This is a genomic window from Streptomyces sp. NPDC047453, assembly GCF_040643155.1.
Classification (GTDB): domain Bacteria; phylum Actinomycetota; class Actinomycetes; order Streptomycetales; family Streptomycetaceae; genus Streptomyces.
Genome location: NZ_JBEYTS010000001.1, coordinates 1 through 57,671 on the forward strand (window position 1 = coordinate 1; position 57,671 = coordinate 57,671).

Annotated in this window: 47 protein-coding genes and 1 tRNA gene (1 of these 48 running past the window's edge); 19 read left to right on the plus strand and 29 right to left on the minus strand. The window is 73.0% G+C overall.

Going from position 1 to position 57,671, the window contains the following annotated elements; translation table 11 throughout:
- The first annotated feature begins 349 nt into the window (after positions 1-349).
- From ABZ818_RS00005 to ABZ818_RS00015, 3 genes are all read left to right on the plus strand, one after another.
- Complete coding sequence (locus ABZ818_RS00005) at positions 350-745, plus strand: hypothetical protein (protein ID WP_361408268.1); 396 nt, start codon at positions 350-352, stop codon at positions 743-745.
- A gap of 293 nt (positions 746-1,038) precedes the next feature.
- Complete coding sequence (locus ABZ818_RS00010) at positions 1,039-1,419, plus strand: hypothetical protein (protein ID WP_361408271.1); 381 nt, start codon at positions 1,039-1,041, stop codon at positions 1,417-1,419.
- A gap of 184 nt (positions 1,420-1,603) precedes the next feature.
- On the plus strand, positions 1,604-1,738 hold the full coding sequence (locus ABZ818_RS00015) for an integrase (RefSeq protein ID WP_361408274.1): 135 nt from the start codon (positions 1,604-1,606) through the stop codon (positions 1,736-1,738).
- Between the two features lie 179 nt (positions 1,739-1,917).
- Here ABZ818_RS00015 and ABZ818_RS00020 read toward each other — a convergent pair.
- Positions 1,918-1,990 (minus strand) — tRNA-Arg (locus ABZ818_RS00020).
- A gap of 321 nt (positions 1,991-2,311) precedes the next feature.
- On the opposite strand from ABZ818_RS00020, the gene ABZ818_RS00025 reads away from it, so the two are divergent.
- From ABZ818_RS00025 to ABZ818_RS00065, 9 genes are all read left to right on the plus strand, one after another.
- A complete protein-coding gene (locus tag ABZ818_RS00025; RefSeq protein ID WP_361408277.1) occupies positions 2,312-3,925 on the plus strand; it encodes a dynamin family protein in 1,614 nt (537 codons plus the stop codon).
- 3 nt (positions 3,926-3,928) lie between these two features.
- Complete coding sequence (locus ABZ818_RS00030; protein WP_361408280.1) at positions 3,929-6,007, plus strand: YfjP family GTPase; 2,079 nt, start codon at positions 3,929-3,931, stop codon at positions 6,005-6,007.
- A gap of 207 nt (positions 6,008-6,214) precedes the next feature.
- Entirely contained in the window at positions 6,215-6,700 is a 486-nt protein-coding gene (locus tag ABZ818_RS00035; protein ID WP_361408283.1) for a single-stranded DNA-binding protein, read from the plus strand.
- A 329-nt stretch (positions 6,701-7,029) separates the two neighbouring features.
- Positions 7,030-8,436 (plus strand): Cys-Gln thioester bond-forming surface protein, encoded by a 1,407-nt coding sequence (locus tag ABZ818_RS00040; RefSeq protein WP_361408286.1) that lies wholly within the window; start codon positions 7,030-7,032, stop codon positions 8,434-8,436.
- Positions 8,437-8,497: 61 nt separating this feature from the next.
- A complete protein-coding gene (locus tag ABZ818_RS00045; protein WP_361408289.1) occupies positions 8,498-8,815 on the plus strand; it encodes a hypothetical protein in 318 nt (105 codons plus the stop codon).
- Between the two features lie 85 nt (positions 8,816-8,900).
- Positions 8,901-9,749 (plus strand): hypothetical protein, encoded by an 849-nt coding sequence (locus ABZ818_RS00050; RefSeq protein ID WP_361408292.1) that lies wholly within the window; start codon positions 8,901-8,903, stop codon positions 9,747-9,749.
- Positions 9,750-10,456: 707 nt separating this feature from the next.
- Positions 10,457-12,121, plus strand: coding sequence for an energy-dependent translational throttle protein EttA (gene ettA / locus ABZ818_RS00055; RefSeq protein WP_361408295.1), 1,665 nt, complete (start codon positions 10,457-10,459; stop codon positions 12,119-12,121).
- A 9-nt stretch (positions 12,122-12,130) separates the two neighbouring features.
- Entirely contained in the window at positions 12,131-12,577 is a 447-nt protein-coding gene (locus ABZ818_RS00060; protein WP_361408298.1) for a thioesterase family protein, read from the plus strand.
- Positions 12,574-13,299, plus strand: a complete 726-nt coding sequence (locus ABZ818_RS00065) for a hypothetical protein (RefSeq protein WP_361408301.1) — start codon at positions 12,574-12,576, stop codon at positions 13,297-13,299. Before ABZ818_RS00060 ends, ABZ818_RS00065 begins: the two co-directional genes overlap by 4 nt.
- A gap of 10 nt (positions 13,300-13,309) precedes the next feature.
- Here ABZ818_RS00065 and ABZ818_RS00070 read toward each other — a convergent pair whose 3' ends face one another.
- From ABZ818_RS00070 to ABZ818_RS00165, 20 genes are all read right to left on the minus strand, one after another.
- A complete protein-coding gene (locus tag ABZ818_RS00070) occupies positions 13,310-14,269 on the minus strand; it encodes an ABC transporter ATP-binding protein (RefSeq protein ID WP_361408304.1) in 960 nt (319 codons plus the stop codon).
- Positions 14,270-14,336: 67 nt separating this feature from the next.
- Positions 14,337-17,102, minus strand: coding sequence for an FtsX-like permease family protein (locus ABZ818_RS00075; protein WP_361408306.1), 2,766 nt, complete (start codon positions 17,100-17,102; stop codon positions 14,337-14,339).
- On the minus strand, positions 17,095-20,364 hold the full coding sequence (locus tag ABZ818_RS00080) for an ABC transporter permease (RefSeq protein ID WP_361408308.1): 3,270 nt from the start codon (positions 20,362-20,364) through the stop codon (positions 17,095-17,097). The genes ABZ818_RS00075 and ABZ818_RS00080 overlap by 8 nt, the downstream gene beginning before the upstream one ends.
- A 153-nt stretch (positions 20,365-20,517) precedes the next feature.
- On the minus strand, positions 20,518-20,922 hold the full coding sequence (locus ABZ818_RS00085; RefSeq protein WP_361408311.1) for a globin: 405 nt from the start codon (positions 20,920-20,922) through the stop codon (positions 20,518-20,520).
- A 136-nt stretch (positions 20,923-21,058) separates the two neighbouring features.
- Positions 21,059-22,351 (minus strand): FHA domain-containing protein, encoded by a 1,293-nt coding sequence (locus ABZ818_RS00090; protein WP_361408314.1) that lies wholly within the window; start codon positions 22,349-22,351, stop codon positions 21,059-21,061.
- Positions 22,352-22,444: 93 nt separating this feature from the next.
- Complete coding sequence (locus tag ABZ818_RS00095) at positions 22,445-23,791, minus strand: VWA domain-containing protein (protein WP_361408317.1); 1,347 nt, start codon at positions 23,789-23,791, stop codon at positions 22,445-22,447.
- Between the two features lie 136 nt (positions 23,792-23,927).
- Complete coding sequence (locus ABZ818_RS00100; RefSeq protein ID WP_361408320.1) at positions 23,928-25,631, minus strand: PP2C family serine/threonine-protein phosphatase; 1,704 nt, start codon at positions 25,629-25,631, stop codon at positions 23,928-23,930.
- Positions 25,632-25,634: 3 nt separating this feature from the next.
- Positions 25,635-28,166 (minus strand): tetratricopeptide repeat protein, encoded by a 2,532-nt coding sequence (locus ABZ818_RS00105; RefSeq protein ID WP_361408323.1) that lies wholly within the window; start codon positions 28,164-28,166, stop codon positions 25,635-25,637.
- 8 nt (positions 28,167-28,174) lie between these two features.
- Positions 28,175-29,476: a hypothetical protein gene (locus ABZ818_RS00110; protein WP_361408326.1), complete on the minus strand. Its 1,302-nt coding sequence runs from the start codon at positions 29,474-29,476 to the stop codon at positions 28,175-28,177.
- Positions 29,477-29,556: 80 nt separating this feature from the next.
- On the minus strand, positions 29,557-30,573 hold the full coding sequence (locus tag ABZ818_RS00115; RefSeq protein WP_361408329.1) for a glutamate ABC transporter substrate-binding protein: 1,017 nt from the start codon (positions 30,571-30,573) through the stop codon (positions 29,557-29,559).
- Between the two features lie 35 nt (positions 30,574-30,608).
- The gene (locus ABZ818_RS00120) at positions 30,609-32,057 is read right to left on the minus strand and encodes a hypothetical protein (protein ID WP_361408332.1); all 1,449 of its coding nucleotides are present in this window, start codon (positions 32,055-32,057) and stop codon (positions 30,609-30,611) included.
- A gap of 199 nt (positions 32,058-32,256) precedes the next feature.
- A complete protein-coding gene (locus tag ABZ818_RS00125) occupies positions 32,257-33,228 on the minus strand; it encodes a BadF/BadG/BcrA/BcrD ATPase family protein (RefSeq protein ID WP_361408335.1) in 972 nt (323 codons plus the stop codon).
- Positions 33,219-34,484, minus strand: a complete 1,266-nt coding sequence (locus ABZ818_RS00130; protein WP_361408338.1) for a 6-phospho-beta-glucosidase — start codon at positions 34,482-34,484, stop codon at positions 33,219-33,221. The genes ABZ818_RS00125 and ABZ818_RS00130 overlap by 10 nt, the downstream gene beginning before the upstream one ends.
- 5 nt (positions 34,485-34,489) lie before the next feature.
- The gene (locus ABZ818_RS00135) at positions 34,490-35,383 is read right to left on the minus strand and encodes a carbohydrate ABC transporter permease (protein ID WP_361408341.1); all 894 of its coding nucleotides are present in this window, start codon (positions 35,381-35,383) and stop codon (positions 34,490-34,492) included.
- 2 nt (positions 35,384-35,385) lie between these two features.
- The gene (locus ABZ818_RS00140) at positions 35,386-36,327 is read right to left on the minus strand and encodes a sugar ABC transporter permease (protein ID WP_361408344.1); all 942 of its coding nucleotides are present in this window, start codon (positions 36,325-36,327) and stop codon (positions 35,386-35,388) included.
- Positions 36,328-36,333: 6 nt separating this feature from the next.
- A complete protein-coding gene (locus tag ABZ818_RS00145; protein ID WP_361408347.1) occupies positions 36,334-37,671 on the minus strand; it encodes an ABC transporter substrate-binding protein in 1,338 nt (445 codons plus the stop codon).
- A gap of 58 nt (positions 37,672-37,729) precedes the next feature.
- The gene (locus ABZ818_RS00150; protein WP_361408349.1) at positions 37,730-38,941 is read right to left on the minus strand and encodes an ROK family transcriptional regulator; all 1,212 of its coding nucleotides are present in this window, start codon (positions 38,939-38,941) and stop codon (positions 37,730-37,732) included.
- Positions 38,942-39,111: 170 nt separating this feature from the next.
- The gene (locus ABZ818_RS00155) at positions 39,112-39,381 is read right to left on the minus strand and encodes a Uma2 family endonuclease (RefSeq protein ID WP_361408351.1); all 270 of its coding nucleotides are present in this window, start codon (positions 39,379-39,381) and stop codon (positions 39,112-39,114) included.
- A complete protein-coding gene (locus ABZ818_RS00160) occupies positions 39,378-39,734 on the minus strand; it encodes a hypothetical protein (RefSeq protein ID WP_361408354.1) in 357 nt (118 codons plus the stop codon). Before ABZ818_RS00160 ends, ABZ818_RS00155 begins: the two co-directional genes overlap by 4 nt.
- A 211-nt stretch (positions 39,735-39,945) precedes the next feature.
- On the minus strand, positions 39,946-41,037 hold the full coding sequence (locus ABZ818_RS00165) for a mechanosensitive ion channel family protein (protein ID WP_361408357.1): 1,092 nt from the start codon (positions 41,035-41,037) through the stop codon (positions 39,946-39,948).
- A gap of 334 nt (positions 41,038-41,371) precedes the next feature.
- On the opposite strand from ABZ818_RS00165, the gene ABZ818_RS00170 reads away from it, so the two are divergent.
- The gene (locus ABZ818_RS00170) at positions 41,372-41,908 is read left to right on the plus strand and encodes an HNH endonuclease (protein ID WP_141360845.1); all 537 of its coding nucleotides are present in this window, start codon (positions 41,372-41,374) and stop codon (positions 41,906-41,908) included.
- 138 nt (positions 41,909-42,046) lie between these two features.
- Here the strand turns inward: ABZ818_RS00170 and ABZ818_RS00175 are convergent, their stop codons facing one another.
- The 6 genes from ABZ818_RS00175 to ABZ818_RS00200 form a co-directional block, all read right to left on the minus strand.
- Positions 42,047-42,436 (minus strand): GntR family transcriptional regulator, encoded by a 390-nt coding sequence (locus ABZ818_RS00175; protein ID WP_361408361.1) that lies wholly within the window; start codon positions 42,434-42,436, stop codon positions 42,047-42,049.
- Positions 42,433-43,191: a hypothetical protein gene (locus ABZ818_RS00180; protein ID WP_361408364.1), complete on the minus strand. Its 759-nt coding sequence runs from the start codon at positions 43,189-43,191 to the stop codon at positions 42,433-42,435. The genes ABZ818_RS00175 and ABZ818_RS00180 overlap by 4 nt, the downstream gene beginning before the upstream one ends.
- 87 nt (positions 43,192-43,278) lie before the next feature.
- Positions 43,279-44,634, minus strand: coding sequence for an ABC transporter permease (locus tag ABZ818_RS00185; protein WP_361408367.1), 1,356 nt, complete (start codon positions 44,632-44,634; stop codon positions 43,279-43,281).
- Positions 44,631-45,320: an ABC transporter ATP-binding protein gene (locus ABZ818_RS00190; protein WP_361408370.1), complete on the minus strand. Its 690-nt coding sequence runs from the start codon at positions 45,318-45,320 to the stop codon at positions 44,631-44,633. The genes ABZ818_RS00185 and ABZ818_RS00190 overlap by 4 nt, the downstream gene beginning before the upstream one ends.
- Positions 45,317-45,859 (minus strand): PadR family transcriptional regulator, encoded by a 543-nt coding sequence (locus ABZ818_RS00195; RefSeq protein WP_361408373.1) that lies wholly within the window; start codon positions 45,857-45,859, stop codon positions 45,317-45,319. The genes ABZ818_RS00190 and ABZ818_RS00195 overlap by 4 nt, the downstream gene beginning before the upstream one ends.
- A 103-nt stretch (positions 45,860-45,962) precedes the next feature.
- Complete coding sequence (locus tag ABZ818_RS00200; RefSeq protein ID WP_361409554.1) at positions 45,963-48,980, minus strand: beta-N-acetylglucosaminidase domain-containing protein; 3,018 nt, start codon at positions 48,978-48,980, stop codon at positions 45,963-45,965.
- Between the two features lie 256 nt (positions 48,981-49,236).
- Here ABZ818_RS00200 and ABZ818_RS00205 point away from each other — a divergent pair, with 256 nt between their 5' ends.
- From ABZ818_RS00205 to ABZ818_RS00215, 3 genes are all read left to right on the plus strand, one after another.
- Positions 49,237-49,500 (plus strand): hypothetical protein, encoded by a 264-nt coding sequence (locus ABZ818_RS00205; RefSeq protein WP_361408376.1) that lies wholly within the window; start codon positions 49,237-49,239, stop codon positions 49,498-49,500.
- Positions 49,501-51,780 carry a 4-alpha-glucanotransferase gene (gene malQ / locus ABZ818_RS00210; protein ID WP_361408379.1) on the plus strand — a complete coding sequence of 760 codons (2,280 nt, stop codon included), beginning with the start codon at positions 49,501-49,503 and terminating at the stop codon, positions 51,778-51,780.
- A gap of 87 nt (positions 51,781-51,867) precedes the next feature.
- Positions 51,868-52,137: a hypothetical protein gene (locus ABZ818_RS00215; protein WP_361408383.1), complete on the plus strand. Its 270-nt coding sequence runs from the start codon at positions 51,868-51,870 to the stop codon at positions 52,135-52,137.
- 161 nt (positions 52,138-52,298) lie between these two features.
- On the opposite strand, the gene ABZ818_RS00220 is transcribed toward ABZ818_RS00215, so the two are convergent.
- Positions 52,299-52,826, minus strand: a complete 528-nt coding sequence (locus ABZ818_RS00220) for a MarR family transcriptional regulator (RefSeq protein WP_361408386.1) — start codon at positions 52,824-52,826, stop codon at positions 52,299-52,301.
- Between the two features lie 79 nt (positions 52,827-52,905).
- Here ABZ818_RS00220 and ABZ818_RS00225 point away from each other — a divergent pair, with 79 nt between their 5' ends.
- From ABZ818_RS00225 to ABZ818_RS00235, 3 genes are read left to right on the plus strand one after another with little or no spacing between them, the layout of a single operon-like run.
- Positions 52,906-53,871 carry an EamA family transporter gene (locus ABZ818_RS00225; protein WP_361408389.1) on the plus strand — a complete coding sequence of 322 codons (966 nt, stop codon included), beginning with the start codon at positions 52,906-52,908 and terminating at the stop codon, positions 53,869-53,871.
- Between the two features lie 35 nt (positions 53,872-53,906).
- Positions 53,907-54,866, plus strand: coding sequence for a DMT family transporter (locus tag ABZ818_RS00230; RefSeq protein ID WP_361408392.1), 960 nt, complete (start codon positions 53,907-53,909; stop codon positions 54,864-54,866).
- A gap of 56 nt (positions 54,867-54,922) precedes the next feature.
- On the plus strand, positions 54,923-55,834 hold the full coding sequence (locus ABZ818_RS00235) for a LysR substrate-binding domain-containing protein (RefSeq protein ID WP_361408395.1): 912 nt from the start codon (positions 54,923-54,925) through the stop codon (positions 55,832-55,834).
- A 100-nt stretch (positions 55,835-55,934) separates the two neighbouring features.
- Here the strand turns inward: ABZ818_RS00235 and pepN are convergent, their stop codons facing one another.
- Positions 55,935-57,671: the 3' portion of an aminopeptidase N gene (gene pepN, locus ABZ818_RS00240; protein WP_361408398.1), read on the minus strand. It continues 846 nt past the right edge of the window; only the last 1,737 of its 2,583 coding nucleotides appear in the window; its start codon lies beyond the right edge, outside the window; the stop codon is at positions 55,935-55,937.

Sequence of the window (57,671 nt, forward strand, 5' to 3'; positions counted from 1 at the left end):
AAGAGCCTGCGCGTCGACCGACGCACCTACAAAGCCACCATCAGCATCGACATCCTGTTGACAGCACCCAACAGCCCATAACTTCATGGCCTTGGGCTAAAGCCACCACCCACCCCAGCTCTCATCCCGTCCGCCGTCGACCCACACACCGTGGAGCGGGCGTGGTTCCTGGCGTCCAGGTGGAGCGCGCCACTGTACGAACGACCTGGACGCCAGGGGCCGCGTCTGCTCGGCTCTGCCTGGATCGATGGCGGACGGGATGGGAGCTCCCCGCGCACACCAACGGCGACCTCAGGATCCGACGGAGCGACCTCGATCGCTGGCTCGACGACCGCGAGGACGCTGCCTGATGGAGACGACGTACGACGTCAAGATCTACAAGATCCTTACGTACAAGGGCGCCCGGAAGTCCACCTACACGGTGCGCTGGATGGTGGCGGGCAAGCGCTGGCGTGAGCCGTTCGGCACTGTCGCGCTCGCCGAGGGCTTCCGCTCCGAACTCATCACGGCGACCGGCAAGGGTGAGGCGTTCGTCATCGCGACCGGCCTGCCGGTATCGCATCGCTCCAAGTCGGCCGCCATGCTGGTACAAGTTCGCCATCGAGTACGTGGACGCGCGCTGGGCCCAACTCGGCGGCAACAGCCGGAAGAACCTCGCCAAGACCCTGACCACGACCACTGTGGCCCTCTTGCGCGTCAAGCCCGCTCAGTTCGAACTGGCTGCGGTGCGTACCGCCCTGCGTGAATGGGCGTTCAACACGAACCGGCGCGGTGCGGCTCCCCGCGACGTGGAGAACATCCTCAGGTGGGTGGAGCGGAACTCGCTTCCCGTCTCGGCCTGGGAGGACCCGGACAAGGTCGACGAGGTCTTACGAGCCCTCGACACACGCCTCCGCAGGCAGGCCGCCGCCTGGTCCCGCAAGCGGCATCGCCGGATCCTGAACGTCGCCATGAAGCACGCGATGCGGCGGCGCATCCTGCGGGCCAACCCCCTCCCCAAGGGGAAGGACGACGGCTGCCACCAGGACCACCAACGCCGTGGACAAGCGGTCCTTGATGAGTCCGGACCAGGCCGCGGCCCTCCTCGACTGGATCCGGCGCCGGCCGCGCGGAGGCAGGCGCTTGCACGCGTTTTTCGCCACGCTGTACTACTGCGGTCCGCGTCCCGAGGAAGCAGTGGCCATTCGGGTGAAAGATGTGACATTGCCTGATCCTGGCGCCGAGGACCAGTGGAGTGAACTCCTGTTCCACTCGGCGACGCCGGAGGTCGGCAAGCAGTGGACCGACACGGGGGAGATCCATGAAGAGCGCGATCTGAAGGGCCGTGCCGAGGGGGAGACCCGTACCGTGCCGGGACATCCCGCTCTGACGCGCATCCTGCGGCAAGCACATCGAGGACGAACGGCTCCAGCCGGGTGACCTGCTCTTCCAGGGGGAGACGGGCGGCATCCTCGCGGGCTCCGTCATCCGCCGGGCCTGGCACGGCGCGCGCAAGGCGGTGCTGCCTCCCCACGTCTTCGAGTCGCCCACAGGGAAGCGCGTTTATGACAACCGGCACACGCGCCTGACGAAGTGGCTCAACGATGGGATACCGCCCGCTCAGGTGGCGGACTGGGCCGACAACAGTGTCCCGGTGCTTCTGGCCACGTACGCCCGCTGTGTCGAGGGGCAGCTTCCCGACCTCAAGAGGCGGCTCGAAGCCGCGGGGGATCTCCCGGAGCTGCCGGACGTCGGCTGACCCTCCCGGCCGAGAACTTCGACACGTATTCGACACGGCCACCCGCGAAAACCCGGTGACAGCCGGACAGCCCCGGAGCCTTCCCATGATCGTCGGGGGAGTGCCCGGGGCTTCGTCGTGCCCGGTGAAACTCGGCCTGACCAGCGAAAAGCCCTCCCACTAGGGAGGGCTGGCAAAGGCGCCCCCGGCAGGACTCGAACCTGCGGCCAAGCGCTTAGAAGGCGCCTGCTCTATCCACTGAGCTACGGGGGCCTGGTGTGGTGGCCTCTGTCGCGGTGCCCTGGTGGGGGCTGATCCGAGACATCGCCGGGGACAAGGATAGGGCTCCCGGATCCATGTCCCGGTTGCTTCGCCTCCGTGGCTCAATGTGGAGGTTCAGTGAAGCGGTCCTGATAATCGCAGGCGGGTACGAATCGTGCATCGCTTTTGACGTCCGGCGCACCTGGTGTTGTGCACTCGTTATGCCTGGACTGTACCCGCGCCCCAGTCGTCCCTTCCGTCCGATGTGTCCAATCGGCGCGCAGACATGCTCATATGCTTCAGAATTCCCCTAAAATTGGGCATTCTTCGCATGTGGTGACCTTGGACGTACGGCCTCAGCTGCTCGACGCACTCTCCGCCCTGCGCGACCGTGTCGCCGCCGCACGCTTCCCGCTGCCCCTGGCGGGGGCTCCGCGCGCGCGTGCCAACCGCGACGAACTGCTCGCACAACTCGACGACTACTTGGTGCCCCGGTTGAGAAGGCCCCAAGCGCCGTTGCTGGCGGTCGTCGGGGGATCGACAGGCGCCGGGAAGTCGACCCTCGTCAACTCGCTCGTCGGACGGCGGGTCAGCGAGGCGGGCGTGCTGCGGCCGACCACACGGACCCCGGTGCTGGTCTGTCATCCGGAGGACCACCACTGGTTCAGTGGGATGCGCGTCCTGCCGGACCTCACGCGCGTGTGGGTGCCCAGGGGCGACCCCGGGGCCGGCGACGACCTGCTGACGCAGGAGGGCACCCCCTCCCGGGTGCTGCGCGTGGAGACCGTCGACACCCTGCCCCCCGGGCTCGCCCTCCTCGACGCGCCCGACATCGACTCCCTGATCGCCGACAACCGCGTCCTGGCCGCCGAGCTGATCTGCGCCGCCGACATCTGGGTCATGGTCACCACGGCGGCCCGGTACGCCGACGCTGTCCCGTGGCACCTGCTGCGCACGGCCAAGGAGTACGACGCCACGCTGGTGACCGTGCTGGACCGGGTGCCGCACCAGGTCGCCTCCGAGGTCTCCCGCCAGTACGGGGCGCTGCTCACCAAGGCCGGACTCGGCGAGGTACCGCGGTTCACCGTGCCCGAGCTGCCCGAGTCGGCCTGGGGCGGGGGCCTGCTGCCCGCCAGCGCCGTCGCGCAGCTGCGCACCTGGCTGGTCCACCAGGCCCAGGACTCCGCGGCCCGGCAGTACGTCATGTCCCGCACGGCCCAGGGCCTCCTCGACTCGCTGAAGTCCCGGATGCCCGAGCTGGCCAGTGCCGCCACCGCCCAGTACGCCGCCGCGCTGCGGCTCACCACGGCCGTCGAGACCGCCTACGAGAGCGAGCACACGCGCGTGCGGGGACGGCTCCAGGCCGGAGCGGTGCTCGCCGGGGACGCCCTGAAGAGGTGGCGCGCCTTCCCGCTGGACTGCTCCGCCGGGGAACTGCTCGACGCGCTCGTGGAGAGCCTGGGCTCCCTGCTGCTGTGCGCGGTCACCGCCGCCGACGACCGCGTGGACGACGCCTGGCGAAACGAGCAGGCCGCCATGGCGCCGGGGCTCACCGACCGCGATCGCGCCTCGGAGAGCGCCGAGCACCGCATCGGGCTGGCCGTACGGCGCTGGCGGCGGGAGCTGGAGGAGTACGCCGAGGACGAGGTGCGCCGGCTGGACCGGAGCATCGCGCCGGACGCCGAGGTCGTCGCCGCCCTGGCCGCCACCGGGCTGCTGGGAGGCCGCCGGGCGCGGTCGGCGGGAGAGGGCCTCGCCGAACGGATCGGCGCGCACGGGGCGCTGCGGCTGCGCGACCGCGCCGGGCGGCTGCTCACCGAACACCTGGACCGGGTGATCCACGTCGAGCGCGAGCGCCGTCTGGCGCCGCTCGACGCCCTCGACGTGCACCCCGAGCCCCAGGCCGAACTCATCGCCGCGCTGTCCGTACTGCTGAAGGAGAGGTGACCGGTGACCGCTGTCACTGACCAGGACCGAACGGAACACACCGATCAGACGCCGGGCACCGTCCTCACGGACGGAGAAACGGACGGAGATACGGACGGAAGGACGGACGGGGAGAGAGCGAACGGGGAGACCTGGATCCGCGACAGGGCGGCAGACGCCAGGGCCGAGGGCGGCCACGGCGCCGAAGGCGTGCCCGAGGCCGGAGACGCGGAGACGCCCGGGGACGCCAAGCGCCACCGGGTCCCCGGGGCGGCCGCCTCCGACCACCTGGTGACCGGGGAGATCAGCATGGTGAAGGAGGCCGCCGTCGTCCACGCGCGCGTGGACCACGACGACTGCGACGCGCGCGGGACGGACGACGACGCATTGAGCCGTGCGGAGGCCGAGGGCGCCTGGGACGACGGGCTGATCGCGCGCCGCGTCACCGAGACGGGCAGCGCCGCCGAACTCGTACCCGTGGAGCCCCGGACCGCCCGGCAGCCCGGCGTGCCCCCGCTGGCGTACGACGGACCGCTGCGGTCCCGGCTCGACGCGCTGCGCGAGCTGGTGGGCCTGTCCCGCACCCGGCTCGACAGCCAGACCCTCGCGGAGGCGGGCCGTGTCCTCGACGAGGCCGCGGCCCGGCGCCGGCTCTCCGGGCAGCACACCGTCGTCGCCATCGCGGGCGCCACCGGCAGCGGCAAGTCCCAGCTGTTCAACGCCCTCGCCGGCGTCGCCATCTCGGAGACCGGGGTACGGCGGCCGACCACCGCGGCGCCCATCGCGTGCAGCTGGAGCGACGGGGCGGCCAGTCTCATCGACCGGCTCGGCATCCCGGGACGGCTGCGCAGGCGCCCGGTGCAGGCCCAGGACGCCGACCCGCAGCTGCGCGGCCTGGTCCTGGTCGATCTGCCCGATCACGACTCGGCGGCCGTGCAGCACCGCGAGCACGTGGACCGCATCCTGCGGCTCGTCGACGCCGTCATCTGGGTCGTCGACCCGGAGAAGTACGGCGACGCCGTCCTCCACGAGCGCTACCTGAGGCCCATGGCCGGCCACGCGGAGGTCATGTTCGTCGTCCTCAACCAGGTCGACCGGTTGCCCGGCGAGGCCGCCGACCAGGTCCTCGACGATCTGCGACGGCTGCTCGACGAGGACGGGATCGCCCTCGGCGAGCACGGCGAGCTGGGCACGACCGTGCTCGCGCTGTCCGCGCTCACCGGGGAGGGCGTCGGCGAACTGCGCGAGGCGCTCGGTCAGTTCGTGGCCGAGCGCGGAGCCGCGGTGCGGCGGATCTCGGCCGACGTGGACGCCGCGGCTCAGCGCCTGCGGCCCGTCTATGCCGCCCGGTCGAACGCCGGGCTCAGCGAGGAGGCGCGTGAGGAGTTCACGGCCCGGCTCGCGGACGCGGTGGGCGCCACCGCCGCCGGCGAGGCGGCCGAGCGGGCCTGGCTGCGCAACGCCAACAAGGCCTGCGGCACGCCCTGGCTGCGGCTGTGGCGGTGGTGCCGGAGCCGGCGCGAGGCACCCACCGGACGCTTCTTGCTGCGCAACCAGCAGGACGAGGAGGCCACCGCGCGTCAGCGTGTCGAATACGCGGTGCGCACGGTGGCCGACCAGGCCTCGGCCGGCATGCCGGGGCCGTGGGCGCAGGCCGTGCGTGAGGCCGCCGTACGCGGTGCGCACGGGCTGCCCGAGGCGCTGGACCAGCTGGCGGCGCGGGCCGCGCTGCCTTCGGGGCGGCCCCCGCGCCCGGGCTGGTGGCCCCTCGCGGTCCTCGTGCAGGCGGCGATGACGATCGTTCAGGTGGCCGGCGGTCTGTGGCTGGTGGGCCAGATCGTCGGGGTGACGGCGCCGTACCTGGGGGTGCCGGTGCTGCTCATGCTGGCCGGCATCGTGGGCGGGCCGTTCGTGGAGTGGAGTTGCCGGATCGCGGCACGCGGACCCGCACGGCGGTACGGCCAGGAGGCCGAGCGCCGACTACGGGAGGCGGCCTCGGGGTGCGGCCGGGCTCGGGTGCTGGATCCGGTGGCCGCGGAACTCCTGCGGTATCGGGAAGTTCGGGAGCAGTACGCGCTGGTGCGGGGAGCGGGGGTCGGATGACGGGCGGTCATCGCCCGCAGGGGTGAGGGAGTTTTCCACAGGCAGGCGGTGGTCCACAGGGCTCGGCGGGCTCGGCCCGGGCGGAGGCAGTCTGGTTCCGCGGCGATCGCGACGAACGCGGTCGTCACGGCAGACGCAGCCGTACGGGACGGGCCCGTACGCGTGTCCGCCCGGACCGAGCGGCCGGGCGAGGGAGGGGATTCGACGATGAACGAGACGATCGTCTGCACCGTGGGCAACGTGGCGACGCAGCCGGTGCACCGGGAGCTGCCTTCGGGCGCCTCGGCGCGGTTCCGGCTGGCGGTGACCTCGCGCTACTGGGACCGGGAGAAGAGCGCCTGGACGGACGGCCACACCAACTTCTTCACGGTGTGGGCCAATCGCCAGCTCGCCGCCAACGCGGTGGCGTCGCTGACCGTGGGCGACCCCGTCATCGTGCAGGGCCGGCTGAAGGTGCGCACCGAGAGCCGTGACGGCACCAGCCGGACCTGGGCGGACATCGACGCCCTGACGATCGGCCACGACCTGGCGCGGGGTACGTCGGCCTTCCGGCGCACGGTCAGGACGGACCCGCAGACGGCGAGTCCGCCTCCGCGGCCGGAGCCCACGTGGGAGACGGCCGCCGCGGACACGGAGGTCCCGCGGGAACCGGAGCCGCAGCCGCAGCCGGAGTCGGTCGCGGCGGTGTGCTGACGGGAGTGTGCCGACCCCCTGGCCGGATTGCGGCTCGTCACTGCCGCTCATCGGCGCATGCGCCCTGGATACGCCCGGGATGCGCCTGGGACGCACCCGGGAAGGCCCCAGCGGACTCCTCGACGGGCCCTGCTCACAGGGGCCCAGGGTGATCTTGGCGATAACGATTGCGATTCGGATCTGCGATCTGACGATACGACAGCGGAGTCCCGGTGTGAGGGATCCATAGGATGCCGGACACAGCTCTCTGGGCTTGTCTCTGGGCTTTGAGGTTTCTGCCGGTGGGACCGCACCCCCACGTCAACGGGTCCTGCTCGAAGGGGAATTCTGTGTGTGCTTGGTACTCTGCGCCGTCCGCGCGCAGGCGAGGGGCGGCCCGACTCGCCGCCGCCACCCTGATCTCCGGATTCGTCGCCGCCGGTGTGCTGGCCGCCGCCGGCCCTGCCGCCGCCGACGGCATGCCGCAGAGTCCGGGTGGCGCGACCGCCACCATCGGCGGCCTGAAGACCTACGGCACCGCCGTCATCCACGACGACGGTGGTGACCACCAGGTCTCCGCGGGTCTGTTCGAGATGTCCGTCGACGGCGGCGGGACCCTGCAGACCTACTGCATCGACGTGTACAACCCCACGCAGCGGGACGCCAAGTACCGTGAGACGCCCTGGAGCGGCACCTCGCTGGCCGCCAACAGGAACGCCGGGAAGATCCGCTGGATCCTGGAGAACTCCTACCCTCAGGTCAACGATCTCGCGGCGCTCGCCGCCAAGGCAGGCGTCGGGAACCTCACCGAGCAGGACGCGGCGGCCGGCACCCAGGTGGCCATATGGCGCTACTCCGACGGCGCGGACGTCGACGCGGTCGACCCACGGGCCGAGAAGCTCGCCGACTACCTGGAGGAGAGCGCCCGCGACCTGCCCGAGCCGCGGGCCTCGCTCACCCTCGACCCGGCCGCCGTCTCCGGTCGTCCGGGCGAGCGGGTCGGCCCGGTGACCGTGCACACCAACGCGAGCAGCGTGCCCCTGACACCTCCCGCGGGCGCCGCCACCAGCGGCGTGCGGATCGTCGGCAAGGACGGCAAGGAGATCACGTCCGCCAGGGACGGCAGCCAGGTGTTCTTCGACGTGCCCGAGGACGCCGGGGACGGCTCGGCGACGCTGACCGCGCAGGCCTCCACCTCCGTGCCGGTCGGCCGTGCCTTCACCTCCGACAGCCGCAGCCAGACCCAGATCCTGGCCGGCTCCAGCGAGTCCACCGTCGCCGCCACCAGCGGAGCGACCTGGGCCGCCGAGGGCGCGATACCCGCCCTGTCCGCGGTGAAGAACTGCGCCAAGGGCGCCCTGGACATCACCGCGGCCAACAAGGGCGACGAGCCGTTCACCTTCGAGCTGATGGACACCCGGTACAGCATTGCCGCGGGCGCGTCGGAGACGATCACCATCCGGCTCCAGGAGGACCAGGCCTACGACTTCACGATCAGGGGCCCGGGAGGCCACGCGGAGCGCTTCACCGGTGTTCTCGACTGCCGGACCCAGGGCAGCCCGGGCGGCGCCGTGACCCAGACCGTCGGCGAACCGAGCCCCGTCACGGCGGGCGGCGGCACCTCGCCCAACCCCAACCTCGCCGAGACCGGTGGCACCAGCGCCACCCCGCTGATCGCCGCCACCGGCCTCAGCCTGCTGGTTCTGGGTGCCACGGCCCTGAGCATCGTCCACAAGAGGAAGAGCGCCGGGAACTGACCTAGCGTGGTGGGGGGACATCGAGCGGATGCCCGGCACCAGGCGTCGAACGGGGTGTGACATGACCGTGCGAGCGAGCAGGACAGACCCCGGCACAGCGCCTGCCGGCGCACCGGCTCCGATCAGGAAGGGCCACGGCGCCCGCGCCGCGGCCGAGCGGGTCGTCTCGGGTGATTCGGTGACCGTCTCCCTGGGCGGTCTCCGACTCGAACTGCCGCCCCGGGACCAGCTCGCCTACCTCGCGGGCCTCGGTCTCCTCATGGCTTTCGACGTCATCGAATGGCCGGTCGCGCTCGCCATCGCCGTCGGCCACGAACTGGCCCGCAGCCACCGCGGCAAGACCCTGCGCGAGTTCGGCGACGCCCTGGAACAGGCCTGACCCCCCCGGGCCGGATGCCCGGATAGTGATCATGCTGTGACCTGTGCGTACTCGGCGCGGAAGTCCTGATCACTACGGTTCAACCGTGCCAGTGAACGACGATGTGCCCACGGACCACGACCGGCGGAACGACGACGAGTGGAACGTGGTGCTCGACGACGATTTCGTCGACGGCGCCACCGTGAAGGAGGGCCCTGCGCCCGCCCGGAAGCGGGTGTGGCCCCGGAACGCCGCGCTGGCCGTGGTGGCGGCCGTGGCGGCAGCGGCGGCCTTCGTCGTTCTGCGGCACACGGGCTCGTCGCCCGACGAAGCCGCCGCGTCCGGGCCGGCTGCCTCCGCGCCCGAGTCGACGGCTTCCGCCCCCGCACCGTCGGCGGTCGCGGCCGCCCCTGCCGCAGCGCGGCCGATGATCCCGCTGGCCGAGGCGTTCCCGGCTCAGGTGGAGGACGGTGCCGGCGGGACGTTCACCAAGCTGGGCGCGGTCGTGATGAGGTCCTGCACCGAACCCGATTCGGTCGGGGCGACCCTGGCGGCCTACATAGCCGAGGGCAAGGGGTGCGTCGGCGAGGAGATCGCCCTCTACAAGGACGCGCACGGCAACCAGTTCAACCTGGCCATCTTCACGATGAAGGACCCGCAGGACACGGTGAAGCTGGTGACCCGGCTGACCATGGCCTTCGACGACTACCAGGTGGCCGCCCAGGCTCCACCGCCCGGATCCGGCCTGCCGACCCTGCCGGCCGACAGCGGAATGGTGCAGTCCTTCACCGGGCAGGGCCGGGCCATGGTGGTCGGGCTGGGCCAGTGGTCGGACGGCCGGTCCCGTGACTACCAGCAACTCGTCGACCGCCTGACACCGCTGCTCAAGAAGGTCACCGAGAACACCGCTCGCTACGAGAAAGCGGCACCCGCACCGAAGCAGCACCCGCGGTGACAGCGCCGCCACGACGGTTCTTCACATCAGCCCCTCACCCTCTCTTCGCTTGTCGCCGCGGGTGGACGCATCGCGGCCGTGCGGATGACCTCCATTGGCGCTTTCGGCGCGCTGCTCACACGACGTGTCGCTGACGGCGGTGACGGCAATCCTGACGGCGGTGACCGTGGACACTCACGACACTCAGCGACCTGGCACGGTCACGGCACGGCGCCTCCGGGCCGGCTCACCAGGGTGTGCCCACATCTTCTGATCCCCCGACCTTGTGGCTCAGCGCGGCGCAACGGCACGGAGCCTCCGGGCCCACCGGCGGCGATCATGGAATCAAGTTGAGCTGTGTGATGATGCACAAAATGTAGGAGACATCCCGAACGTCGTGGCCCTCGCCGAGATCTCGGCCGTGGCGCATGGGATGGAGCTGCCCCCTTTGCGCGCCCCGTGGAAGGCACAGTGATTGATCACGCCCCCCACGATCACCAGGTGAAGATCCGGTTGCCTGGTTGGTCGCCCTCGGGCCGCCCCTGGGCCGTCCGAGGCCCCCGAGGCCGACCAACGGCGACCGAAAGTGACGGACGAGCCACGGCCGCCGAAGGTAAAACCCCAGGTCAGAGCCCCCCGGTCACACGGGTTTCCGCCCAGGGGTGGCGGTACGGCAAGATGGGGTGTATCTGCCCACTGCCTGATTTCAAGCTGCCGGACGGTTTCTCTTGGCTGAGTTCATTTACACCATGCGCAAGGCGCGCAAGGCGCACGGCGACAAGGTGATTCTCGACGACGTCACCCTGAACTTCCTTCCGGGTGCCAAGATCGGCGTCGTCGGCCCGAACGGTGCCGGTAAGTCGACCGTGCTGAAGATCATGGCGGGGCTGGAGCAGCCGTCCAACGGTGACGCGTACCTGTCGCCCGGCTACAGCGTCGGCATCCTGCTGCAGGAGCCCCCGCTGACCGAGGAGAAGACGGTCCTGGAGAACGTCCAGGAGGGCGTGGCCGAGATCAAGGGCAAGCTCGACCGGTTCAACGAGATCGCCGAGCAGATGGCCACCGACTACTCGGACGCGCTGCTGGAGGAGATGGGCAAGCTCCAGGAGGAGCTCGACCACGCCAACGCGTGGGACCTCGACGCCCAGCTCGAGCAGGCCATGGACGCCCTGGGTTGCCCGCCCGGCGACTGGCCCGTCACCACCCTCTCCGGTGGTGAGCGCCGCCGTGTCGCGCTGTGCAAGCTGCTGCTCGAGCAGCCCGACCTGCTGCTCCTCGACGAGCCCACCAACCACCTCGACGCCGAGTCGGTGAACTGGCTGGAGCAGCACCTCGCCAAGTACGAGGGCACCGTCGTGGCCGTCACCCACGACCGGTACTTCCTGGACAACGTGGCCGGCTGGATCTGCGAGGTGGACCGCGGCCGGCTGCACGGCTACGAGGGCAACTACTCCAAGTACCTGGAGACGAAGGCCGCCCGCCTGAAGGTCGAGGGCCAGAAGGACGCCAAGCGCCAGAAGCGGCTCAAGGAAGAGCTCGAGTGGGTGCGGTCGAACGCCAAGGGGCGGCAGGCCAAGTCCAAGGCGCGTCTGGCCCGCTACGAGGAGATGGCCGCCGAGGCCGAGAAGATGCGGAAGCTGGACTTCGAGGAGATCCAGATCCCGCCGGGCCCGCGCCTGGGCAGCGTCGTCGTCGAGGTCAACAACCTCAACAAGGCCTTCGGCGAGAAGGTCCTCATCGACGACCTCTCCTTCACGCTGCCCCGCAACGGCATCGTCGGCGTCATCGGCCCGAACGGCGCTGGCAAGACCACGCTGTTCAAGATGATCCAGGGCCTGGAGCAGCCGGACTCCGGCAGCATCAAGGTCGGCGAGACCGTCAAGATCTCCTACGTCGACCAGAGCCGCGCGAACATCGACCCGAAGAAGACGCTGTGGGCCGTCGTCTCCGACGAGCTGGACTACATCAACGTCGGCCAGGTCGAGATGCCGTCCCGGGCGTACGTGTCCGCGTTCGGCTTCAAGGGCCCGGACCAGCAGAAGCCCGCCGGCGTGCTCTCCGGCGGTGAGCGCAACCGCCTCAACCTGGCGCTCACCCTGAAGCTGGGCGGCAACCTGCTGCTCCTCGACGAGCCGACCAACGACCTCGACGTCGAGACCCTGTCCAGCCTGGAGAACGCGCTCCTCGAGTTCCCCGGCTGCGCCGTCGTCGTCTCCCACGACCGGTGGTTCCTGGACCGCGTGGCGACGCACATCCTCGCCTACGAGGGCGACTCCAAGTGGTTCTGGTTCGAGGGCAACTTCGAGTCGTACGAGAAGAACAAGATCGAGCGGCTCGGCCCGGACGCCGCCCGGCCGCACCGCGCCACCTACAAGAAGCTGACCCGGGGCTGATCGAAGCAGATGCGCCACATCTACCGCTGCCCGCTGCGCTGGGCGGACATGGACGCGTACGGCCACGTCAACAACGTGGTGTTCCTCCGCTACCTGGAGGAGGCACGCATCGATTTCCTGTTCCGCCCGGACAAGGAGTTCAAGCAGGGGTCCGTGGTGGCGCGCCACGAGATCGACTACAAACGCCAGCTCGTCCACCGGCACGCGCCGGTGGACATCGAGCTGTGGGTCACCGAGATCAAGGCGGCGTCCTTCACCCTCACCTACGAGGTCAAGGACGGCGACCAGGTCTACGTCCGCGCCTCGACGGTGATCGTGCCGTTCGACTTCGAGGCGCAGCGTCCGCGCCGGATCACCGCGGAGGAGCGCGAGTTCCTCCAGGAGTACACCGACGACGCCGGCACCGGTGACGATGCCGCGCACGCGGGCGACAAGGAGGAGGCCGTCGCCGCATGACGGTCCTCCACCTCGCCGACGAGACGGAGGCGGCCGACCTCGCCGCCTTCCTCTCCCGGCTGCTGCACTACGACCGTTCGGCCGCGGTGCGCCTCCAGGCGACGGGCACGGCGCTCGCCGTCTTCGGCCGGCCGGCGTCCTTCGAGGTGCTGGCGGTGCGCGCGGTGCGGCTCTCCGAGCCGTACCGCGGCGACCCCGACGCCACGCTCGACGTGACCGTCTCCGCAGGTGAACTGCTGGAGTCCGTCGACGAGTCGGCGGCCACGGCCGCGGTCCCGGCGGCGGTGACCGGGCCGCCGTGGGCGGGCGTGCTGCCGCCGCGCGGCGGCTGGCGGACGGAGCCGGGGCTGCCCCCGGCCGGCGCCCTGGGCGCGACGGTGGCCGCCGCGGTCGCCGAGTTCCGTTCCCGTACGCAGGAGTTGGCGCAGGAGCACCGCACACGCGCCGAACTCGACCGGATCGGGCGGGAGATCTGGTCCCGGCTGGTCGGCGAGACCCAACTGCCCGTGCGGGCCGTGCACGCGGCACAGTCGCTGCGGTTCCTCAGGCCCCCCGCCGCCGTCGGCGAGGGGGACTCCGCGAGGCCGTCGGCGGCCTCCGGCGAGGAGGACCTCGCGTTGCTGTCGTCCGGGACGTGGCTGCGGCTGCGGACCCCCTACGGTTCGATCGCCGTACGGCGGGCGGAGGCCGGACTCGGCTCCCTGGACGTCAGCGTCCGCTGACCGCGGCGGCTCAGCTTCCCTCGCTGTCGTCCGGCCGCACCGCGATGTGGTCGGGCTCCAGCTCCAGCGCCACCCGGTCGCGCATCCCCAGGGCCTGGGTGTACTCGGCGGGCAGTTGCAGACGGCCGGCCCGGTCGAGCATGGCGTACTCGCGGCTCACCAGCTTCTCGTCACCGGTCGCCGCGTCCACCTCGCTGCGGCGCAGCACCTCGGTGGAGGTGCGGCCGTCGCGGATGGCGACCGTGCGGCGGACCTCGCCGGCCACCGCCTGGTCGTGGGTGACGATGACGATCGTCGTGCCCAGATGCTCGTTGGCGGTGCGGAAGGCGGCGAAGACCTGCTCGCCGGTGTGGGAGTCCAGTTCGCCGGTGGGCTCGTCTGCGAGCAGCACCGCGGGGTTGTTGGCGAGGGCCACCGCGATCGCCACGCGCTGCTGCTGGCCGCCCGACATCTGGTGCGGACGGTGGTCGCGGCAGTGGCCCACCTCCAGCAACTCCAGGAGTTCCACGGCACGTTCGGCCTTGGCGCGGCGGCTTCGCCCTCGGGCGCCGGACAACTGCATCGGCAGGGCGACGTTCTGCGCCGCCGTCAGGTAGGGCAGCAGGTTGCGGGAGGTCTGCTGCCAGACGAAGCCGACGACCTCGCGGCGGTAGCGCAGGCGGTCCTTCGCGGTCATGGCGAGCAGGTCGTGGCCCGCTACCCGGGCCGCGCCCGCCGTGGGAGTGTCCAGCCCGGCGAGGATGTTCATCAGGGTGGACTTGCCGCTGCCGGAGGCGCCGACGAGGGCCATCAGCTCGCCCTCGCGGACCAGCAGGTCCAGGCCCTGGAGGGCCTGGACCTCCACGCCGTCGGCGGTGAAGATGCGGACCAGGCGGTCGCAGCTGATCAGCGCGTCGTGGCCGTAGGCCGGGCGGGTGCGGTTCGTGGTGGCGCGCTCGGCCAGGTCGGCCAGGGTGGGGTTCGTCGTCATCGGGGCTCTCCTGCGCGGCGGCTACGGCGGCTACGGCGGTTACGGCGGCTGTGGCGGTCCGATCGGTTCATCTCGCGTCCCCCGCTCTCAACTCCCGTACCGATCCCCTGCGTCCCGTCCACCACGCCTGGCTCACGGCGATCCCCACGGTCAGCAGCAGCACCGCCGCCGCCGGCAGGGCCAGCGAGAGCGGGTCCGTCCGCAGCGCGTTCCCGCCGGCGGACGCCGTCTTCGACGGCAGCGCGATGGCCGTCAGGTCGATGCCGGGGGAGAGCAGCAGGACGGTCGCCCAGCCCGTCAGCGCTCCGCCCGCCACGGCGAGCAGCGCCTGGGGCAGGGACTCCAGGACGAGCAGGCGACGGCCCTGTGCGCGGGTGAGGCCCATGGTGCGCAGGCGGGCGAGGAGCGCGGCACGCTCGGGGGCGGCGCGCAGCAGGGCGAGCAGCAGGGCCAGGACGGCGTAGCCCGCACCGGCGGCCACCGCCACCGCGTAGACGCGCTCGGCGCCGGACTGGAGGGGCGAGTCGACGTACTGGGCCCGCTCCTCGGAACGCAGGTGCACGGACACCGACTTGCCCACCGTCCGGCGCAGGGCGCCGGCGTCCGGGTGGCCGCCGGTCAGGAGCAGTGTGTTCGTGCGGGCCGTCTCGCGGCTCAGTCCGGCCCGGTCCACGACCAGGAAGCTGGTGCCGACCACGGCCGGGGTCCGGTCCCGGACGGTGACGATCCGGACGGTGACGTCGGTCCCGTCGCCCAGCATCACGCTGAACGGCTGCTTGCCGAACGTCTCGGCGATGGAGGGGGAGGCCAGTGCCGGCAGCGGGGCCCGGGCGCCGTCGGCCGGCCGCCGCAGTTGCTGCTCGGGGAAGACGCCGAGGCCGGTGCTTCTGGCCAGGGAGGCGTAGGACGCCGGGTCGACGCCCGCCAGGGACACCCGGGTCAGGTCCGTTCCCGCCTTGGCCAGGGAGTCGACGCTCACCTCGGTGAGCCCCCGCACGCCCGGTGTCCGGCGCACCCGGTCGGCCAAGTCGGCCGGCAGCGCGCCGGTGTCCTCGACGCGCCCGTCGGCGCCGACGGCGAGGAGGGCCGCCTGGTCGCGGGCGTCGGCCACGCCCGCCAGCACCGAACCGCCGAAGGCGGCGGTGGTGAGCGCGGTCAGCAGCGCCAGCAGGGGCAGCACCGCCGAGACGGAGGAACGGCCCGCACGGGCCAGGGACAGATGGCCCACCGCCCCGCGCAGCCGCCCGGCGGGACGCATCAGCCAGCGCAGCGGCAGCGGGTACAGGCGGACCAGCAGCAGGGCCGCGATCACGCCCACCAGGACCGGGGCCAGGGACACCAGTTGGTCCCCGGACCCGTCCGAGGCGCCGGTACCCTCCGAGGGCCCCGAGACCCCGTGCCGCCGCAGTGCCTCCACCGCTCCCGCCGCGATCACCAGCAGCGTCAGCTCGGCGACCGTACGGCGCCGGGAGGGACGTACGGACACCGTGTCCTCGCGCGGTCCGTGGACGCTGACCGCGCGGTGCGCGACCAGCGCGCGCACGGGCAGCGCGGCACAGGCGACGGCGGTGACCACCGCGGCCGCGAGGACCGCCTGGCCCGGGCGGCCCTCGGGGACGGCGAGCAGGGCCGCACCGAGCCCGAGCGCCCCGGCGGGCACGGCGACCACCGCCGTCTCGGCGAACAGCCGACCGGCCAGGCCGGTCAAGGAGGCGCCGCGGGCGCGCAGCAGGGTGAGTTCGAAGCGGCGGCGGTCGGCGGCCAGGCCCCCGGCCATCAGCAGGACGACGAGGGCGACGGTCGCGCTGCCGAAGGCGGCGACCGCGACCAGCGGGCCGACGCCGGACCTGAGGTGGCCGTAGGAGACGAGCACGTCGTCGAGGTCGGTGCTCACCTGCGCGGCCGGGTCGGTGGCCGTGCGCACGTGTCCCAGGCCCGGCCCGGACTTCAGGGCGGCGACGGAGGACTTCAGGCCGTCGAGGTCGTGGGCGTGCAGGGCACGGGTGTCGGGGGCCACCTGCCAGTAGCGGACCGGCTGCCCGTCGACGCCCAGCATGGCGGGGGCCGCCTCGGGCGGGAACAGCAGGGCGCCGAGCCAGTACTTCTCCGAGAGGGGGTCGGTCGGGTTCACGGGGACCAGCGCCGGGGTGCGCATCAGGGGCTGCGTCGCCCAGTACGCGCCGTCGCGCTCGCGCGGCGTCAGGATGCCGGTGATCCGCACGGCCAGCGGGGGCCGGGACACGGCGGGTACGTGGATGACGGAGCCGACCTCGATGTGCAGGCTCCTGGCCGTCTCGGCGGTCACGGCGGCCTCCACCTCCGTGGTGGCCGCCGTCACCTCGCCGTTCGCCCGCGGCAGCCGGCCCGTGCGCACCGAGGAGTGCGCGGCCAGTCCGCTCTGCGCGACCAGGCGCACCTGCGGGGGCAGCCCGTTGGGCCGCGGGAGCCAGCGGTCGGGGACGGTGAGGTCGTTGCCCGTCAGCACCCCGTACGCCGACTGGCCGGGGTCGGCGGCGAGCGGCCGTCCGACGGCGCCGAGGACGGCGGCGTGCTGGCGGCCCATGACCCGAGGGAGCAGCGCCTTCTCCCGTTCCGGCTGGGCGAACTGGAGGCCGGGCTGCGGGGCGTACATCAGCAGGGTGGTGCGCTTCGCGGTCGCCCGGTCGACGGCCCGGACCAGGCCGGCGTCCTCGTACCGGTCGACCGCGCGCGGGAACGCGGCCGCCAGGCACGCGGTCAGCGCGACCAGCAGGGCGAGGGCGGCCGCGGCACCCGGCGCGGTGCGCAGGCGAACCCGGACCCAGGCGGGAGTGACGGCGTTCAGCTCACTCACCTCCGCGGTCTCGAAGGGACAGCGCCGGGTCGGGCCGGCGCAGGGTCAGCACCGCCGTGACGACGAGCGGCGCGGCGGCGACGGCCGCCAGCAGCACGGCCACCCGGGCGACCGGCAGTTCGGCCAGGACGGCCGGCATCGGTTTCGTGGCCTGCCCGGTCAGGACGATCAGCGGGATCACGGCCCGGGTCAGCACGGTGCCCAGGGCCACGCCGACCGCCAGCGCCAGGGCCAGCAGCACGCTCTGCTCGGCGGCCAGCGTCCGCGCCAACTGGCGGCGCGGGGCGCCCAGGGCGCGCAGCACGGCGAACTCGGCGTCCCGCTCCCTGAGCGCTCCGGCCGCGCTCACCGCGAAACCGACCGCGGCCAGCGCCGCGGCGACCACGGCCGCGGCGGTGAAGGCGGCCGCGGGTCCGGCGCCGAACGGGTCGTCGCGCAACTGGGCGGCGATCTCCTCCCGCACGATCACCTGCGCCGGGGCGATGTCGGGCTGGGCCCGCAGGGCCGCGGCCACACTCGCCGACTGGTCGGCGTCGGTGCGCAGCCACCACTCGGTGGGCACCACGTTCTCGCCGTGGCGTGCCTGGAGCAGCCGGTTCACCGACCGCAGATCCATCAGCACGCCTCCGCCGTCGTGTGCCGTGGCACCGGCCTGGTCGGCACCGGCCGTGGTCGGCAGTTCCCGTACCGCGCTGACGATCCGGACCGGAACGTTCTGGCCGCCGAACGTCACGTCCAGCCGCTGCCCTGCACGGGCGCCCGTGGAGGCCAGGAAGCGGTCGGTCGCCAGGGCCGTGATCTCCGGCTGCGCGGGCTGGGCGACCTGGAGCCGCAGGGTCAGCGTGCCCGTCGCCCAGGGCTGGTCGCGCGGCACGTAGCCGGTGCTGTAGGTGACGGTCAGCGGGCGGGAGGACGTCACGGAGGGTGCGCCCGGCGTGTTGTCGTCGAAGGGGGAGGGGTCGGAGCCGGTGCCGGCCGAGGTCGCCTTCCAGGTCGTCGGCAGGCTCAGGTGCCGCTCTGTCCCGTCGGCGGCGGTCGCGGTCGCCTCGGAGACGGTGAGGCGGTGCCGCTCGTTGTGGCCGACGGGCTGGAACAGGGTCACGTCCAGGCCGGTGAGGACGAGGGGGCCCGCGGTGGCGGGGAGATCCAGGTCCAGCGGGTGGGAGTGGCCGTCGGCGGGCAGCGCGCCGAGCGGCATCCGGTACGGGACTCCGTAGCGGTCCTCGACGGTGGCCCCCACGTCCACCGAACTCCCGGCTCCGGCGCCGCGGATGGCGGTGGTCAGCCGCAGACGGGCCGTCCCGGCGGGCACCTTCAGACCCGCCGTCGGGCTCTTGGGCGCGAGCCCCGCCAGCAGTGGCCGTACGGGATCCGACACCAGGTCGGGGCGCATCAGCATCGTGTCCGCCGCGTTCGCGGTGTCCAGCGCGAGCACGGTCGCGGCGCGGTTGCCGGACAGCGACAGCGTGGTGCGAACCGCGGGAGCGGCGGCGCTCACGTGAGGGAGGGTCGCGTACCGCTCGGTGCGGCCGAGGTCTCCCTCACCGGCGGCCAGTACGCGCACCGGCGCACCCGCCTGGAAGTCGGCCTGGTCGTCCTGCGAGCGGTCCCAGGAAGCGCCCTGACCGATCGCCAGCATGCCCAGCGCGATGGCGAGTACGAGCAGCAGCACCGGACCGGCCCCGCGCATCGGGCGGCGGCTGAACTGCCAGCCCGCCAGCGCGGCCGGCAGTCCGCGGCCTCCGGTCGCGCGGCGCTCGGCCAGCCGGGCCACCGGCGGCAGCAGCCGCAGGGTCAGCACCGTTCCGGCCAGCAGGGCCAGCGCGGGCGCGGTGACCAGCAACGGGTCGATGCCGAGTGCGCCCGTGAGGTCGCTGCCGACCGCTCCGGAGGGCTGCCGGTTCAGCTGCCAGTACGCCACACCGGCCACCGCCAGCAGGCCTACGTCCGCGCCGGCGCGCAGCGGCGCGGGCAGCGTACGGGCCCGCGAGCCGGTCGTGAACGACGAGGTCAGCGCGGGCAGCGTCACCGCCATCGCGCAGCCCAGCGCCACGGCCGCCGCCACCAGCCAGACCCCGGGCCGCCCGGCCGCGGAGACGTCCGGGTGCAGTCCGATCCGGGCCAGGGCGCCCTGCCCGGCCAGCAGTCCGGTCAGCGGCCCCGCCAGCAGCGGCGCGCAGGCCGCCGCGGGCACGGCGAGCAGCAACGCCTCCGTGGCGGCGAGGCCCGCGATGCGGGCACGGGAGCCACCGCGGGCCCGCAGCAGGCGGGTCTCCCCGCCGCGTTCGGTGCTCAGCAGCCGGGCCACCAGCAGCAGCGCGTAGCCGGCGAGCAACGCCAGCTGGAGCACGGCGATCAGCAGGGTGGAGCGGGCCACGAGCAGGGAACGGTCGATCCGGTCGAGGACGGCGGGCAGTGAGGACGTGACCTCCGGTGCGCCGCTCACCGCCGTGGACTTCCGCAGGGACGCGGCACTCTCGCTCACTGCGTCGCGCAGCGCCCCGATCCGCCCGGTCGTCAGCGTGGAGAAGTCCGCCGACGCCTGCCACGCGGTCTGTCCCGCGCTCACCCTGCCGCCGGCGACGACGGCGGGGTCGGTCAGCAGCGGCCCGTACATCGTGAAGCCGACCTTGCGGACGCCGCGGCCGCCCAGTTCGTCCAGTCGCCAGTACGGCGCGTCGGCGCGGACGGGGCGGTAGAGCCCGGTGATCCGCACCTGGGCCTTCCGGCCGCCGAGGCGGTCGGTGAGGGGGAGCCGGGCGCCGGGCTTCAGCCCGAGGTGCTGCGCGGCGGTCTGCGGCAGCGCGACCTCGAGGTCGCCCGTCGCCGTCTCGCCGGGGAGGCGTCCGGAGACGAGCCGCACCTGGGTGGGGTCGACCGCCGCGAAGTAGGTCAGGTCCGGGTCGCCGGAGCGCTCTGCCGGGGGCCGCAGGGACAGGGGCAGGCCGTAGGGGCCGGAGCGCGCCAGGGCGCGCACGGTGACCGGCATCCCGTCGAAGGCCTTGCGGGTCTGCTCGCGTACGGCGGCGTCGGCGGCCGCGCGCTTCTCGGGCGGTGTGTCGCCGCGGACAACCAAGGTGGCGTCGGCGGCGTTGCGCGGATCCCGCAGGGAATGGCGCAGCGCCGCGTCGCCGATCGCGCCGGAGTAGGCGGTGAGCGTCGCCAGGACCGCCGTGGTCAGCAGGACCGTGAGCAACGCGGCGGCCAGCAGCAGCCGGTGCGCCCGCGCTCGCAGCAGGACGAATCCCGTGAACCCCGCCACCCGGCTCCCCCTGCCGTTGTCCAGACCTTTTCGGTGATGTTGTCAGAGGGAGCGCGGCGCGGGTAAGCGTTGATGGGCCGAGCTTGACCGGATCGTGATCGGAATCCGGCGCCGGACGACCGGAATCCGGTACTCAGGTGCCTGCGCGGCGGCTCAGCCGGGCGTGTTCACCATCGACGCCGCCGCGTACGTCAGATAGTTCCACAGCGTCTGCTCGTGCTCCTGCGACAGGCCGAGCTCGTCGACGGCCACCCGCATGTGCCGCAGCCAGGCGTCGTGCGCCGCCCGGTCGACCTGGAAGGGCGCGTGCCGCATCCGCAGCCGCGGGTGGCCGCGCCGCTCGCCGTACGTCGTCGGACCGCCCCAGTACTGGATCAGGAACAGCCTCAGCCGCTCCTCGGCCGGTTCCAGATCCTCCTCGGGGTACATCGCCCGCAACTCGGGATCCCCGGCCACCCCCTCGTAGAAACGGTGGACCAGCCGGCGGAAGGTCTCCTCGCCGCCGACCTGCTCGTAGAAGGTCTGCTCCTGAAGCGTGCCACGCCGAATCTCATTCACCCGTCCATGCTCTCAGACGGCCGGACGGAGGACCGGAGGCCTAGGACCTGCTTCACAGCAGAGCCAGGAGCCACCGGTCCTTACGTGATCCCTGTGATCCGTGTGATCCGTGTGATCCGTGTGATCCGGGCGGGCCCTAGCCGCGCCTGATCGTGATCGTCGTCCAGGCGCCCACGTGCACGCGGTCGCCGTCCTGGAGCGGGACCGGCACGAAGGGCTGGATGGGGTCCTCCGAGCCGTTGACCGTGGTGCCGTTGGTCGAGTTCTGGTCGACCACCGCCCAGCTGCCGTCGGGCTGCTGGACCAGCACCGCGTGCTGGTGGGAGACGCCCGGGTCCTCCGGCGGGACCGACAGGTCGATGTCGGGGGTGTCGCCGGTGGAGTGCCGGCGGCGGCCGATGGTGACCTGGTTGCCGGTGAGCGTGCGCTGTTGCTCGGGCGAGTACGCGGGCAGGTTCAGGCCCGTGGCCTCGGGGCCGGAGCGCTGCATCATCGCCATGAAGTAGTCGCGGTCCGGACCGATCGTCGCCGTCCAGGTCGCGGGCTGCTGCGGCTGCTGCGGGAAGGCCGGTCCCGGCGGGGCCTGGGTGGCACCCGGCTGCGGGTAGCCGTAGCCGCCCGCCTGGCCGGGACCGGGACGGCCGGGGCCGCCCGGACCGGAGGGGCCCGTGGACGACGGCGGGGAGATCACCCAGTCGTCGTCACCGCCGTGCTGCGGCCGGCCCGTCTCCTGCGGGAACCCGGGCGGAGCCGGCGGGCTGGGCTGCTGGAACGCCTGCGGGGCACCACCGGGCGCTCCGGGGGCACCGGGCGGCGGCGGAACCGGCCGTGACGGGTCGCCGCCGAAGTTCGGCGGGCCGGGGCGGCCGGGGGGCTCGGTGCCGAAGTTCGGCGGGCCGGGGCGGCCGGGGGGCTCGGTGCCGAAGTTCGGCGGGCCGGGGCGGCCCGGAGGCTCGGTGCCGAAGGGCGGGGCGTGCGGGATCGGCTCGGCGGGCCGGTTCACCTGGGACGGCCGGGAGCCCTGGTACTCGAACGTGTCACCGCCGAAGGCCGGGCCGGGCGGCTGCGGGAAACGCGGGCCGGGACCGGCGCCGGGCGGCGGCGCGGCCGGCGTGTACGAGGTCGCCGTGTTCGTCAGGAAGTTCCACCGGCACTCCTCGCAGAACGGCGCGCCGCCCTCGCGGGGCGTACGGCACTGCGGGCAGAGCTCCGGCTCGGGGTCCGGTACGGCGGACAGGTGCGGGCGCGCACCGGGCACGCCGGGCGCACCCGGCTGACCGGGACCGCCGGGTCCCGGCGCGGGCGGGAAGCCGTAGCCCCCGACCGGGGGCGGCGGGGGAGGCGGAGGCACGGCACCGGCCATGCGGTGACCGCACACCTCGCACCAGTCGTCGGAACCCGACTGGTGTCCGTTCGGGCAGGTCGGCATGTCGGCGCTTCCCCCTCTCCTTTTCCGGCCGGTGCGGCCGGATTACTCCAACCCCGAGGGGCCGGGCTCGCTGTCTTCCGCGGTCTTCCCACGTCACTTCTTCACACGAACGGTCTTGGTGGACCGGGTCTCGAGAGTCATCTCGTCGGCCTCGTCGACCTTCGCTTTCAGTCGCACAGTACCCGTCGCGGCGTCGACCACGTCCACCACCTTCGCAAGCAGTTTCGCAGTATCCGCGTTCCCCGAGGCTCCGGCGAGCTGAACAGCGCGGCCCAGTTTGGCCGTTGCTCCATCGAAATCGCCCGCTTTGCGAAGGTCGAGGCCCTGCTGGATGGCCTGCGCCAGTTCGGCCTGCCCGGTGTAGTGGGCCACCTGCGGATTGATCGAGGTGGAGGCGGTCATGTCGTCGGTCCACACGGCCCGTACCAGGCCCTGGGCGCCGAGGTTCTGCACCGTTCCATCCGGTTGGGGCACCACCAGGGAGATCCGGGCGGCGAGCATCTCCTGCCCGATGCCGGCCGCGGGCACCTCCACGCAGAGGTGGTAGTCGCGGGACTCGTCCCCCCAGGATCCGGTGGGATAGTCCCCGGCGCGCGGCCCCGCCTCGGCCCGGCGGTCGGTCAACTCCTCCACAGCCGGAGCGACTTGCTTGACGAACTTGATGGTCGTGTCCACCGGCGTCCACACCCGCAGCCAGACGTCCGCGACCTCCTTGCCCATCGCCGTCTCCATCATCCGCGTGAAGTCGGCGGCCAGGCCCGCCGGGTCGGCGACGATGTCGGCGGTGCCGAGCAGCGCGGAGGCGATCTGTGTGACTTCTTTCACTTCCCAGTCGGTGCCCACGCCCCGCGCGTCACATGTGAAGCGTCCCGCGCATGCGTCGAGCGTCCGCCGGAGGTCCTCGGGCGACTCGTGCTCGTTGCGGCCGTCGGTGAGCAGGATGCCGTGCCGGATGGCGACGTCGGCCGAGGACAGCAGCCGGTCGGCCAGCCGCAGCCAGGTGCCGATGGCCGTGCCGCCGCCGGCGCTGAGCCTGCGCAGCGCCTGCTTGGCCTGGTCGCGGGTGGTCGCGTCGGCGACCGCGAGCCGGCCGCCGCCCGGATAGACCTCCTTGGCCACGTGCGTGCCGCCGATCACCGCGAAGTGCACGCCGTCGCGCAGGGTGTCGATCGCGGCGGCCGTGGCGTCCCGGGCGTTGCGCATCTTGGTCGGCGGGTAGTCCATCGAACCCGAGCAGTCGACCATGATCGCCACCGCGGCGGACGGTCCCTGCCCGGGCGCGTACAGGTGTGGTGCCGCGACCGCGCTGCCGATCGTGCCGCCGCCGGTCGCGCTGACCGTGACGATCGAGTTGACCTCCTGGCCGCCCTCCGGCAGGTACTCGTTCTGGTACACGTCCACCGAGAACTGCGGCACGCTGGATTTCGAGAAATTCGCCATGCTGTCCCAGATCCCCCTCTGGACCCCGTGAACGGGGACGACGACTGTGAACGGGCCGGCCCCCGCCGGCCCTCGGAGCTTCCCCGCGCTGAGGGCTCGGCCGGGGGTTCCCGTCACGCGCCCCCGCGTACGTCCCTCAGGCCGATCCTGCCCCCTGCGGCGCGGCCGGGAACGGCACGACGGCCACTGTTACGTTGTCGTGGCCCCCGCCGTCCAGGGCGTGGCCGACCAGGACCCGGGCGCTGTGCAGCGGGCGCACGGCGGCGTCGGGGGGGACGGCCTCGGCCATCTCCCGGGCCGTCTCGGCGTAGTTCCACAGCCCGTCCGTGCACACCACGACCACTCCCGGCCGGTCCGGCTTGAAGGAGGCGGTGTGCGGCTCCAGTTCGTAGGCGTCCGCGCCGAGCCAGCCGGTGATCGCGTGGGCGCGCTCGTCGGCGTACGCCTCCGCCTCGGACATCAGGCCCGCGGAGACCATCTGCGCGGCCCACGAGTCGTCCTCGGTGAGCCGGGCCGGGGGCGCGCCGCGGTCCACCGGGATCCAGTAGGCGCGGCTGTCGCCGACCCAGCCGACGACCAGCAGCCCGGAGGCGACCACCGCGCCGACGAACGTGCAGGCGGGCGCGTTCTGGTGGGCGGAGTGCCGGCCGGCCGACGCGGGCTCCCCGGCGAGCGCGTCGACCGCCTGCGCGGCGGCGACGATCGCGTCGTGCATGGCCTGCTGCGGGTGCGTGCCCCGGGGCAGCGCGGCCAGCAGCGACTCGCTCGCCGCTCGTGAGGCGGCGAGGGAGGCGTCGTCGGGGCGGGTCGCGGAGGACACGCCGTCGCAGACGACCGCCGCGAGGGCGGGCGAGCCGTCGGGCAGCGCGGTGCGGCCGAGGGCGAAGGCGTCCTCGTTGCGGTGGTGGCGCAGGCCGCGGTCGCTGACGGCGGCGATCGGGCCCGACTCCTGCTCCATGTGGTCGCGTTCGCGCGGCTGGGCGTGCCCGCAGTTCTCGCAGTAGCCGTCGCTGTCGACCCGGCCGGCCCGGCAGGCCACGCACACCGTGGCGGTCTCGCCCGGGGTGCCGTCGCCCGCGGCGCCTTCGCCCGGAGCGGCGGCGTCGGAGTCGGTGGGCACGCGCGGGTCCGGCGCCTGCAACGGGTACTCGTCGGGCTCCGCGGGCCGGTCGAGCCGGACGCCCGAGGCGGACGCCCCTTGCTGCTGCGGCTGTCCCTGCGGCTGCGGACCCTGGCCTTGCGGCTGCGGCTGCGGCTGCGGCTGCGGCTGCCCTTGTCCTTGCGGCTGCTGCTGAACTGCGGCCTGTGCTTGAGCCTGCGGCTGTTGCTGGGCCTGCGCTTGACGCGGCGGCTGAGCGGCCGGCTGCGGCTGCGGCCGGACCGCCGCCTGGGCCTCGGCGGGTGGCTGCGCCTCTGGCTGCGGCTGGGACTGAGCCGTCTGTGGCTGCTGCGGGGACTGCGCCACCGGCTGCGGCCGCTGCTGAACCGCCGCCTGGGCCTGGGACTGGGCTTGAGCCTGCGCCTGCTGTGCCGGAGCCGGCAGCGGGGAGCCGCTCGAGTCCGTGCCCGGCAGGTCCGTCGGCAGGTGCAGCCGCGGTGGGGCCTCGGAGGCGTCCGGGTGCGGTGCGCGCGGCCACACGGCGTCGTCGGCACGCTCGCCGGGGCCGGCCGGGCGCGGCACCGCGCCGCGGTCCATCGTGAGCGTCGGCGCGTCGCCCGGTCCCTCGGCGGCCGCGGACAGGTCGTACCCGCACGCGCCGCAGAAGCGGTCACCCGATTCGAGCGGCTCCGCACAGCTCGGGCACTTCGGCAGCGCGGCCTGCTGGTGCATCTGCGACATCAACTACACCCACGTCCGGGGGCGGTAACGGTTGGCACGTTCCACCAGGTCGATCCTCTCCTCGCCACCGGGCGCCAGCCGGGCCAGCGTGCGGTACGAACGCTCCAGGCCGAAGCGGAGTCCCCGCTCGTCCAGGTCGCTTCCGAGCAGCACCCGCCGGGCGGCCGGGTCGGTGGCCCGGCCCCCGGAGAGTACCCAGTCCAGGGCGCAGCCGAGGACTTCCGCCGACAGCCGCTCCCGCCGGGCGGGGTCCAGACCGTAGGCCTGAAGTGCCTCGACCTGCCCGGAGGCGGCCGTCAGATCGTCCAGGAACGGCGTGTCGGACGCCGCCGCCGTACGGTGCCGCAGTCGTGCCCGTACGGCCGCCACGCGCGCCGCCGTGTAGTGGATCGAGGACTCCGGTACGGACTCCAGGGTCCGTACCGCGCCGGGCCGTTCGCCGGAGGCGAGCTGCACGCGGGCCAGCCCGAACGCGGCGCTGACCTGGCTCGGGTCGGTCGACCACACCAGGCGGTAGTACTCGGCGGCGTTGTCGAGCTGGCCGAGCACCTCGGCGCACAGGCCGAGCGCCAGCTTCGGCGCGACCTCACCGGGGAAGGCGTCGTAGACCGCGTCGAAGGCGAGGGCAGCCTCCTCGTGGTCGCCGGTGACCAGGGAGGCCACGCCCCGGTACCAGACGACCCGCCAGTCGTCCGGGTGTTGCTGCTCCAGTTGGCGTAGGACTTCCAGCGCGGTGGCCGCCTCGCCTGTCTCCAACCGGGCCCTGACCTGGCGCAGCCGGGTCTCGGCCGACTGTGTGGGCGCCGCCGCGAGCGCGTGCGCCAGTTCCCCGGGCGCGGACGTCAACAGGCCCGCCAGAAAACCCGCGTTCGGGTCACCCGGGTCGACGTGGGGGACCGGCAGGGCGAGCGCGGCGGCGGGCGTTTCGACGGGCTTGACGAGCGCCGGGGCCGGAGCGTTCGGCGTGCCCGGAGCGCCGTGGCCGTGCGCGGTGCCGGCCGCGAGGGCCGGGGCCGATCCGCGCAGGCGTGGCACCCGCGCCCCCAGCCGGGACACGTCCCCGTCCAGTTTCGGGAACAACTCCGCGTCCGTCACCCGCAGTTCCGGGCCGAACAGCGTAGAAAGGGCCGGCCGCGCCCGGCCGGTCTGGAGGGACACGACCTCCCGCAGCACGCCCGTGAGCTGCTCGGCCATCTCCTGCGCCGAGGCGAACCGGCGGGCCGGGTCGGGGTCGGTGGCACGGACCAGCAGGCGGTAGAAGGACTCGTACTGGCGGAAGACCTCGATGTTGTCGGGGTCGGGCAGGGAGTCCGCGAAGACGTTCGTGTAGCCCTGGAAGTCGAAGGTGAGGACGGCGAGCGTACGGCCCACTGTGTACAGGTCGCTGGCCACCGAGGGGCCGACCTCGGCGACCTCGGGCGCCTGGTAGCCGACCGTGCCGTAGATGGCCGACTCGTCGTCGTCCATCCGGCGCACCGCGCCCATGTCGATCAGCTTGAGCTGGTCCTCGGTCTGGATCGCGTTGTCGACCTTGAAGTCGCAGTACAGCAGGTTGCGGCTGTGCAGATGACCGAGCGCCTCCAGCGCCTCGATCCCGTACGCGCATGCCTGCTCCACCGGCAGCGGGTCGCGCCTGCCCTCCGCGGTGCGGCGGGAGTTGGCGATCTCCTTCAGCGACCTGCCGCCGACGTACTCCATCACGATGTAGCCGTCGAGGGAGCCGGTGCGCTGGTCGAGGTGCTCGACGAAGTTGTAGATCCGCACGATGTTGCCGTGCTCGATCTCCGCCAGGAACCGCCGCTCGGAGATCGCCGCCGCCATCGCGTCCTGGTCACCGGTGTCCAGCAGGCCCTTGAGCACCACCCAGCGGTCGGACACGGCCCGGTCCACGGCGAGGTAGATCCAGCCGAGGCCGCCGTGCGCCAGACAGCCCACGACCTCGTACTGGCCGTGGACGATGTCCCCGGCCCTCAGCTTGGGCACGAAGGAGTACGGGTGCCCGCACTTGGTGCAGAAGCCCTCCGTACGGCCCGCGCGGTCCCCCCGCGCGCGCCCGACCGGCGCACCGCAGTCCGAGCGCGAGCAGAACCGCTTGCGCTCCGGCACCTCGGGGTTCTCCAGCACCATCGAACGCGGGTCGGGCCGCGGCACCTGCGGCACCTGCACCAGACCCGCGCCCAGTCGGCCGCGGCCGGAGGAGCCCGTCGTGGAGCCGGAGCTGCGCACCGACACCGACCGGCCGGTCGCCTTGCCCGACAGCGAGCGCGAGAGCCGCCCCGACACCGAGCGGCGCGATTTCGACGACTGCGACGACGTACGGGAACTGCGGGCACTGGAGGCCGAACCGCCGCCGCCCACCGAACCCCGCGAGTCCCCGCCACCGCCGGTCACGCCGGTGGGCGGCGAGCCCACCATGCCGGTCGCCGAGACGACCGGCGCGAGACCGCACGTGTCGCAGTACAGCTCGCCGCCGCCGACGTCCTCGTACGTCCCGCCGCAGTCCGGCCGCTGACAGGTCTGCCCCGCCTGACTCATGACTCCCCCTACCGTCCCTCGGGCCCGCCCTGCTCCGGCACCCGTGAGCCGCCGAGCAGCTCGGCCGCCGCCTGCTGGTAGCGCAGCACGGACTGTTCGGCCACCCGCAGGTCGCAGGGTGCGCTCCACAGCATGCGGCGCGCCGCGTCGTACCGCTCGACCAGCAGCGGGTCCTCCCCCAGGCCGTGCCGGGCGACCTTCGCCTTGTACGCGTCCAGCCGCCCGCGCAGCTCGGCGCGGACCGCGAGCGGTGCGGTGACCGCCGTCAACGACTCACGAGCGCGCTCAAGTTCGTCCTCCGCCTTCTGCTCCAGCGATTCCAGGAGCGGCGACAGCCGGTGCCACCGGGCCTGCCTGCGGTACTCGGCGGCCTCCGCCAGCTGCTCCTGGAGGGCGGTCGGCGGACCGCTGACCACCGGTACCTCCGTGGCGGCGATCTTCGCCAGCACCTCGCCGCGCGCGGTGCGCGCCTCGGCGAGCGTGCGGTCCGCGCGCGAGAGCACGTCCCGCAGCCTGATCAGCCGCTGCTCGGCGTCCTGCCGGACCCCGAGCACGGCGTCGATCTCCCGGCGCACCTCGTCCAGCGCCCGCGCCTCCCGGTCGTACACCGTGGTGTCCGGCCGTCCGCCGCCCGGTGCCGAACTGCCCTGCGCGGGCAGCCAGAAGGCGAGCGGATCGGAGATCACCTCCGCGCGCAGCCTCGTCAGCGTGCGCGTGACGCGCTCCAGGTCGTCGCCCGCCGGGTGCTCGCCGGGGCGGACACCGACCGAGTGCGCGAGCCGGCGGGTGCGCTGGAGCTCGGCGGCCAGCAGATCGATCCGCGCGGGCAGCGCCGACCACACCGCGTCGGCGGCGACCACCATGTCCAGACCGCTCGCGTACAGCTCGTTCATCCGGTCCACCAGCGTGGCCAGGGAGAAGCTCTGGCTGAGCCGGCCCGGACCGGACAGGGCGGGCGCGGCGGCCGCGCCGGAGACGGTGACGGACTCGCCGCGCAGCAGCTCGGTCAGCTCCACCAGGTCCTCGCGGCTGGACCAGCGGCGGCGGGCGCGGATGTCACGGGCGGTGCGCAGGGCGCCGCTGTAGGCGTCGAAGTACGCCCACAGCAGCGTGATCGACGCCTCCGTGGCCGCCCAGCGCTCCTTGGTGACGCCGGTCAGTTCGGCGCCCTCCAGGAGTCTGCGGCCCGCGTGGTCCTGAAGGGCGAGCAGCGAGGTCTCGATGGCCTCGTGCTCCGCGCCGAGCCGCGCCAGCGCACGGTCCACCTCGTCCCGGTCCATGACGGGCCCGGCGGGGTCCGTGACGCCCATCGATCACCTCTCGCTGCTGCGTGTCGCCTGTGTGCTGTCGGTTCTGCTGTTCCGTCGGTGCCGCGCCGGCCGGTGACCGGTCACCGGTAGCTCGGCGTCGGCGCGGTGGCCGACGGTGAGTCCTTACCCAGCGTGGCGGACAGCCACGTCCCGTACGACGCCTTCCAGCCTCCGTCCTTGCGGTAGTTCTCCAGTGTCCGGTTGACCTGGCGGACCAGATCGTCGGCACCGAGCTTCATGGCCACACCGTAGAACTCCTTGGTGAAGGAGGCGCCCTTCAAGGCCACCGTGGGGTCCTGCGCGGCCTGGCTGGCGGCGAGCGCGCCGTCCGTCACCACCGCGTCCACCTCGCCGAGTTGGAGCCGCACCAGGCAGTCCAGCTGGTTGGGGACGGTGGTGGTGATGTCGGTGGACGCGGGGAGCCTGCCGTCCTTGGTGTCGGCGGACAGGTGGTCGAAGGCCGTGGAACCGGTCGCCGAGCAGATCCTCTTCCCGGCGAGGGAGCCGTCGTAGCCGGTGATGCCGGAGGTCTTGGGGGCCAGGACCTGCTGGCCGGTCAGGAAGTAGGGGGCGGAGAACGCCACCTGCTTCAGCCGGTCGCAGGTGATGGTCATGGTGCGCACCACCATGTCCACCCGGCCGCTGCGGATCGCGGGTATCCGCTCGTTGGTGGGGATGGCCTTGAACTGGACCTTGTTCGCGTCGCCGAGGATGTCCTCGGCGATGCGGTGCACGAGGTCGATGTCGAAGCCCTCGAGCGCGCCTGAGGCGTTGTTCGGGTTGCGGTAGCCCCAGCGGTAGCTGTTCTGGTCGACGCCGACCGTCAGATAGCCGCGCGATCGGATGGCGCTCAGCGTGGGGCCGCCGGCGCCGGACGGGGACGGGCTCAGGTTCTGCGCCTGGCTGTCCTGGCAGTTGTCCGCCTTGGACTGCGTGCCCTGCACGGCTCGCGAGCCGCTTGCGGCGGGGCCGCCGGCGCCCTGCGGCTGGGTGCGGGGCAGCAGCAGGACGAACGCCAGCGCCAGGGCGCAGACGGCCGCCATCGCGCCGACACCGCCCCAGCCCTTCAGGCCGGCCCGCAGACGTCGTGCTCGCATCGCCACGCCCCCTTTCACCGCTGCCACGCTCCCTTTCACCGGTACTCCGAAAGCCTGCGCCCGATGCCCAGCACCGCCCCGGCCGCTGCGAACACCGCGAGCACCGCCGAGCCGGCCGGCAGGCCCGTCATGGCCGCCCGGCCGTCCTGCGCGGCCTGCCGGAACCGGCCTGTCTCATGGGTGAGCGCCGACGCGAGGGAGGCGTCGACGTTGTCGAAGCACTCACCCGTCGACTCCGTCCGGTCCTTGGCGGTGGTGCCGATGACCCGGTCGCGTGCCTTCTGGTAGTCGCCGGAGTCGTTGGCCTGGCGGGCCAGTTCGTGTCGTTGCTTCCAGACCTTCATCGACTCGTTCGCCGTGTCCACCGGCTTCCTGCCCCCCGGGTCCTCGGCGAGGGCGCCGGCCAGGGACAGCGTCCGGGCGAGGGTGCCGAGCTCCTGGTCGTACGCCCAGTCGTAGGCGTCCATGACCGTGCCGTCCTTCAGCGTCTTCGTCTCCGCGCCGCGGCTGACGAGGGTCAGGTTCTCGTCGCTGCGTGCCTTGAGGGAGGCGATACGGGCGTCGTGCAGCACGTTCAGCGAGCGCACGCCGTGCGTGTAGGAGCCGTTGAGTCCCGCGCGCGCGACGCTGTGGCCGATCACCAGCCACAGCAGGACGACGGTGGTGGCGGCGGTCGCGGCGACCAGGCCGTGGTTCAGCACCCGGTTCGTGCGCTGGTAGTTGCGCCGCTGGGCCCAGGCGAGGGCGGCCAGGGCGACGACGCCGAGGGCGATCGCGGCCCACGGGTACGGTGTCGCGTCCCCGTAGTCGGAGCGCAGCCGCTGGTTCTCCTTCTGGTACAGGTCCTCGGCCGCCGGGAGCATCTCGTTCTGCATGGTGTCGTTGGCCGCGCGCAGGTACGCGCCGCCCACCGGGAAGCCCTGGCGGTTGTTGGCGCGGGCGGACTCGACCAGGCCCTTGTAGCGCGGCAGGAGCTCGTTGAGCTTGGTGATGGTGGCCGCGGAGGGGCTGCCGGGGGCGGAGTTGGCGGCGGCGGTGACCAGCTTGGCGGCGGCCGTGCGGACGTCGGCCTCGTAGCGCTCGCGGGTGGCCGTCGTCTCCTGGAGACCGGCCAGGTAGCCGCTGGTCGCCATGGTGTTGGCGTCGGCGAGCGAGCGGTAGATGTCCGCCGCGTCGGAGCTGAGCGGCTGGCTGCGGTGCAGGACGTCGTCGGCGGCCGAGGCGCGGTCGGTGGCCTGGAGGGCGGTGACGGCGCCGAAGGCCAGGACGAGGAGGGCGAGGACGGCGCCGATGATGCGGAGGCGGCCGGGCTCCGTGGTGGCGGCGGCGCGCAGGCGCTCGGCACCCTCCGCGAAGGCGGTGCGGCGCGGGGGTGCGGGAGGCCGCGCGGCAGGGGCGGGGGCCGCGGACTGCGGCGGAACCGCCGGCAGGGTGGGCAGGCCCGGGCCCGGCGGTGCCGATCTGCTCGTCGGCGGTTGTGTCACTGCTGACCTCCCCCGTGGTCATCCGTCGCCGCAAGTATCGCTGCCGGGACCGACATCCGCACCGGCCTTCACTGGAACTCGGCCGGGCCGCAGCGCGCTCGCCCCGTACCACCCCTTGCCCATGAATACGCCGGGGGAACCAGTTCGGTTCCCCCGGCCGCGCTCGCGGAATGCCCATCGTTGCGATACTCGCCGTCTCTCACTGCTCGAAGTGGGCCCGCACCTTTTCCCGGGCCGCCGCCGGCGCTCCCACGTGGTCCAGGCCCAGGAGGGCCGCGCCCAGGACCGGGCGAGCCGTGACGACCCGCGGGACCGCCTTGGGGGCGCGCGCGGCGAGGAGGTCGCGTACGGCGTCGTCGAGCCGGGGGTGGCGGGCGGCGAGGACACTGCCGCCGAGGAGGACCGGGGTCTCCTCGTCGAGCAGGCCGAGGCGGGTCAGGGCGACCGTGGCCATGGCCACCACCTCCTCGGCCTGGCGGTCGACGATCGTGCGGGCGATCGGATCGCCCTGGTCGGCCGTGGCGAACAGGACCGGGGCCAGTTCGTGGCGTCGGTGGTGGTCGACGTGCCCCAGGTGCAGCGCCTCGACGAGGGCGTACACGGAGGCCAGCCCGAAGTGGGCGGGGAGGGTGCGCGACAGGGCGGTGGGCGCGCCGCGGCCGTCCTCCGCGCGGGCCGCGTACCACAGGGCCTCCTCCGCCAGGCCCCAGCCGCCGCCCCAGTCGCCGGAGACGCGGCCGAGCGCGGGGAAGCGGGCGGTGCGGCCGTCCGGGAGCATGCCGACGCAGTTGATGCCGGCGCCGCAGACGACCGCGACACCGCGCGGTTCGGCCACGCCCGCGCGCAGGATGGCGAACGTGTCGTTGCGGACCTGCACCGTCGTGCCCCACGCGCGCGCGTGCAGGGCGGACGCCAACTGCTCCTCCTCCACCGGCAGATCGGCGTTGGCCAGGCATGCCGAGACATGGCCGGCGGCGGTGACGCCGGCCTGCGCGTACGCCCGCCGGACCGTTTCCTCCAGGACGTCCACCGCGGTCCCGACGCCCACGGCCGGCGGCCGGAACCCGCCGCCGCGGGCCGTGGCGAGGACCTGCCCGTCGGCCGCCACCACCGCCACGTCGGTCTTGCTGTTGCCCGCGTCGATGGCGAGGACGCTTGCGGTCAGGCCCACGCGAGGTACTCCCGGTTGTGCGCGACCAGTTGGTCGGTGAGGGCCTCGGCATACGCGTACTGGCCGATCAGGGGGTGTGCGAGGAGGGCGCGGAAGACCCGGTCCCGGCCGCCGCGCAGGGCCGCCTCCAGGGCCAGGTCCTCGTACGCCGTCACGTCGGCCATCAGGCCCGCGTACAGCGGGTCCACGTCGGAGACGGGGAGGGGGACCGCGCCCTTGGAGCCCACCGCCGCCTGCACCTCGATCACGGCGTCGTCCGGGAGGAAGGGCAGGGTGCCCTTGTTGTACGTGTTCACCACCTGGTACGGGTTGCCGCCTCCGCCCAGCAGGGCCGCCGCCAGGTCCACGGCCGCCTCCGAGTAGTAGGCCCCGCCCCGCTTGGCCAGCAGGGCCGGCTTCTCCACCAGGGCCGGGTCGCCGTACATCGTCAGCAACTCCCGCTCCATCGCCGCCACTTCGGCCGCCCGGGACGGCTTGGTGCGCAGTTCCTCCACGACCTCGTCGTGCGCGTAGTAGTAGCGCAGGTAGTAGGAGGGCACCGCGCCCAGGCGGTCCAGGAGCGGGCGGGGCAGACGCAGGCCGCCGGCGATCGTCTCGCCGTGCTCGGCCAGGAGCGCGGGGAGTACGTCCTCGCCCTCCGGGCCGCCCAGACGCACCCCCGTCTCCCAGGTGAGGTGGTTCAGGCCCACGTGGTCCAGGTGGACGTCGGCGGGCGCGATGCCGAGCATCTGCGCGAACTTGCGCTGGAAGCCGATCGCCACGTTGCACAGGCCGACCGCCCGGTGGCCTGCCTGGAGCAGGGCGCGGGTGACGATGCCGACCGGGTTGGTGAAGTCGATGATCCAGGCGTTCGGGTTCGCGCGGCGGACCCGGTCGGCGATGTCCAGGACCACCGGGACCGTGCGCAGCGCCTTGGCCAGACCGCCCGCGCCGGTGGTCTCCTGGCCGACGCAGCCGCACTCCAGGGGCCATGTCTCGTCCTGCCGGCGGGCCGCCTGGCCGCCGACGCGCAACTGGAGCAGCACCGCGTCGGCGCCGTCGACGGCCGCGTCCAGGTCGGAGGTGGTGACGACACGGCCAGGGTGGCCCTGGTGGGCGAAGATGCGGCGGGCCAGTCCGCCCACCAGCTCCAGCCGGTCCGCCGCCGGGTCCACCAGCACGAGTTCCTCGACGGGCAGGGTGTCCCGCAGGCGCGCGAAACCGTCGACGAGTTCGGGGGTGTAGGTCGAGCCGCCGCCGACCACGGTGAGTTTCATGCTGTTCAACCCTTTACTCCGGTGAGTGTGACGCCCTCGACGAATGCCTTCTGGGCGAAGAAGAACACGAGGATCACTGGGGCCATGACCAGAACGGTCGCGGCCATGGTGAGGTTCCAGTCGGTGTGGTGGGCCCCCTTGAAGGACTCCAGGCCGTAGGACAGCGTCCACGCGCCCGGGTTCTCCGAGGCGTAGATCTGCGGGCCGAAGTAGTCGTTCCAGGCGTAGAAGAACTGGAAGAGGGCGACGGCCGCGAGACCGGGCCTGGCCATGGGGACGACGACCTTCAGCAGGGTGCGCAGCTCGCCGCAGCCGTCGACCTTCGCCGCGTCCAGGTACTCGTTCGGAATGGTCGTCAGGAACTGCCGCAGCAGGAACACGGAGAACGCGTCGCCGAACGCCATCGGGATGATCAGCGGCCACAGCGTGCCGGACAGGTCCAGCTGCTTGGCCCAGAACAGGTACATCGGGATGATGATCACCTGCGGGGGCAGCATCATCATCGAGATCACCAGCATGAGCGACAGGTTGCGGCCCCGGAAGCGGAACTTCGCCAGCGCGTACGCCACGGGCAGCGAGGACGCGACGGTCAGGACCGTGCCGAGACCGGCGTAGACCAGCGTGTTCCTCCACCAGGTGAGGAAGCCCGGGGTGTCGAGGACCCGCTTGTAGTTGCCCCACTCCCAGGTGTGCGGGACCAGATCGCGGCTGAGGGCCTGGCTGTCGCTCATCAGCGAGGTCAGCAGGACGAACACGAAGGGCAGGACGAAGAACAGCGCGGCCGCCACGCCCAGCGAGTGGACCGCGATCCACTCCAGCACCGCCCTGCGGCGGGCCGTGCGCGCGGCGGGGGAGGGCCGCGTCTTCGACCCCAGCGGCTTGTCGAGCACTTGGGCCATCGTCAGTCACCTGCCTGGATGAGACCGCCCCGGCGCCGCATCAGGAACGCGGTGAACACCATCGACAGGGCGAACAGCACCAGCGCCACCACGCAGGCCGAGCCGTAGTCGAAGCGCTGGAAGCCGAGGTTGTACACGAGCTGAGGGAGAGTGAGCGTGGACTTGTCCGGGTAGCCGGGCTCGAACTGGGTGCCCGCGCCCTGGATCACACCCGAGGCGACCTTTCCGGCGATCAGCGGCTGGGTGTAGTACTGCATCGTCTGGATCACACCCGTGACCACCGCGAACATCACGATCGGCGAGATGTTCGGCAGCGTGACGTACCGGAAGCGCTGCCAGGGCGAGGCGCCGTCCAGCTCCGCGGCCTCGTACTGCTCCGTGGGCACGTCGAGCAGCGCGGCCATGAAGATGACCATCAGGTCGCCCACGCCCCACAGGGCGAGCATCGTCAGGGCCGGCTTGGACCAGGTGGGGTCGTTGAACCAGCCGGGCGCGGAGATCCCGATCCGCTCCAGGAGGGAGTTGACCGGGCCCGTACCGGGGTTGAGGAGGAAGGCGAAGGCCATGGTCGCCGCCACCGGCGGGGCCAGGTAGGGCAGGTAGAACAGGGTGCGGAAGACACCCGTGCCCGTCCTGAGCCGGGTGATCAGCAGGCCCACGCCGAGCCCGAAGACCACCCGCAGGCTCACCATCACCAGGACCAGCCACAGGGTGTTGCGCAGGGCCGGCCAGAACAGCGGGTAGTTCTGGAAGACGTACGTCCAGTTCCCGGTGCCGCGCCACGTCGGCGGCTGGAAGCCGTCGTAGTGCACGAACGAGAAGTAGACGGTGGAGATCAGCGGATAGGCGAAGAAGACCGCGAAGCCGATCAGCCACGGCGACATGAAGGCGAGGGTCTTCAGCGCCGAGCGGCGGCGCTTGGACGCCAGGGTGACGGTGGTCATGCGCGCCTACTTCGCCTGCGCGATGTCCGTGTCGATCTGCTGGGCCGTCCTGAGCAGCCCGGCCTTGAGATCCTTCGCCCTGCCGCTCTCGTAGTCGTAGCCGAACTGCTGGATCGACACCAGGTACTGGCCGCCGTTGACGGAGGCGGGCGTCGTGGTCGAGTACGGGTTGGCGGCGATGTCCAGGAAGGTCTTGAAGCGCGGGTCGTACTTCAGCTTCGGGGACTTCAGCGCGGCCAGCGTGGAGGGCACGTTGTGGATGTCGTTGGCGAAGCCGACCACCGCGTCGGTGTCCGTGGTGATGTACTTCACCAGCTCCCAGGCCGCGTTCTGCCTCTTGCTGGTGGCGGCGATGCCGGCGATGGTGCCGGTGATGTAGCCCTTGCCGTACTGGTCGGTTTGGTCGTCGGGGACGGGCAGCGGGGCGACGCCGATCTCGAACTTCGGCTTGGCCTCCTCGGCCATGCCCAGCCGCCACTCGCCGTCGAGCTGCATGGCCACCTGGCCGGTGTGGAAGGGGTGCTTGGGGCCCCACTCGTCGCCGAGGGTGGCGCGGTACTTCTCCAGCTTCCGGTAGCCGCCGAGTTCGTCCACGAGCCGCTTCTGAAGGGTGAAGCCCTTCTCGAACGCGGGGTCCTTCGCCAGGTTCGACTTGCCGCTGGAGTCGAAGTACGACGGGGAGAACTGCGCGAAGTAGTGCTCGGTCGTCGACTCCCAGCCGTGGTAGTCCGGCATGAAGCCCAGCTGCCGGTAGCCGTCGCCCTGGGGGATCGTCAGCTTCTTGGCGTCGGCCTCGAACTCGGACCAGGTCCTCGGGGCGTTCTCGATGCCGGCGGCGGCGAAGGCGTCCTTGTTGTAGTAGAGGCCGTAGGCGTCGCCCAGCAGCGGCACCGTGCAGCGCCTGCCGTCGAACTGGGTGTACTCGTTCATCGCCTTGGGGAAGGTCTTCTCCGGGTCCGTGCCCGTCTTCTCGAAGAACGGGTTGAGATCGACCAGCGCGCCCGAGGAGCAGAACTTCCCGACGTTGTTGGTGGTGAAGGAGGAGATCACGTCGGGCGCCTTGTCGCCGCCGGTGCGCAGCGCCTGGTTGATCTTGTCGTCGGTCATGTTGCCGACGACGTTGACGCGGATGTTGGGGTGCGCCTTCCGGAAGCCGTCGATCAGCGACGTGACGGCCTTCACCTCGCTCGGATCGCTCCAGGCGTGCCAGAAGTTGATGGTCGTGTCCTTCGACGCGTCGTCGTTCGCGCCGGAGCTCGGCTGACCGGTGCAGGCGGTGGCGAGCAGTGCCATGGCGGCGGAGGCAGCGAGGGCGAGGGCCGCTTTCCGGGGTACTTCGGGCATGGCTGGATCTCCCTGGGACGGGCGGGCGGTGAGGGAAAACGCGGGGCGGGTACGGCGGTCAGCGCGAGGTGTCGAAGACCTCGTCGCGGGTGGTCGCGAGCGCGCTCTCCAACGCGCCGCGCAGCACGGGGTGTTCACGGACGTCGCCGACCACCAGGCGGGGCCGGGAGGCGGCCAGTTCCTCCAGTTCGGCCTGGACCAGGGCGCGCAGCACCTCGCCGCCGGCGGTGAGCGAGGCGCCGCTGAGGACGACGAGTTCGGGGTCGAGGACGGAGACCAGGGAGGCGAGACCGGTCGCGAGCCGGGTCGCGTACGTCGTCAGGAGCGTGCGGTGGGGGCCGGTGGCGTGGTCGGCGGCGCGGGCGACGAGTTCGGCGGCGGCCTCGGCGGAGGATCCCGTGGGCAGGTCCTCGATGCCCAGCTCGCGGGCCAGTTCCGGCAGCGCCTGCGAGCCGGCCAGTTCCTGGTAGCCGCCGCTGTTGGCCCTGGTCACCTGGCGGACCAGCGGGGTGCCCGGCACCGGCAGGAAGCCGACCTCGCCGGCGCCCCCGGTCCAGCCGCGGTGCAGCCGGCCGCCGAGCACCAGGGCGGCGCCGAGGCCCTCCTGGTTCCACAGCAGCACGAAGTCCCGGTGGCCGCGGGCCGCGCCGAGCCGCTGCTCGGCCATGGCCACGAGGTTGACGTCGTTCTCGTATTCCACCGGCATCGGCAGGGCGGCGGCGAGTTCGTCGAGCAGGGTGGCGGAGTGCCAGCCGGGCAGATGGGAGGCGTAGCGCAGCCGGCCGGTGTTGGGGTCGAAGGCGCCGGGGGTGCCGATGACCAGCCGGTGCACGTCGCCGGGGGCCAGTCCCGCCGCCTTCACCGCGCCGTCGAGGGCGTCGGTGACCTGCCGTACGACGGGCTGGGACGGGCGCCGGCCGGGGGTCGGCAGCTCGTACTCGCCGACGGTGCGGCCGGTGATGTCGGCGACGGCGGCGCGGATGCGGAGGGGGTTGACGTCCAGACCGGCGGCGTGGGCGGCGGTCGGATCGACCGCGTACAGCTGGGCGTTGGGGCCGGGGCGTCCCTCGCTGGTCCCTGTGGCGAGGACCAGCCCGGCGGCCTCCAGGCGGGCCAGGAGCTGGGAGGCGGTCGGCTTGGACAGGCCGGTCAGCTTGCCGATCCTGGTGCGCGACAGCGGCCCGTGCTCCAGCAGGAGGTCCAGGGCAGCGCGGTCGTTCATGGCGCGCAGGACCCGCGGGGTGCCCGGCGTGCCGGCGGTTCCTGACATACGTGTCGGCACCTGCCCTCCCCTGGAGATCACTGTTAGGAAAGTTTCCTATTTGGGTGGGAGGAAGGTATGCCCGGGGTGAAGCGAACGTCAAGAGAAAAGCGCCCCCGGGCAACGGAGTCGTTACCTGCGGGGGCGGCGAAGGTGCGCGCCGCGGGAGCCCGGTCCGGTCAGTCCCTGAGGAACGGTGCCGTGTCCAGCGTGGGGTACGGCGCCGGGAGGGGGAGCGGAGCGCCGAGGTCGACCTTGGCCTCGCCGTCGTAGTACGCCTTGGTGGGGTCCTCGGCGGGGAGTACGGGGGTGGTGTAGCAGTGGGCGGTCCGGGTCTCGCGGTTGACCAGGACGTAGACGGAGACGCCCGCGGCGGCGTAGGTGCGGAGCTTGGGGCCGGTGTCCGTCCAGTGGCTGCTCGAAGTCACCTCGCCGACGAGGGCGATCATGTCGACGGGGTACCAGCCCTTGTGGGTCCTGCGGTAGGACTCGTCGAGTTCGGAGGGGCCTTGCGTCGCCGGACGTAGAAGTCCGGAATGAGCAGGGCCATGGTGCCGCCGTCCTTGTTGGCGGCGCGATAACCGTTGCCCATGCCCGCCAGTTCGAACCCGGCGTTGAAGAACTGGACCGCGAGCTTGAAGGCGCCGTCGTTGTGGTTGTCGTTCGGCTGGGGCGCCACGATGACCGTCCCCTCGATGTACTCCGGCCGAATCGGCATCGGCGACGCCTCTTCGATCGCGTTCAACAGGTCGATGGGGTCCACCTGCGTCATCACCGGCTCCATGATCGGTTCGGCGCTCATCGCTGATCTCCTTGTCGCGCGTGTCGGGCTACGCCCGCGCCGGGTGCCCCGGCAGAACGATGGGGCCTGCGGGGCGCGTCGCACGGTGGAATCCGCGCCCCATCACTCGAACGAGTGTGCTGAACCGTTCCGTCCCTCTTCCGTACACGCGAGAGGCGGCGCCCGGGGGTTTCCGGGTGCCGCCTCTTTTCGCCGTGGGGGCGCGGTGGTGCTACTTCGACAGGGACGGCGGTGGGATCGGTGAGGCCGCCAGGGACTGCGGGGAGGTGGTGCTGGCGAATGCCGAGGGGGCCGACATGCCCGCCGTCGGGTCGGCTGCCGCCTCTTCCGCCGGGAAGGTCGCGTCGCCCACGATCCGGATGCCGGCCGCGTCGAAGGCGCGCTTGATGCGCCAGCGCAGCTCCCGCTCGACGCTCACCGACTTGCCCGGCATGGTCTTGGCGGTGACGCGCACCACCATGGAGTCGATCAGCACGCTGTCCAGGCCGAGCACCTCGATCGGGCTCCACAGGAGCTCGTTCCAGGGCTCCTCCTTGCTCATCCGCTCGGCGACCTCCTCGAGGGTGGCCTTCACCCTGTCCAGGTCCTCGTCCGTCCTGACGGTGACGTCGACGCCGGCCGTGGCCCAGCCCTGGGAGAGGTTGCCGATGCGCTTGATCTCGCCGTTGCGGACGTACCAGATCTCGCCGTTCGCCCCGCGCAGCTTGGTCACGCGCAGTCCGACCTCGATCACCTCGCCGGCGGCGACGCCCGCGTCGATCGAGTCGCCGACGCCGTACTGGTCCTCCAGGATCATGAAGACGCCGGAGAGGAAGTCGGTGACCAGGTTGCGGGCGCCGAAACCGATCGCCACACCGGCCACACCGGCCGAGGCCAGCAGGGGCGCCAGGTTGATCTCGAAGGTGGCCAGCACCATCAGCGCCGCGGTGCCCAGGATCAGGAAGCTCGTCACCGAGCGCAGCACCGAGCCGATCGCCTGCGAGCGCTGCCGGCGGCGCTCGGCGTTGACCAGCAGCCCGCCCAGTGCGGTGCCGTCCACCGCCTGGGCGGTCCGGGCCATGCGGTCTATGACCTTGGTGATCGCCCGCCGGACCACGCCTCTCAGCACCGCCGCGATCACCAGGATCAGCAGGATCTTCAGGCCGATGGCGAGCCACGTGGACCAGTTCTGCTCGACCCAGCTGGCCGCGTTCGTCGCGGTCTCGTGGGCGTCCTGGAACGTCGGGACCGTCAGGGCCGGCGACTCGGAGGGCGACGGCGACGGCGACGGACCGGCGACCGGCAGGACGGCGGGCAAGGACACGGCAGGTACCTCCAGGTGCAATCCGCCCTCCGGCACGGGGTCAATATCGACTGGGTCACGAAGCGATCACCGGACGGGCAGAACCACCACACTAACGGGGCAGGGTGTGTGGGTTCCCGTGAAGTTCGGGGAAGGGCGCATGGGAAGACGGTGACCACCGGCCTCTGATCAGGCCGTGTGAAGGGGCCGTGATCCGGGGGATGAATGAGGTGTGGTCGAAAACACTCCCAGCCCGTTACCGGGACATGGTGGCGCGTTCACCAGGCATGAGGGGAAACTGACTGCAGGCAGCCCCGGCGCGAGCCACGCGCCGCCGGCGTACAAGGAGGCATCCGTGCCGCATGTCCTGGTCCTCAACGCGTCGTACGAGCCCCTCGGCGTCGTACCGCTCCGCCGCGCGCTCGTCCTCGTCCTCGAGAACAAGGCAGTCTGCCTCGAGGAGTCCGGCGCCTATCTGCACAGCGCAACCGTCACCGTCCCCGCACCCAGCGTGGTCCGGCTCAAGCGTTTCGTACGGGTTCCCTACCGGGGGCCCGTTCCTCTGACCCGAAGGGCGCTGTTCGCGCGCGACGGGGGCCGGTGCATGTACTGCGGTGGCATCGCCACCAGCGTCGACCACGTCATCCCGCGCTCGCGCGGGGGCAAGCACGTCTGGGACAACGTGGTGGCCTCCTGCCGCCGCTGCAACCACGTCAAGGCCGACCGCCACCTGGTCGAGCTCGGCTGGCGCCTGCGCCACAAGCCGGCCCCGCCCACGGGCCTGGCCTGGCGCATCATCGGCACCGGGCATAGGGACCCGCGCTGGCTGCCCTACCTGCAGCCGTACGGCGCGGACGACGCCTTGGCCCGGATCGACGGCATCTCCGCCTGACGATTCCGGGCCTTCGCATTGCCCACGGCCACCCGCCCGGAGCGCGGTCCCCCACGGCCACCCGCCTGGGGATCACGCTCCGGACGCGGGTCGTGGGCGGCGCGCGTCACCGGCGGCCGGTCGCGAAGACCGGAACGGTCAGGTGGTGTCGAGGCTCGCCAGGGCGTGCCGGACGGCCGCGAGTGCCTCCTCGTCGCTGACGTCGAGCTGTCTGGCCGCGGCGGCGTAGGTGCCGGCGTACTCGTGGAGCTTCGCCTTGACGTCGGTGGCGGGTGCCGGGGCGATGACCTGCGTGCCGGAGCCCCGGCGGCTCCTGACGAGGCCCGCGGCCTCCAGTTCGCGGTAGGCGCGCACCACCGTGTTGTTGGCCAGTCCCAGGTCGGAGGCGAGCTGGCGCACGGACGGCAGCCTGTCGCCCATGCGCAGCCGGCCGACGGAGATCAGATCGGCCAGCTGCGCGCGGATCTGCTCGTAGGGCGGCACCGGGGAGGGGTGGACGACCCTGATGCTCACGTCGTTCGCGTTCACAGCCGCACCTTGACATAGGCCTGCGGGAGCAGCGAGACGCAGAGGCAGTGACCCGCGGTCACGGCGGAGACGAGGGCGGTGATGGCCAGCCCCCACAGCGCCGCCACTTTCATCACTCCTCCACAGGCCAGGCTCAGCACCACGACGCCCATCGTCAGGGAGACACCGAAAAGAGGCGCGCACACGAGTACACCCCACGCGCCGATCGCGGCCCGGACCCCGGTGAGACGCTGGTCGTCGCTTCCGGACCCGGCGGTGATACGGCGCAGGAGTAACGCGCCGACAACGGTACCCAGTGCGAGACCGCCGAGAGCGGGCCGCGCGTAGTGCGGGCCGGGCCACGGCGACAGCACCTGGGCCCCCGCCGGGCAGGTGACGGACAGCGCGTGCCCCGAGCGTCCCGCCTCGTCCGGCGAGGCCGTCGCCGCGGCGAAGACCAGCAGGACGAAGAGCACGGCGGCCTGCACGGTCAGCGCGACGGTCAGGGCACGGGGCACGTAGTCCCGGATCCGGCGCGGTGTCATGCTGGCGACGCGCAGCCGGCCGGGGCTCCGGCGGGCGAGCGCGTCCGCCGCGAAGGCGCTCGCCATGACGCACAGACCGAACACGGCGAACTTGTACAGCAGGTCCACGTCCGACTCGGAGCCATAGCTGACCAGCGCGTTCACCGTCAGTCCGGCCGCCGCGCCGGTCCACCGCACGAGGGTTTCGAGGCTCTGACGCCACGAGTCGCCGTTTTCTGTGGCAGCACGCATGCCGATCCCTGCTCTCCCGCAAGTGCATCAACTACTTAATACAATTCCGCGTGAATCAAACTGTGTCAAGCAGTTGATACGGAAGGCTCACGCGTACCGCAGCTCCGCGGGGCGGACCGAGCGCCGCAGCAGCGGCAGTGAGGCGGCCGCGGCCAGCAGACAGGTGGCGTACACGCCGGCGGGGACCAGGAGTGCCGTGTAGGGCACGGTCCCGGCGGCGAGGAGGGCGTACCAGAGGCCGATCGCCAGGCCGCCCGCGCCCGCCACGAGGACGGCCGGGGCCAGGGGCAGGGCGGTCTCCAGCAGGAGGGCCCGGGCGAGCACCCGCTGCGGTACTCCGGCGGCCACGTGCGCGGCCAGGGCCCGGCGGCGGGTGGCGACGGACTCGGCGGTGCCGACGGCGAGCGCGACGAGGACGACCGCGAGGGCGAGGGCGATGGCCGCGGCCGTGAGGTTCAGGCCCGTGACGTAGAAGGAGGCGTCCGCGGCGAAACCGTGCATGTCGTCCGCGGTCTCCAGCTCGGCGAGCAGCGCCTGCCGCACCCCCGTGTACCCGGTGCCGACCACCGTCACCATCAGCACCGCCGCATGCGTACGGGCCGCCGCCCACGGGTCGTCCCGCAGCCGCTCCGCCGCGATCAGCACCGCCGGGGAGCCGGTCCGGGCCGCGAGCAGCCGGCCGGTCAGTTGGGACAGGGCGCCCGTGAGCCACACCGCGCCCGCGCCGACGGCCAGGACCGCCGCGCACACGATGAGCGGAGCGGTCCCGGGGCCCGCGTAGTTGGAGTCCACGGAGGTACCGGCCACGGCCCCCAGCGCCACCACGCCCACGACCAGCAGTCCGCCCACGAACACCAGCGCCGGGCCACGCCCCGACCGCGTGTGGCTCCGCCGCACCCGGCCCAGCGGTGAGGCCACCACGCGGCGCAGCGCCAGCACCCCGGCCGCCGTGCCCAGCAACGGTACGACCACCGCGATCAGCGCCATCCCGGCCCAGGCCGACGCGGTCGGTCGCTCCCACACGGCCACCAGCACCCACGCCGCCCCGGCCGTGGCGAGCGCCGAGCCCAGCAGGCAGGCGAGCCCGGTCTCCAGTGCGGCGATCCGCCGCACCCGGCCCGGCTCCGCGCCCGCCAGCCGCAGCACGGCCGTCCGCCGGTCGCGGTGCACCGCGCCGATCCGGGCGCACTGCCCGAGGAACCCGAGCACGGGCACCAGCAGGAGCAGCAGCGTGACGATCACCCCGGAGCGCTCCCCGGGATGGTCGAGCAGGCCGTTGCCGAAGGAGAAGCGGTACTGCCCGTGCACCGAGGCCAGGACGGCGGCCGCCAGGCCCAGCCCCGTCGCGCACATCGCCCCCGCCGCCGTGAGCGCGATCCGCCACCACTCCCACCGGTCCGAACCCCGGACGAGCAGCCAGGCCAGCCGCAGATCGGTCCTCACGCGAGCACCCCCGACGCGACCGTCACGCCGTCCTGCAACCGCACCTCGCGGTCGGCGTACGCCGCCACCTGGGCGTCGTGCGTGATCAGCAGGACCGCCGTGCCCGCCTCCCGGGCGGCGTCCACCAGGGCCGTCATCACCTGCTCGCTCGCCAGCGAGTCCAGTGCCCCCGTCGGCTCGTCCGCGAACACCACCCTCGGGGTGGTCACCAACGCCCGTGCCAGCGCCACGCGTTGCGCCTGGCCTCCGCTCAACTCCCCGGGCCGCGCGGCCTCCTGCTCCCGCACGCCGAACCGCTCCAGCCATGCCCCCGCCCGCTCCTGGGCCGCCCCCCGCGCGGTCCCGGCCAGCATCAGCGGCAGTGCGACGTTGTCCACGGCGGTCAGCTCGGGGATCAACTGGCCGAACTGGAACACCACTCCGAAGTCGGTGCGGCGCAGCTCGCTCAGGCGCCGCTCCGGCAGCCTGTCGACGCGCTCCTCGCGGTACGTCACCGAGCCCGCGTCCGGCCGGACGATGCCCGCCAGGCAGTGCAGCAGCGTGGACTTCCCGCTGCCGCTGGCGCCGGTCACGGCGACGGTCTCGCCCTCGCGCAGCTCCAGGCACGCCCCGCGCAACGCCGAGGTCCTGCCATGGGACTTGACGAGGTCTCGGGCCACCAGAAGGGGCGCCGGAGGGTTGCTCATGCTCGGTCGACCTCCACGGTCAGAGCGGTCAAAGTGGTGAGCCGGGCCTGGGTGGTGGTCATCCAGCGCAGGTCGGCGTCGAGGTGGTTGAGGGCGTAGTCCGCCGAGAGCACGGTCGTCAGATTGGTGCCCGGGGCGGTCTTGACCGCCGTCAGCTCCCGCATCCGCTCCATGTGCGCGGCGCGTTGCGCGAGCAGATGGGCGGCGGGGTCGCCACCGGTGAGGATCGCCACGACGACCTTCGCGAAGATCTCGTTCGTCACGAAGGGCGCGGGAGGCGTGACCTGCCCGGCCCAGACGGCCACGTCCCGGGAGCCCTCGGCCGTGAGGCGGTACAGCGTGCGCTCCGGCCCGCCGTCGGAGTCGGTGCCCTCCACCTGGGCCAGTCCGTCGCGGACCAGCCGCTGCAGGGTCGTGTAGACCTGCCCGTAGGCCAGCGGGCGGGCTTGCGGGAAGTGTTCGTCGTGGCGTCGCTTCAGGTCGTAGCCATGGCTCGGCCCTCCTGCGAGCAGGCCCAGCAGGATGTGGCGGGTGCTCATGCGCTCAGTATGTACTGAGTACATGTACTGAGTGAATAGTGAGCCGAGTTTTTCGCCGGACGGTCTCGCCGGACATTCCGACCGTGTCGGCTGCCCGGTGGGCTCAGTCCGCGACCGCGTACGCCTCCACCGACCAGAGCGAATAGCCGTACTGGGTGGCTCGTTTGTCGCCCTGCACGCGGATGTAGCGGACGTCCCGCGCGTCCATGCGCAGGGTTTCACGGCCGCCGGTGCTGTTGCGGACGGTGGTGGCGGTGCGCCAGCGGCGGCCGTCGGCGGAGACCTGGACGCGGTAGGCGGAGGGGTGGGCGTCCTGCCAGTGGAGGGCGACCTTGCCCAGGCGCACCGGGTGCGGCAGCTCCACCTGCCACCAGGCGCCGTCGTCGACGGGGGAGGACCAGCGGGTGTCCGGGTTGCCGTCGATCGCGGCGGAGGCCGGGAAGTCGGGGGTCTCGTCGGCGGAGGAGCTCGGCGTACCGGTGCGGGCCAGGTCGGGGCCGGCGGTGCGCGGGAAGGCGCGGACCGTGAGGGTGCGGGTCACTCCGGCGAAGGTGACGCGGATGTCGTACGCGCGTGCGGGCGTGGCCGGTGGCACGGTCACCTCGACGGGGACGTCCACCGTGGTGCCGCGGGGCACGGTGAGCGAGGTGGCGGGGACACGGACCTTGATGCCCTTGGGGGCCTCCACGGTGACCTTGCCCTGCACGTCGGCCGGACGGCCGGAGGACAGCCGGGCGGTCAGCCGCTCCGTGCCGCCGATCTCCGCGTCGGCCTCGGCGCGCGGCAGCTCCAGCTCCGCGAGCGGGGTGTCGGCGAACCAGGGGACCAGGTGGCGCACCCGGGAGGGGTAGACGCCGGTCACACGGACGGCGTCGACGCGGGTGCCGGCCGGCGGGGGAGTGGGCTGCACAAGGGCCGGCGGGTGCCTCCAGACGCCCGGAGCCGGGGAGACCGGCGGCCAGAGGGCAGGCGGGTGCGTCACCGGGCCGCCCGGGGACGGGGACTGCGCGGTGTCCAGCTCCGTCGCGCCCCGCTCCGCCAGCGACCCCACCCGGCGCCAGCCCTGTCCGGGGACGTGGACCTCGACGTCACCGGTGGTTCCGGGGTCGCTGAGGACCGTCACGGCGGTGAGGGCGCGGGCGTGCGGGAAACGGATCGTGCGGCCGTCCGGCGCCCCGTCCGGGTCCTCGGCCGGCTCGTGCGTCAGGCCCGCCCAGGTCTCGTACTCCTGCCGCGCCCGGTCGAGGAAGGGGTCCAGTACGCCCTTGCCGACCGTCACATCGGCCTGCTTGGCCTCGGCCCGCAGCCGGTCCAGCGTCCGGTACGCGGTCCAGGCCCCCGCCGCGTCGCCCGCGCGCTGGGCGCGGAGCATGTCGAGCGCCGCCTCGCCCGCCTTGCCGTAGCGGGCCAACTGTGCGGACCACGGCGCGACTTCGTCCGCCAGAGTGCCCTTGCCGGCCAGTTCCCGCGGCAGGTCGCGCAGCACCGTCAAGGCGGCGCGCAGCCGCTGCTCGGCACGCTCGTTCGCGGCCCGGTCCGTCGTCGTGCGGGCGTGCCACAGGTCCGCGATCAGCGGGCGCAGATACGCCGACTCGGTGCCGCCGAGCACCGAGGACGCGTCGTTGCCGGCCAGGGCCGACAGCGCCTCGTGGCGCCGTGCGTCGCCCCCCGCGAGGTCGGCGATGGCCGCCCGCCAGGACTCCTCGGGACGGTAGTCGCGGGGGTTCCAGGCGTAGTCGGCCGCCGTGAACAGCGGGATGCGGGAGGCCTCCGCCTGCTCCATCGCGTTGGCCAGCAGGGCGGCCGAGCCGCTGGCGACGGCCGGTTCGCGCCCGGTGTACGGGCCGAGGAAGATGCGGTCCTCGGCGTAGTCGTTGACCGGGTAGTTGTCCATGGTGACCAGCGGATGCGCGAACGCGGCGCGGGCGTCGGCGAGTTCGTCGCCGGTGATGGTCCGCGGCACCACGCCCACCCCGGTCCAGGCGACGTGCACCGACGCGTCCAGCGCGGTCGCCAGCGCCCGCCGGTAGGGTGTCGCGCCGTCCTCGTAGAACTCCGTCGGCATCAGTGACAGCGGCGCCGCGTCCGGATGCCGTTCCGCCAGGTGGCGGGCGACCTCGTTGGCCACCCGCGCCTGCGCCCGTGCCGCCGCGTCCGGGCCGGAGCCGAAACGGGCCGGGTCCGCGCCGCAGTGCCACTCGCTGTAGCTGACGTTCTGGAACTGGAGCTGGAACGCCCGGAAACCGAGCTCCCACATCGCGTCCAGCTTGCGGGTCAGCGCCCGTACGTCGTCGTCCGAGGCGAAGCACAGCGACTGGCCCGGCGCCACCGCCCAGCCGAGCGTGACGTGGTTGGCGCTCGCCCGGTCGGCCAGCTCCCGGAAGGCGGCCCGCTGTATGGCCGGGTACGGCTCGCGCCAGCGCTCCTGGCGGTAGAGGTCGTCGCCCGGGGCGTACAGGTACCGGTTCTGCTTGGTGCGGCCCATGAAGTCCAGCTGGGCGAGCCGCTGCTGCTGCGTCCACGCGGTGCCGTAGAAGCCCTCGGTGGTGCCGCGCACGGCGGTGCCCGGCCAGTCCCGGACGGTCACCCCGGGGACGGTCCCGTCGGGGCGCAGCAGCTGTCGCAGCGTCTGCACGGCATGGAACAGACCGTCCTCGCCGGCGCCGGTGAGCGTCAGGGCGCCGCCGCCCGTGGCGATGAGGTAGCCGCCGGAGGGCAGCGCGTGCCGCGGGTCGCCGTGCGCCCGCTCCGTGTACGCGCGCACCACCAGGGCGCCCGCCGGAACCGGGTCCGTCACGGCGAGGTCCGTGACCGTCCGGGCCCCGGCCCCGTACAGCAGCGAGCGCAGCGCGCTCAGGGCGTACGGGTCCGCCTTCGCGTCGGTGACGAGGGCGACGTTCCGGTCGGCGACCTTCACCGCGCCGCCGGTCGTCCGCAGGGACTGCGGGCGCGGCCACACCGCGTGGCCGGAGGAGTCCGTGGCGGGGTGCTCCGGGTTCGCGGCCGGGAGGCCGGTGCCGGGGTCGGGGGCGGACGGCGCCGCGACGGCCGCGGGTGCGGCTCCCAGTGTTCCGGCCATGACGGCGAACGCGAGTGCGGCCGCGCTCTTCCCGTGCCCCATACCGCGCCGACGCCGCACGGCCCCTCCTCGTCGATCGGCCTTCGCCGGGCGAGCCGAAGGCAGTGTCGAAGAGTCCTGACCACACCATCCCTGCGGGAAGGTGTCAACGAGAGTGGCCGTTGTGCCGTGATTGCCCCAACCTGGTGGAGGGGAATGTGACCAGCGGCACGTAGGTCGTTCTCATACGTCTGCCGCGGCGAGCGCTGGGTAGGGCTGCGGTAATCCCCTTGATGCCGTACTCGACAAGGAGGCCCCCGTGGCCGCACCGGCACACCTTCTGCTCTCGGCCCTGTCCAAACACGTGGCGGAGCCGCCCGCCGACCACCTGCTGCCCGCCGACCCCGGCCTGAGCGTGTTCAGCGCGGAGGGTACCCGCGCCGACGTCCCGCTGACCAGCGAGCCGCCACTGCCCGACGCCGAGCCGCTGACCAGCGAGCCGCCGCTCGCCGAGGCCACCCCCCTGACCAGCGAATCGGTCGCCGAGTCGGCCGAACAGGACCCCTGTCGCGCGGAGTTGTAGATGACGGAACCGCGGCCGGACGAACCTCCCGGACCTCACCAACCTTCCGGAGCTCCCGGAGCTCCCGGAGCTCCCGGATCTCTCGGTGACGAGCTGACCCGGCTCGCCGCGCTGCACGGCGTCGCCGCCTCCTACAGCCCCTCCCCGGGCCGTACGGTCACCGCCTCCGCCACCGCGGTCGTCGCGGCCCTGGCCGCCCTGGACGTCGACGCGAGCACCCCCGCGGCCGCCCGCGCCGCGCTCACCGCCCGCGAACGGGAGCGGGACGAACGGCTGCTGCCGCCGACGGTGGTGTGCTGGCTGGGCGCCACGGACGATCCCGCGGACGGCCCCACCGGCGGCCCCGCGGACGGCCCCACCGGCGGCCCCGCGGGCGGCGGCCCCGCGGCCGAGTCGGACGCCGCGTGCCGGGCGGCCGCCCTCGCCGGGCTGCCGCCCGGCACGCGGCTGGACGTCGAGACCGAGTGGGGCGAGGCCCGCTCCTGGGTGCACGGCGTGGACGGGACGGACCGTGTGGACCGCCTTCCGCCGGGCGTCCACCGGCTGACCGCCACCGCCCCCGACGGCCGCACCGGGCAGGCGCACCTGATCGCCGCCCCGCCCCGGCTGCCCACCCCGGCGGGACGTTCGTACGGGCTGCTCGTCCAGCTGTACTCCCTCCTCTCCCACCGCTCCTGGGGCATGGGCGACCTCGGTGACCTCGCCGAGCTGAGCAGCTGGGCCGGACGGGCGCTGGGCGCCGGGTTCGTGCAGGTCAACCCGCTGCACGCGGGCGTGCCCGGACCACCCGCCGACCCGTCCCCCTACCGCCCCTCCTCGCGCCGCTTCCCCGACCCGGTGCACCTGCGCGTCGAGGACGTCCCGGAGTTCGCCTACGCCGAGGACCGAGAGCGGCTGCGGCCCCTGCTGGAGCGGGCCGGCCGGCTGCGCGCCGCCGTACTGGACGAGGGCGCGCTGATCGACCGGGACGCGGTGTGGGAGCTCAAGCGGGAGGCACTGGAGCTGGTGCGGCGGGTGCCGCTGGGACCCGGCCGCCGTGCCGCCTACGCCGACTTCCTCGCCGAGCAGGGCCGGGCCCTGGAGGACCACGCCACCTGGTACGCCCTCGCCGAGGTGCACGGCTCGGACTGGAGCCGGTGGCCCGAGGGGCTGCGGGACCCCCGCTCGACGGAGACGGCCCGCGCCCGCGCCGCGCTGGCGGACCGCGTCGACTTCCACTCCTGGCTCGCCTGGCTCACCGACGCCCAGCTCACCGCCGCCCAGCGCACGGCCCGCGAGGCGGGCATGGGGATCGGGATCGTGCACGACCTCGCCGTGGGCGTGCACCCCGGCGGGGCCGACGCCTGGGCGCAGCGGGACCACTTCGCGGCCGGCATGTCGGTCGGCGCACCGCCGGACGCCTTCAACGCGCGCGGCCAGGACTGGGGCCTGCCGCCCTGGCGCCCCGACCGCCTCGCCGCCTCCGGCTACGCGCCCTTCCGCCGACTGCTGCGAGCCCTGTTCCGCTACGCGGGCGCCCTGCGCATCGACCACGTCATGGGCCTGTTCCGGCTGTGGTGGATCCCGCGGGGCCTGCCGCCCACCGAGGGCACGTACGTCCGCTACGACGCCGAGGCCATGCTCGCCGTGCTGGTGCTGGAGGCCTCGCGGGCGGGCGCCGTGGTGATCGGCGAGGACCTGGGGACGGTGGAGCCCGGCGTGCGCGAGGCCCTGGACCGGCGCGGGGTGCTCGGCACCTCGGTGCTGTGGTTCGAACGGGACTGGGAGGGGTCGGGCCGCCCACTGCCCGCCGAACGCTGGCGCGCGGACTGCCTGGCCACCGCCACCACCCACGACCTGCCGTCCACCGCGGCCCGCCTCACCGGCGAACACGTCGAACTGCGCCACCGCCTCGGCCTGCTCACCCGCCCCCTGGAGGAGGAGCGCGCGGAGGCCGCCGCGGACACGAGCGAGTGGCTGGCCCTGCTGGCGGAGCTGGGCCTGCTGCGGGGCACGGACCACGGCGCCTCCTCGGAGGAGGCCGGGATCCAGGCCGTCCACCGCTTCCTGCTGCGCACCCCGGCCCGCATGATCGGCCTGTGGCTGCCGGACACGGTCGGCGACCGGCGTCCGCAGAACCTGCCCGGCACCTGGGACCAGTACCCGAACTGGCGCCTGCCCGTCGCCGACGCCGAGGGCCGCCCGGTGACCCTGGAGGACCTTGCCGCGTCCCCCCGGCTGCACGCCCTGACGGACGTGCTGCGGACGGACGCACGGGCGGCGCCGGGCGACACGGACTGAGCGCCGGGCCACTCACGCCGGTGCCGAACAGCGCGGATACGGCACCCCGGGCGCACGACCCGTTTCGGGGTTCGCTACGTTTGCACCGTGGACAAGAAGAACGCCCTGCGCGCCGGCGCTCTGGCCGCCGGTACGACGCTGATGATGCTGCTCATGTCGTCTCCCGCGCTCGCGCTGACCCGCGACGACGGCGACGACCCCGGCCAGGGCCTGAGCGTCGTCCAGACGCTGGGTCTGTTCGTCGGTCTCCCCCTCCTGCTGTTCCTGGTCATCACCGGCCTGGTCATGGTCCTGGACAAGTCCAAGGACCGGCTGTCGCGCACGAGCCGGGACGTGGACGTCAAGGCCAAGGCCTGACCGAGTCCTCCTCCCGCCGCGGGCCCGTCCGCAGCACACGCTCTCCGAGGGCGCCGACCTCGCCGTACGTACGCGCACAGCCGCCGTACATGGGTGAGGTGGGCGCCCTGGGTGCGTCGCGGGACCAGTGGGCGGGCGGCCACGCGGTCACCGGCCGATTCCTAGGCCGGCGCCCCTGATGACTCCGACGTCCCGGCCAGCAGCTCCCTGAGCAGAGCGGCCAGCTCGCCCGCCCGTTCGGCGTCCAGGGCGGACAGCGCCTCCGTCTGCGCGGCCAGTCCCGCGCCGACCGCCTCGTCGATGAGCCGCAGCCCCTTGTCGGTCAGCGTGACCTTGAGACCGCGGCGGTCGTGCGGATCCGGCGAGCGGCGCAGCAGCCCCGCGACCTCCAGCTTGTCCAGCCGCCCGGTCATCCCACCCGTGGTGAGCATGAGCGTCGCCGAGAGCTGCCGGGGCGAGAGGGTGTAGGGTTCGCCGGCCCGGCGCAGCGTCGCCAGCACGTCGAACTCACCCCGTGAGATCCCGAACGGCGCGTACGCCTTCTCCATCCGGTCTCCCATCGCCCGCGAGAGCCGGAAGATCCGACCGAAGACCTCCATCCCCGCGGTGTCGAGATCGGGCCGCGCGGCCGCCCACTGGTCGATGATCGCGTCGACGGCGTCCCTGCGCTGCTGGGGGCGTTCACTCATGGACCGAGTATCCGCCCGCGCTACGGTCGACCGCAAGAAAGTGTCTTGACGCTAAGTAGCTTGCAGCTAAGCTAATCGCATGGCCGTCTCCCAGCGTCCCGCCGCCTCCTGGTCCCTCGCCGCCCTCACTGCCCTCGCCCCCGTCTCCTGGGGCACCACCTACGCCGTCACCACCGAGTTCCTGCCGCCCGGCAGGCCGCTCTTCACGGCGCTGGCCCGGGCGCTGCCCGCCGGGCTGCTGCTGCTCGCGCTGGCCCGGGTGCTGCCGAAGGGCGCCTGGTGGTGGAAGGCGGCGGTCCTCGGCGCGCTGAACATCGGGGCCTTCTTCCCGCTGCTGTTCCTGTCCGCGTATCGGCTGCCGGGCGGGATGGCGGCGGTCGTCGGTTCGGTCGGACCGCTGTTCGTCGTGGGGCTCTCCGCGCCGCTGCTGGGGCAGCGGCCGACGGGGCGGGCGCTGCTCACCGGGGTCGTGGCCGCGTTCGGGGTCAGCCTCGTCGTGCTGAGGGCGGCCGGGGCGCTGGACGGCGTGGGTGTCGCCGCCGCCCTCGCCTCCACCGCCTCGATGTCCACCGGCACCGTGCTGGCCAAGAGGTGGGGCCGCCCGGCCGGTGTGGGTCCGCTCGCGCTCACCGGTTGGCAGCTCACCGCGGGCGGACTGCTGATCGCGCCCCTCGCCCTGCTGGCCGAGGGGCCGCCGCCCGCGCTGGACGCCCGGGCCCTCGGCGGCTACGCCTACCTCGCCCTGGCCAACACGGCGCTCGCCTACTGGCTCTGGTTCCGCGGCATCGGCCGGCTCTCCGCCACCCGGGTCACCTTCCTCGGCCCGCTGTCACCGCTCACCGCGGCCGTGGTCGGCTGGGCCGCCCTCGGGCAGGCGCTCACCCCGGTCCAACTGGTCGGCATGGCGCTGGCGTTCGGGGCGACGCTGGCGGGACAGCTCGGCGCGGCTCGTCCCAACGGCACACCGGCGCAATCGTTCAGCTCACCTGAAAGGAATGCTCTAAAAGATTCGATGGACCTGACCGGTTCAGCGCTGCGACGGTAGAGCGGACCCCGCTCACCACCAGCGAGAGGACCTACGTGGCCGACGTCCGACCTCGGACCACCACACCGCCCCCACCCGCCGGCAGCCGCACCACCGCCCGCCCCGCCGCCACGAGCGGCCCGAGGGCGGGCGCCCCCGCTCTCGGAACCGCGCTCGCCGCCCTCGCCACCGTCGTCTGGGCCGGCAGCTTCGTCACCTCGCGCGCGCTGCACGACAGCGTGCCGCCGGTGCAGCACGCGTTCTGGCGCTGGGTGGTGGCACTGGCCGCCGTCGCCCCGTACGGCGCCCGCGCGGCATGGCGGCAGCGGGAGCTGATCCGGCGCCACCTCGGCTATGTGCTGCTGACCTCCCTCCTCGGCGTCGCCGTCTACAACACCCTGGTCAACCAGGCCGGCCTGACCACCCCGGCGGCCAACATGGGCATGATCATGGCGGCCGCGCCGGTGCTGATGGCGGCCTTCGAACGGGCGAGCGGTGTACGGCTCGGCGCGCGCCGGCTCGTGGGGCTGCTGACCGCCTGCGCGGGCGTGCTGCTGCTCGTGGGCGGAGGAGGGGTGGCGTCGTTCACGGCCGGGGACCTGTGGATGATCGTCGCGGCCTGCTGCTTCGGTTCCTACAGCGCCCTGCTGCGCCGCCGCCCCGCCGAGTTCGACGGCGTCGCCTTCCTGTTCACCACGTTCCTGTTCGGCACCGTGCTGCTCCTGCCCGCGCAGGCCGTCAGCCTCGCCGTCCAGGGCGGCTTCGAACCGGCCCCCGGCACGGTGCTGCCCCTGCTCTACGTCGGCGTCATGTCCTCCGCCGTGGCGTTCTTCGCCTGGGGCAAGGCGATCGCCCTCGTCGGCCCGACTCGCGCCGGACTCGTCTACTACCTGCAACCGGTCTGCGTGGCCCTGCTGTCGTGGGCCCTGCTCGGCGAGGCGATCGGCCCCCGGCAGGCGCTGTGCATGGCGCTGATCCTGGGCGGAGTGGTCCTCGGCACGGCCTCGCGCCGCTGAGGGCGCGCGCGAGAACTCCGCAGGGCGGCCCCGTACAGCCCGTATAGGTTGCCGCCATGGCCGACTGGGAGATCCGGAAGCTGCTGATCCTGCGGACCCTGCGGGAGCAGGGGACCGTGACCGCGACGGCCGAGGCGCTGCGGATGACGCCGTCCGCCGTCTCGCAGCAGCTGACCAACCTGTCCAAGCAGCTCGGGGTGGAACTGCTGCAGGCGCAGGGGCGGCGGGTGCGGCTCACGGACGCGGCGCGGCTCGTGCTGCGGCACGCCGAGGCAGTGTTCGAGCAACTGGAGCGCGCGGACGCCGAGTTGGCCGCGTATACCAAGGGCGAGGCGGGTGAGGTACGGGTGGGCGCCTTCTCCACCGCAGTGCCCGCGCTCGTGGTGCCGGCGGTAAGGGCGCTGCGCGGCACGCATCCGGCGGTGACCGTCCGGGTCCGGGAGGCGGAGGCGGGCGAGGCCTACGAACTGCTGGCGGCCGGGGAGGTCGACCTCGCGCTGTCCCTGGCCGCGCAGGCGCCCAGCGCGGTGGACCCGCGGTTCACGCCGGTGCCGCTGCTCGCCGACCCGCTCGACCTCGCTCTGCCGCCGGGGCACCGGCTGGCCTCGGCGGCCCGGGTACGGCTCGCCGAGCTGGCGGAGGAGGCGTGGATCTTCGGCGGCAGCGGCCCCTGGTCGGACATCACGCGAGCGGCCTGCGAGGCGGCCGGGTTCAGCCCGTACCAGGGCCACTCGGCGGCCGGCTGGACGGCGATCCTGGCGATGGTGGAGGCGGGCATGGGCGTGGCCCTCGTCCCGCGCATGGCGGCGGTGAGCAGGGAGGGCGTCGTGATGCGCGCCCTGGCCGCCGACCGGCCCTGCCGGCATGTGGTGGCGGCCGTGCGCAAGGGGGCGCGGGACGCGCCCGCGCCGGCGAGGGTGCTGGCGGCACTGCGGTCCGCGGCCGCCGGGCTCGCCCGCCCCGAGTGACGGGAGAAGACGGAGACCGGAAGGGAAGGGGGCGCCCGGTCGAGCACCGGGCGCCCCTCGTCGCCGCACGGGCGGGTACGGCATCGCCGTACCGGCGGTGTTACGGCTGGGCCGCCGCGTCCGCCGCCTGGGCCTTCAGGGCGCGCTCGACGCCCGCCCGCGACTCCGAGACCAGCCGGCGCAGCGCCGCGCTCGGCTCGGCCGAGGCCAGCCACTCGTCGGTCCTGCGCAGGATGTCCTCGGACACCTGGATCGACGGGTACAGGCCGACCGCGATCTGCTGGGCCATCTCGTGGGAGCGGGCGCCCCAGATGTCCTTGACCACCTCGAAGTACCGGTCCGCGTACGGCGCCAGCAGCTCGCGCTGGTCGGTCTGGACGAAGCCCGCGATGACCGCCTCCTGGACGGCGTTCGGGAGCTTGTCGGACTCGACGACCGACGCCCAGGCCTCCGCCTTGGCCTCCTCGGTCGGGCGGGCGGCGCGGGCGGTGGCCGCGTGCCGCTCACCGGCCGCCGTCTTGTCGCGCTCGTACTCGCCCGCGATCTCCGCCTCGTCGAACCGGCCGACGGCCGCGAGCCGCTCCACGAACGCCCAGCGCAGCTCCGTGTCCACGACCAGGCCCTCGATGGTGTGCGAGCCGTCCAGCAGGGCCTCGAGCAGGTCCAGCTGCTCCGGCGTGCGTGCGGTCGCCGCGAAGGCGCGCGCCCACGCCAGCTGGTGGTCGCTGCCCGCGTCCGCCGCGCGCAGGTGGGCCAGCGTGGCGTCCGTCCAGCGGGTGAGCAGGGCCTCGCGGGCGGTCGGGTCGGCGTACAGGTCGACGGCCAGCTTGACCTGGCGGTGCAGCGACTGCACGACACCGATGTCGGACTCCTTGCCGATCCCGGACAGCACCAGCGACAGGTAGTCGCGGGTCGCCAGCTCCCCGTCGCGGGTCATGTCCCAGGCCGACGCCCAGCACAGGGCGCGCGGCAGCGAGGACTCGAAGTCCCCCAGGCGCTCGGTGACGACGGCCAGCGACCCCTCGTCCAGGCGCACCTTGGCGTACGACAGGTCGTCGTCGTTGAGCAGGATCACCGCCGGGCGGGGCCGGCCGGCCAGCTGCGGCACGGCGGTCAGCTCGCCGTCCACGTCCAGCTCGATCCGGCCGTCCGCGGCGCGCACCAGCTTGCCGCTCGCCTCGTCGACGTCGTACAGGCCGACCGCGATCCGGTGCGGGCGCAGAATCGGCTCGCCCTTCGCGCCGGCGGGCAGGGCGGGGGCCTCCTGGCGGATGGCGAAGGAGGTGATGACGCCCTGGGCGTCGGTCTCGATCTCCGGGCGCAGGATGTTGATGCCGGCCGTCTCCAGCCACTTCTTCGACCAGGTCTTCAGATCGCGCCCGGAGGTCTCCTCCAGCGCGCCCAGCAGGTCGGACAGGCGCGTGTTGCCGTAGGCGTGCCGCTTGAAGTACGCCTGCACGCCCCGGAAGAACTCGTCCATGCCGACGTAGGCCACCAGCTGCTTGAGGACGCTCGCGCCCTTGGCGTAGGTGATGCCGTCGAAGTTGACGAGCACGTCGTCCAGGTCGCGGATCTCCGCCATGATCGGGTGGGTGGACGGCAACTGGTCCTGCCGGTACGCCCACGTCTTCATGGAGTTGGCGAACGTGGTCCACGAGTGCGGCCAGCGCGAGCCCGGGGCGTAGGCCTGGCAGGCGATGGAGGTGTAGGTGGCGAACGACTCGTTCAGCCACAGGTCGTTCCACCACTCCATGGTGACCAGGTCGCCGAACCACATGTGGGCCAGCTCGTGCAGGATCGTCTCGGCGCGCACCTCGTACGCCGCGTCGGTCACCTT

What these genes read in the sequence shown, in the direction of transcription:
- ABZ818_RS00140 (WP_361408344.1), bottom strand. Translation starts at nt 36,327, where the DNA reads ATGACCACCGTCACCCTGGCGTCCAAGCGCCGCCGCTCGGCGCTGAAG.
- ABZ818_RS00110 (WP_361408326.1), bottom strand. Translation starts at nt 29,476, where the DNA reads ATGGGCGTCACGGACCCCGCCGGGCCCGTCATGGACCGGGACGAGGTG.
- ABZ818_RS00135 (WP_361408341.1), bottom strand. Translation starts at nt 35,383, where the DNA reads ATGGCCCAAGTGCTCGACAAGCCGCTGGGGTCGAAGACGCGGCCCTCC.
- ABZ818_RS00005 (WP_361408268.1), top strand. Translation starts at nt 350, where the DNA reads ATGGAGACGACGTACGACGTCAAGATCTACAAGATCCTTACGTACAAG.
- malQ (WP_361408379.1), top strand. Translation starts at nt 49,501, where the DNA reads ATGACGGAACCGCGGCCGGACGAACCTCCCGGACCTCACCAACCTTCC.
- ABZ818_RS00195 (WP_361408373.1), bottom strand. Translation starts at nt 45,859, where the DNA reads ATGAGCACCCGCCACATCCTGCTGGGCCTGCTCGCAGGAGGGCCGAGC.
- ABZ818_RS00155 (WP_361408351.1), bottom strand. Translation starts at nt 39,381, where the DNA reads ATGATCGCCCTCGTCGGCGAGGTGACTTCGAGCAGCCACTGGACGGAC.
- ABZ818_RS00150 (WP_361408349.1), bottom strand. Translation starts at nt 38,941, where the DNA reads ATGTCAGGAACCGCCGGCACGCCGGGCACCCCGCGGGTCCTGCGCGCC.
- ABZ818_RS00045 (WP_361408289.1), top strand. Translation starts at nt 8,498, where the DNA reads ATGACCGTGCGAGCGAGCAGGACAGACCCCGGCACAGCGCCTGCCGGC.
- ABZ818_RS00060 (WP_361408298.1), top strand. Translation starts at nt 12,131, where the DNA reads ATGCGCCACATCTACCGCTGCCCGCTGCGCTGGGCGGACATGGACGCG.
- ABZ818_RS00225 (WP_361408389.1), top strand. Translation starts at nt 52,906, where the DNA reads ATGGCCGTCTCCCAGCGTCCCGCCGCCTCCTGGTCCCTCGCCGCCCTC.
- ABZ818_RS00100 (WP_361408320.1), bottom strand. Translation starts at nt 25,631, where the DNA reads ATGTCGCAGATGCACCAGCAGGCCGCGCTGCCGAAGTGCCCGAGCTGT.
- ABZ818_RS00160 (WP_361408354.1), bottom strand. Translation starts at nt 39,734, where the DNA reads ATGAGCGCCGAACCGATCATGGAGCCGGTGATGACGCAGGTGGACCCC.
- ABZ818_RS00180 (WP_361408364.1), bottom strand. Translation starts at nt 43,191, where the DNA reads ATGCGTGCTGCCACAGAAAACGGCGACTCGTGGCGTCAGAGCCTCGAA.
- ABZ818_RS00090 (WP_361408314.1), bottom strand. Translation starts at nt 22,351, where the DNA reads ATGCCGACCTGCCCGAACGGACACCAGTCGGGTTCCGACGACTGGTGC.
- ABZ818_RS00200 (WP_361409554.1), bottom strand. Translation starts at nt 48,980, where the DNA reads ATGGGGCACGGGAAGAGCGCGGCCGCACTCGCGTTCGCCGTCATGGCC.
- ABZ818_RS00190 (WP_361408370.1), bottom strand. Translation starts at nt 45,320, where the DNA reads ATGAGCAACCCTCCGGCGCCCCTTCTGGTGGCCCGAGACCTCGTCAAG.
- ABZ818_RS00235 (WP_361408395.1), top strand. Translation starts at nt 54,923, where the DNA reads ATGGCCGACTGGGAGATCCGGAAGCTGCTGATCCTGCGGACCCTGCGG.
- ABZ818_RS00220 (WP_361408386.1), bottom strand. Translation starts at nt 52,826, where the DNA reads ATGAGTGAACGCCCCCAGCAGCGCAGGGACGCCGTCGACGCGATCATC.
- ABZ818_RS00065 (WP_361408301.1), top strand. Translation starts at nt 12,574, where the DNA reads ATGACGGTCCTCCACCTCGCCGACGAGACGGAGGCGGCCGACCTCGCC.
- ABZ818_RS00095 (WP_361408317.1), bottom strand. Translation starts at nt 23,791, where the DNA reads ATGGCGAATTTCTCGAAATCCAGCGTGCCGCAGTTCTCGGTGGACGTG.
- ABZ818_RS00035 (WP_361408283.1), top strand. Translation starts at nt 6,215, where the DNA reads ATGAACGAGACGATCGTCTGCACCGTGGGCAACGTGGCGACGCAGCCG.
- ABZ818_RS00145 (WP_361408347.1), bottom strand. Translation starts at nt 37,671, where the DNA reads ATGCCCGAAGTACCCCGGAAAGCGGCCCTCGCCCTCGCTGCCTCCGCC.
- ABZ818_RS00130 (WP_361408338.1), bottom strand. Translation starts at nt 34,484, where the DNA reads ATGAAACTCACCGTGGTCGGCGGCGGCTCGACCTACACCCCCGAACTC.
- ABZ818_RS00070 (WP_361408304.1), bottom strand. Translation starts at nt 14,269, where the DNA reads ATGACGACGAACCCCACCCTGGCCGACCTGGCCGAGCGCGCCACCACG.
- ABZ818_RS00105 (WP_361408323.1), bottom strand. Translation starts at nt 28,166, where the DNA reads ATGAGTCAGGCGGGGCAGACCTGTCAGCGGCCGGACTGCGGCGGGACG.
- ABZ818_RS00115 (WP_361408329.1), bottom strand. Translation starts at nt 30,573, where the DNA reads ATGCGAGCACGACGTCTGCGGGCCGGCCTGAAGGGCTGGGGCGGTGTC.